The sequence below is a fragment of the Agrococcus sediminis genome, from assembly GCF_007923295.1.
GTDB classification, from domain to species: domain Bacteria; phylum Actinomycetota; class Actinomycetes; order Actinomycetales; family Microbacteriaceae; genus Agrococcus; species Agrococcus sediminis.
In genome coordinates this window covers 151,434-205,568 of the sequence record NZ_VOIR01000014.1, presented here as the reverse complement: position 1 = coordinate 205,568, position 54,135 = coordinate 151,434, and the positions used below count along the sequence as shown (strand labels likewise).

The 54,135-nt window shown below is 74.7% G+C and carries 54 protein-coding genes and 2 tRNA genes (1 of these 56 cut by a window edge); 24 read left to right on the top strand and 32 right to left on the bottom strand.

Translation table 11 applies throughout. The features are described from left to right. The 7 genes from FQ330_RS08575 to FQ330_RS08545 all read right to left on the bottom strand — a co-directional run. On the bottom strand, positions 1 to 568 hold the 5' portion of the coding sequence (locus FQ330_RS08575) for a type II secretion system F family protein (RefSeq protein ID WP_146356769.1). It extends 290 nt beyond the left edge of the window; the window shows 568 of its 858 coding nt (coding positions 1-568); it begins with the start codon at positions 566 to 568; the stop codon falls past the left edge of the window. Continuing rightward, positions 565 to 1,794 carry a CpaF family protein gene (locus FQ330_RS08570; protein WP_146356767.1) on the bottom strand — a complete coding sequence of 410 codons (1,230 nt, stop codon included), beginning with the start codon at positions 1,792 to 1,794 and terminating at the stop codon, positions 565 to 567. The genes FQ330_RS08575 and FQ330_RS08570 overlap by 4 nt, the downstream gene beginning before the upstream one ends. Positions 1,795 to 1,849: 55 nt before the next feature. Continuing rightward, positions 1,850 to 2,776 carry a hypothetical protein gene (locus FQ330_RS08565; protein ID WP_146356765.1) on the bottom strand — a complete coding sequence of 309 codons (927 nt, stop codon included), beginning with the start codon at positions 2,774 to 2,776 and terminating at the stop codon, positions 1,850 to 1,852. After that, a complete protein-coding gene (locus FQ330_RS08560) occupies positions 2,776 to 3,579 on the bottom strand; it encodes an alpha/beta fold hydrolase (protein ID WP_146356763.1) in 804 nt (267 codons plus the stop codon). The genes FQ330_RS08565 and FQ330_RS08560 overlap by 1 nt, the downstream gene beginning before the upstream one ends. Before the next feature lie 10 nt (positions 3,580 to 3,589). Beyond that, on the bottom strand, positions 3,590 to 4,294 hold the full coding sequence (locus FQ330_RS08555) for a flavodoxin family protein (protein WP_146356761.1): 705 nt from the start codon (positions 4,292 to 4,294) through the stop codon (positions 3,590 to 3,592). Positions 4,295 to 4,368: 74 nt separating this feature from the next. Beyond that, a complete protein-coding gene (locus FQ330_RS08550) occupies positions 4,369 to 5,226 on the bottom strand; it encodes a 3-hydroxyacyl-CoA dehydrogenase family protein (RefSeq protein WP_146356759.1) in 858 nt (285 codons plus the stop codon). Then, positions 5,223 to 6,002 (bottom strand): SDR family NAD(P)-dependent oxidoreductase, encoded by a 780-nt coding sequence (locus FQ330_RS08545; RefSeq protein WP_146356757.1) that lies wholly within the window; start codon positions 6,000 to 6,002, stop codon positions 5,223 to 5,225. The genes FQ330_RS08550 and FQ330_RS08545 overlap by 4 nt, the downstream gene beginning before the upstream one ends. 64 nt (positions 6,003 to 6,066) lie before the next feature. Between FQ330_RS08545 and FQ330_RS08540 the strand changes: the two genes are divergently transcribed. Together FQ330_RS08540 and FQ330_RS08535 are read left to right on the top strand one after the other, a co-directional pair. Then, positions 6,067 to 6,149 (top strand) — tRNA-Leu (locus FQ330_RS08540). Between the two features lie 31 nt (positions 6,150 to 6,180). Next, on the top strand, positions 6,181 to 6,906 hold the full coding sequence (locus tag FQ330_RS08535) for a DedA family protein (protein WP_128188442.1): 726 nt from the start codon (positions 6,181 to 6,183) through the stop codon (positions 6,904 to 6,906). 16 nt (positions 6,907 to 6,922) lie between these two features. On the opposite strand, the gene FQ330_RS08530 is transcribed toward FQ330_RS08535, so the two are convergent. The 7 genes from FQ330_RS08530 to murI form a co-directional block, all read right to left on the bottom strand. Beyond that, positions 6,923 to 7,576, bottom strand: coding sequence for a metal-dependent transcriptional regulator (locus tag FQ330_RS08530; RefSeq protein WP_128188441.1), 654 nt, complete (start codon positions 7,574 to 7,576; stop codon positions 6,923 to 6,925). Continuing rightward, positions 7,557 to 8,429, bottom strand: coding sequence for a metal ABC transporter permease (locus FQ330_RS08525; protein ID WP_146356755.1), 873 nt, complete (start codon positions 8,427 to 8,429; stop codon positions 7,557 to 7,559). The genes FQ330_RS08530 and FQ330_RS08525 overlap by 20 nt, the downstream gene beginning before the upstream one ends. After that, the gene (locus FQ330_RS08520) at positions 8,429 to 9,157 is read right to left on the bottom strand and encodes a metal ABC transporter ATP-binding protein (RefSeq protein WP_146356753.1); all 729 of its coding nucleotides are present in this window, start codon (positions 9,155 to 9,157) and stop codon (positions 8,429 to 8,431) included. The genes FQ330_RS08525 and FQ330_RS08520 overlap by 1 nt, the downstream gene beginning before the upstream one ends. Beyond that, the gene (locus FQ330_RS08515; RefSeq protein ID WP_146356751.1) at positions 9,154 to 10,041 is read right to left on the bottom strand and encodes a metal ABC transporter solute-binding protein, Zn/Mn family; all 888 of its coding nucleotides are present in this window, start codon (positions 10,039 to 10,041) and stop codon (positions 9,154 to 9,156) included. The genes FQ330_RS08520 and FQ330_RS08515 overlap by 4 nt, the downstream gene beginning before the upstream one ends. 91 nt (positions 10,042 to 10,132) lie before the next feature. Continuing rightward, positions 10,133 to 10,750: an RdgB/HAM1 family non-canonical purine NTP pyrophosphatase gene (gene rdgB, locus FQ330_RS08510; RefSeq protein ID WP_146356749.1), complete on the bottom strand. Its 618-nt coding sequence runs from the start codon at positions 10,748 to 10,750 to the stop codon at positions 10,133 to 10,135. Then, on the bottom strand, positions 10,747 to 11,472 hold the full coding sequence (gene rph, locus FQ330_RS08505) for a ribonuclease PH (RefSeq protein ID WP_128188436.1): 726 nt from the start codon (positions 11,470 to 11,472) through the stop codon (positions 10,747 to 10,749). The genes rdgB and rph overlap by 4 nt, the downstream gene beginning before the upstream one ends. An 11-nt stretch (positions 11,473 to 11,483) precedes the next feature. Further along, positions 11,484 to 12,320 carry a glutamate racemase gene (murI, locus tag FQ330_RS08500; RefSeq protein ID WP_146356747.1) on the bottom strand — a complete coding sequence of 279 codons (837 nt, stop codon included), beginning with the start codon at positions 12,318 to 12,320 and terminating at the stop codon, positions 11,484 to 11,486. A 90-nt stretch (positions 12,321 to 12,410) separates the two neighbouring features. Here murI and FQ330_RS08495 point away from each other — a divergent pair, with 90 nt between their 5' ends. The 4 genes from FQ330_RS08495 to FQ330_RS08480 are packed head-to-tail and all read left to right on the top strand — an operon-like array spanning position 12,411 to position 15,510. Continuing rightward, the gene (locus FQ330_RS08495; RefSeq protein WP_146356745.1) at positions 12,411 to 13,223 is read left to right on the top strand and encodes an ABC transporter ATP-binding protein; all 813 of its coding nucleotides are present in this window, start codon (positions 12,411 to 12,413) and stop codon (positions 13,221 to 13,223) included. 9 nt (positions 13,224 to 13,232) lie between these two features. Next, the gene (locus tag FQ330_RS08490; protein WP_146356743.1) at positions 13,233 to 13,874 is read left to right on the top strand and encodes an ABC transporter permease; all 642 of its coding nucleotides are present in this window, start codon (positions 13,233 to 13,235) and stop codon (positions 13,872 to 13,874) included. After that, complete coding sequence (locus tag FQ330_RS08485) at positions 13,871 to 14,581, top strand: ABC transporter permease (protein WP_146356741.1); 711 nt, start codon at positions 13,871 to 13,873, stop codon at positions 14,579 to 14,581. The genes FQ330_RS08490 and FQ330_RS08485 overlap by 4 nt, the downstream gene beginning before the upstream one ends. Then, positions 14,578 to 15,510 carry an ABC transporter substrate-binding protein gene (locus FQ330_RS08480; protein WP_146356739.1) on the top strand — a complete coding sequence of 311 codons (933 nt, stop codon included), beginning with the start codon at positions 14,578 to 14,580 and terminating at the stop codon, positions 15,508 to 15,510. The genes FQ330_RS08485 and FQ330_RS08480 overlap by 4 nt, the downstream gene beginning before the upstream one ends. 48 nt (positions 15,511 to 15,558) lie before the next feature. On the opposite strand, the gene FQ330_RS08475 is transcribed toward FQ330_RS08480, so the two are convergent. Further along, positions 15,559 to 16,170 carry a GNAT family N-acetyltransferase gene (locus FQ330_RS08475; RefSeq protein WP_146356737.1) on the bottom strand — a complete coding sequence of 204 codons (612 nt, stop codon included), beginning with the start codon at positions 16,168 to 16,170 and terminating at the stop codon, positions 15,559 to 15,561. 81 nt (positions 16,171 to 16,251) lie between these two features. Here FQ330_RS08475 and FQ330_RS08470 point away from each other — a divergent pair, with 81 nt between their 5' ends. Continuing rightward, positions 16,252 to 17,541, top strand: a complete 1,290-nt coding sequence (locus FQ330_RS08470; protein ID WP_146356969.1) for a nicotinate phosphoribosyltransferase — start codon at positions 16,252 to 16,254, stop codon at positions 17,539 to 17,541. Between the two features lie 33 nt (positions 17,542 to 17,574). On the opposite strand, the gene FQ330_RS08465 is transcribed toward FQ330_RS08470, so the two are convergent. Continuing rightward, on the bottom strand, positions 17,575 to 17,868 hold the full coding sequence (locus FQ330_RS08465; RefSeq protein ID WP_146356735.1) for a DUF3039 domain-containing protein: 294 nt from the start codon (positions 17,866 to 17,868) through the stop codon (positions 17,575 to 17,577). A gap of 98 nt (positions 17,869 to 17,966) precedes the next feature. Between FQ330_RS08465 and FQ330_RS08460 the strand changes: the two genes are divergently transcribed. Beyond that, entirely contained in the window at positions 17,967 to 18,914 is a 948-nt protein-coding gene (locus tag FQ330_RS08460) for a hypothetical protein (RefSeq protein ID WP_146356733.1), read from the top strand. Here the strand turns inward: FQ330_RS08460 and FQ330_RS08455 are convergent. Next, complete coding sequence (locus tag FQ330_RS08455) at positions 18,911 to 20,293, bottom strand: S1C family serine protease (protein ID WP_146356731.1); 1,383 nt, start codon at positions 20,291 to 20,293, stop codon at positions 18,911 to 18,913. The genes FQ330_RS08460 and FQ330_RS08455 overlap by 4 nt on opposite strands. Before the next feature lie 92 nt (positions 20,294 to 20,385). Here FQ330_RS08455 and FQ330_RS08450 point away from each other — a divergent pair, with 92 nt between their 5' ends. Continuing rightward, entirely contained in the window at positions 20,386 to 21,594 is a 1,209-nt protein-coding gene (locus FQ330_RS08450; RefSeq protein WP_146356729.1) for an aminotransferase class I/II-fold pyridoxal phosphate-dependent enzyme, read from the top strand. Positions 21,595 to 21,598: 4 nt separating this feature from the next. Here the strand turns inward: FQ330_RS08450 and FQ330_RS08445 are convergent, their stop codons facing one another. Beyond that, positions 21,599 to 22,408, bottom strand: coding sequence for a nitrilase-related carbon-nitrogen hydrolase (locus tag FQ330_RS08445; protein WP_225792766.1), 810 nt, complete (start codon positions 22,406 to 22,408; stop codon positions 21,599 to 21,601). Between the two features lie 73 nt (positions 22,409 to 22,481). Here FQ330_RS08445 and FQ330_RS08440 point away from each other — a divergent pair, with 73 nt between their 5' ends. After that, on the top strand, positions 22,482 to 22,787 hold the full coding sequence (locus tag FQ330_RS08440) for a thiamine-binding protein (RefSeq protein ID WP_146356727.1): 306 nt from the start codon (positions 22,482 to 22,484) through the stop codon (positions 22,785 to 22,787). Beyond that, positions 22,784 to 23,497, top strand: coding sequence for an AIM24 family protein (locus tag FQ330_RS08435; RefSeq protein WP_146356725.1), 714 nt, complete (start codon positions 22,784 to 22,786; stop codon positions 23,495 to 23,497). Before FQ330_RS08440 ends, FQ330_RS08435 begins: the two co-directional genes overlap by 4 nt. A 110-nt stretch (positions 23,498 to 23,607) precedes the next feature. Here FQ330_RS08435 and FQ330_RS08430 read toward each other — a convergent pair. From FQ330_RS08430 to FQ330_RS08420, 3 genes are all read right to left on the bottom strand, one after another. After that, positions 23,608 to 23,681, bottom strand: a tRNA-Met gene (locus tag FQ330_RS08430). Positions 23,682 to 23,727: 46 nt separating this feature from the next. Next, complete coding sequence (locus FQ330_RS08425) at positions 23,728 to 26,628, bottom strand: UPF0182 family membrane protein (protein ID WP_263970121.1); 2,901 nt, start codon at positions 26,626 to 26,628, stop codon at positions 23,728 to 23,730. Positions 26,629 to 26,749: 121 nt separating this feature from the next. Next, on the bottom strand, positions 26,750 to 27,886 hold the full coding sequence (locus FQ330_RS08420; protein WP_128188422.1) for a YlbL family protein: 1,137 nt from the start codon (positions 27,884 to 27,886) through the stop codon (positions 26,750 to 26,752). Between the two features lie 20 nt (positions 27,887 to 27,906). On the opposite strand from FQ330_RS08420, the gene FQ330_RS08415 reads away from it, so the two are divergent. Beyond that, positions 27,907 to 29,385, top strand: a complete 1,479-nt coding sequence (locus FQ330_RS08415; protein WP_146356723.1) for a zinc-dependent metalloprotease — start codon at positions 27,907 to 27,909, stop codon at positions 29,383 to 29,385. 67 nt (positions 29,386 to 29,452) lie between these two features. Next, positions 29,453 to 30,160, top strand: coding sequence for a hypothetical protein (locus tag FQ330_RS08410; RefSeq protein WP_146356721.1), 708 nt, complete (start codon positions 29,453 to 29,455; stop codon positions 30,158 to 30,160). On the opposite strand, the gene FQ330_RS08405 is transcribed toward FQ330_RS08410, so the two are convergent. After that, complete coding sequence (locus FQ330_RS08405) at positions 30,087 to 31,826, bottom strand: ATP-dependent helicase (RefSeq protein ID WP_225792765.1); 1,740 nt, start codon at positions 31,824 to 31,826, stop codon at positions 30,087 to 30,089. The genes FQ330_RS08410 and FQ330_RS08405 overlap by 74 nt on opposite strands. Then, the gene (nudC, locus tag FQ330_RS08400; RefSeq protein ID WP_225792764.1) at positions 31,793 to 32,707 is read right to left on the bottom strand and encodes an NAD(+) diphosphatase; all 915 of its coding nucleotides are present in this window, start codon (positions 32,705 to 32,707) and stop codon (positions 31,793 to 31,795) included. The genes FQ330_RS08405 and nudC overlap by 34 nt, the downstream gene beginning before the upstream one ends. Before the next feature lie 58 nt (positions 32,708 to 32,765). Between nudC and FQ330_RS08395 the strand changes: the two genes are divergently transcribed. Next, positions 32,766 to 33,806, top strand: coding sequence for a phosphotransferase (locus FQ330_RS08395; RefSeq protein WP_146356717.1), 1,041 nt, complete (start codon positions 32,766 to 32,768; stop codon positions 33,804 to 33,806). A gap of 11 nt (positions 33,807 to 33,817) precedes the next feature. Here the strand turns inward: FQ330_RS08395 and FQ330_RS08390 are convergent, their stop codons facing one another. Continuing rightward, positions 33,818 to 36,964, bottom strand: coding sequence for an ATP-dependent DNA helicase (locus FQ330_RS08390; protein ID WP_192575889.1), 3,147 nt, complete (start codon positions 36,962 to 36,964; stop codon positions 33,818 to 33,820). Next, a complete protein-coding gene (locus FQ330_RS08385) occupies positions 36,961 to 40,050 on the bottom strand; it encodes a UrvD/REP family ATP-dependent DNA helicase (RefSeq protein ID WP_146356713.1) in 3,090 nt (1,029 codons plus the stop codon). The genes FQ330_RS08390 and FQ330_RS08385 overlap by 4 nt, the downstream gene beginning before the upstream one ends. Positions 40,051 to 40,163: 113 nt before the next feature. Between FQ330_RS08385 and FQ330_RS08380 the strand changes: the two genes are divergently transcribed. Together FQ330_RS08380 and FQ330_RS08375 are read left to right on the top strand one after the other, a co-directional pair. After that, a complete protein-coding gene (locus FQ330_RS08380; RefSeq protein ID WP_128190749.1) occupies positions 40,164 to 40,382 on the top strand; it encodes a DUF3107 domain-containing protein in 219 nt (72 codons plus the stop codon). Then, the gene (locus FQ330_RS08375; RefSeq protein ID WP_146356711.1) at positions 40,382 to 40,684 is read left to right on the top strand and encodes a hypothetical protein; all 303 of its coding nucleotides are present in this window, start codon (positions 40,382 to 40,384) and stop codon (positions 40,682 to 40,684) included. Before FQ330_RS08380 ends, FQ330_RS08375 begins: the two co-directional genes overlap by 1 nt. Positions 40,685 to 40,719: 35 nt before the next feature. Here FQ330_RS08375 and FQ330_RS08370 read toward each other — a convergent pair whose 3' ends face one another. Beyond that, on the bottom strand, positions 40,720 to 41,442 hold the full coding sequence (locus FQ330_RS08370; RefSeq protein WP_192575888.1) for a ferritin-like fold-containing protein: 723 nt from the start codon (positions 41,440 to 41,442) through the stop codon (positions 40,720 to 40,722). Between the two features lie 123 nt (positions 41,443 to 41,565). Between FQ330_RS08370 and FQ330_RS08365 the strand changes: the two genes are divergently transcribed. Beyond that, positions 41,566 to 43,005: a DEAD/DEAH box helicase gene (locus tag FQ330_RS08365; RefSeq protein ID WP_192575897.1), complete on the top strand. Its 1,440-nt coding sequence runs from the start codon at positions 41,566 to 41,568 to the stop codon at positions 43,003 to 43,005. A gap of 445 nt (positions 43,006 to 43,450) precedes the next feature. Here FQ330_RS08365 and FQ330_RS08360 read toward each other — a convergent pair whose 3' ends face one another. After that, positions 43,451 to 44,320 carry a PHP domain-containing protein gene (locus tag FQ330_RS08360; RefSeq protein WP_225792763.1) on the bottom strand — a complete coding sequence of 290 codons (870 nt, stop codon included), beginning with the start codon at positions 44,318 to 44,320 and terminating at the stop codon, positions 43,451 to 43,453. A gap of 23 nt (positions 44,321 to 44,343) precedes the next feature. Between FQ330_RS08360 and FQ330_RS08355 the strand changes: the two genes are divergently transcribed. Further along, positions 44,344 to 45,351 (top strand): endonuclease/exonuclease/phosphatase family protein, encoded by a 1,008-nt coding sequence (locus tag FQ330_RS08355; protein ID WP_146356707.1) that lies wholly within the window; start codon positions 44,344 to 44,346, stop codon positions 45,349 to 45,351. Here the strand turns inward: FQ330_RS08355 and FQ330_RS08350 are convergent. Continuing rightward, a complete protein-coding gene (locus tag FQ330_RS08350; protein ID WP_146356705.1) occupies positions 45,339 to 46,118 on the bottom strand; it encodes an esterase/lipase family protein in 780 nt (259 codons plus the stop codon). The two genes, FQ330_RS08355 and FQ330_RS08350, sit on opposite strands and share 13 nt — an antisense overlap. A gap of 57 nt (positions 46,119 to 46,175) precedes the next feature. Between FQ330_RS08350 and FQ330_RS08345 the strand changes: the two genes are divergently transcribed. Next, positions 46,176 to 47,627 (top strand): aminopeptidase P family protein, encoded by a 1,452-nt coding sequence (locus FQ330_RS08345; RefSeq protein ID WP_146356703.1) that lies wholly within the window; start codon positions 46,176 to 46,178, stop codon positions 47,625 to 47,627. A 3-nt stretch (positions 47,628 to 47,630) separates the two neighbouring features. Here FQ330_RS08345 and FQ330_RS08340 read toward each other — a convergent pair whose 3' ends face one another. Then, positions 47,631 to 48,299, bottom strand: coding sequence for a LysE/ArgO family amino acid transporter (locus tag FQ330_RS08340; RefSeq protein WP_225792762.1), 669 nt, complete (start codon positions 48,297 to 48,299; stop codon positions 47,631 to 47,633). A gap of 85 nt (positions 48,300 to 48,384) precedes the next feature. Here FQ330_RS08340 and FQ330_RS08335 point away from each other — a divergent pair, with 85 nt between their 5' ends. Then, a complete protein-coding gene (locus FQ330_RS08335; protein ID WP_146356699.1) occupies positions 48,385 to 49,266 on the top strand; it encodes a LysR family transcriptional regulator ArgP in 882 nt (293 codons plus the stop codon). Here FQ330_RS08335 and FQ330_RS08330 read toward each other — a convergent pair. Further along, the gene (locus FQ330_RS08330) at positions 49,249 to 49,845 is read right to left on the bottom strand and encodes a general stress protein (RefSeq protein ID WP_318655689.1); all 597 of its coding nucleotides are present in this window, start codon (positions 49,843 to 49,845) and stop codon (positions 49,249 to 49,251) included. The genes FQ330_RS08335 and FQ330_RS08330 overlap by 18 nt on opposite strands. A gap of 86 nt (positions 49,846 to 49,931) precedes the next feature. Between FQ330_RS08330 and FQ330_RS08325 the strand changes: the two genes are divergently transcribed. The 3 genes from FQ330_RS08325 to FQ330_RS08315 are packed head-to-tail and all read left to right on the top strand — an operon-like array spanning position 49,932 to position 52,721. Continuing rightward, positions 49,932 to 51,161 (top strand): magnesium transporter MgtE N-terminal domain-containing protein, encoded by a 1,230-nt coding sequence (locus FQ330_RS08325; RefSeq protein WP_146356695.1) that lies wholly within the window; start codon positions 49,932 to 49,934, stop codon positions 51,159 to 51,161. A 46-nt stretch (positions 51,162 to 51,207) separates the two neighbouring features. Continuing rightward, complete coding sequence (locus FQ330_RS08320; RefSeq protein WP_128189927.1) at positions 51,208 to 51,639, top strand: DUF1003 domain-containing protein; 432 nt, start codon at positions 51,208 to 51,210, stop codon at positions 51,637 to 51,639. Next, positions 51,636 to 52,721 carry an Mrp/NBP35 family ATP-binding protein gene (locus tag FQ330_RS08315; RefSeq protein WP_146356693.1) on the top strand — a complete coding sequence of 362 codons (1,086 nt, stop codon included), beginning with the start codon at positions 51,636 to 51,638 and terminating at the stop codon, positions 52,719 to 52,721. The genes FQ330_RS08320 and FQ330_RS08315 overlap by 4 nt, the downstream gene beginning before the upstream one ends. Positions 52,722 to 52,734: 13 nt before the next feature. Here the strand turns inward: FQ330_RS08315 and FQ330_RS08310 are convergent, their stop codons facing one another. Then, complete coding sequence (locus tag FQ330_RS08310; protein WP_225792761.1) at positions 52,735 to 53,097, bottom strand: Sec-independent protein translocase family protein; 363 nt, start codon at positions 53,095 to 53,097, stop codon at positions 52,735 to 52,737. A 97-nt stretch (positions 53,098 to 53,194) separates the two neighbouring features. Between FQ330_RS08310 and FQ330_RS08305 the strand changes: the two genes are divergently transcribed. Beyond that, complete coding sequence (locus FQ330_RS08305) at positions 53,195 to 53,836, top strand: O-methyltransferase (protein ID WP_128189916.1); 642 nt, start codon at positions 53,195 to 53,197, stop codon at positions 53,834 to 53,836. 81 nt (positions 53,837 to 53,917) lie between these two features. Here the strand turns inward: FQ330_RS08305 and FQ330_RS08300 are convergent, their stop codons facing one another. Then, complete coding sequence (locus tag FQ330_RS08300) at positions 53,918 to 54,091, bottom strand: DUF3117 domain-containing protein (RefSeq protein ID WP_128189917.1); 174 nt, start codon at positions 54,089 to 54,091, stop codon at positions 53,918 to 53,920. Positions 54,092 to 54,135 lie beyond the last annotated feature (44 nt).

The window sequence follows — 54,135 nt, the reverse complement described above, 5'->3', positions numbered from 1 at the left end:
TGCCGCCGACCTCGCGCGCCATCCGCAGCGTCTCGAGGATGCGGTCGGCGACCGGATCGGCCAGGCGGTCCTTCAGGCGGTCGAGGGCGTAGGCGAACGAGCCGGTCGCGCGGTGATCGGCCGCGTAGGCGGTGAAGGCCGCTCGCGTGATCTCCGGACCGGCGTGCGCGAGCTGCGCCACCGCATCCGGCAGCGCCAGCCCGCTCCGCACGGCGGAGACCAGGTGGTCGACGACGTCGGGCCAGACCGACGCCTGCGCTCGGCGGCGCCGCTTGGCGCGCCAGCGCACGGCGATCACGGGCCCGGCGGCGCCGGCGGCGAACGCGGCGGCCGCGACGGCGACCACCGGTGCGAGGGCGAGCGCGACGCCCGCGGCGAGGACGCCGGCCAGCACCGACACCGCCGCGAGCGCGACCGGCGGGACGCCCTCGAGGCCCGCGTGCGTGAGGCGGTCGAGCAGTCGGCGGCGCGGCTGCGGATCCGGCGTGCGGGCGCTTCGCGGCCACAGCCACGGGCTGACGGCGAGCACGATGCCAAGGCCGAGGAGGCAGCCGAGCAGCCACGTCATGCGCGGCTCCCGAGCAGCGCGACGGGGTCGACGCCGACCGCGGCGAACTTCGCCGTCCTCGCCGGATGCGACCCGGTCGGCTCGAGCAGCCCGTCGCGGAGGGCGAACAGCACGGACGCCTCGATGACGCCGGCGGTGACCTGCCCGGTGGGCGCGAGGATCTCGACGACGCGGCGGTTGCCGCGGGCGTCGATCGCGAGGTGCACCACGAGGTCGACGCACTGCGCGACGGTGGGCACGACGAACCCGGCGTCGATGTTGCGCCCCGCGAGCAGCGGCAGGGTCGTGAGCTTCGTGAGCGCGTCACGCGCGGAGTTGGCATGGATCGAGCACATGCCGGAGACGCCGCAGTTGAGCGCCACGAGCAGGTCGAGCGCCTCGGCCTCGCGCACCTCGCCGACGACGAGCCTGTCGGGGCGCATCCGCAGGCTCTCCTTCACCAGCCGCCGCAGCGAGATCTCGCCCGTGCCCTCGAGCGACGGCTGCCGGCACTGGAGCCCCACGATGTCGTCGACGGGCGGATCGAGCTCGAACGTCTCCTCGACCGTCACCACCCGCTCGCCCGGCCGCACGGCGGCGAGCAGGGCGTTCAGCATGGTGGTCTTGCCGGCGTGCGTCGGCCCGGAGACGAGGATGTTGCAGCCGGCGACGACCGCGCTGCGCAGGAACGCGGCCGCCTGCTGGCTGAGCGCGCCGCGCTCGACGAGCGCCGAGAGCGCGGCGAGCCGCCGGGCGAACTTGCGGATGTTGATCGACATCGCGCCGCGGGCGACGTCGCCGGATGCGACGTGGAGGCGGGAGCCGTCGGGCAGCGACGCGTCGACGAAGGGCGACGAGAGGTCGACGCGGCGGCCGGTCGTCGAGAGCATGCGCTCGACGAGGTCGCGCACCTCGGTCTCGGTGAGCCGGATCGGCAGCTGCTCGCTGACGCCGCCGCGCGCGCAGAAGACGCGCGAGCCGTGGTTGACCCACAGCTCTTCGACCTCCGGATCGTCGAGGTAGGGCTGCAGCGGCCCGTAGCCCGAGACCGCCGCGAGCACGTCGCGCTCGGCCTGCCGCTCGTCGGCCAGCAGCGGCACGCTGCCGCCGAGCGAGCGCTCGGCGTAGGAGCGCACCGCGTCGCGCACGTAGCGCTCGGCGAGGTCGCCCGAGCGGGCCAGGTCGACGCCCTCGCGGCGCACCCGCGCCCGCACGGTGGCGGTGATCTCGGCGACGGCCTGGCGCATGCGAGCCAGTGAACCGCGAGCGCGTCAGGCCTCGCGGAAGTTGTCCACAGGCGCCTCAGCCCCCGTCAGCCCACCGCAGCACCCGCAGCGCCTTGAGCGTGATCCAGCGGCTCGGCTCCCCGACCGGCCCGTAGCCGACGACCCGGTCGCCGCCGTGCACGACGTCGAGCGGCCAGCGGCCGTCGTCCCGCCGCTTCGAGCGCACGAGCTCGATCGCCTCGGCCATCCGCTCGTCGGGGCGGGCGGCGACGGCACGGAAGTGCTCGAGCGCCCGCAGCGCGTCGTACTCGTGGCGCGGCGGGAACGCGAAGCGCAGGTAGCCCTCGTCGACGATCTCGCCGGTCGAGCGCCGTCGCAGCAGCGAGCGCTCGAGCAGGTAGGCCTCGCCGCTCGCCCGCGCCTCGGGCACGCGCGGGTCGTCGCTCACGCGCTCGAACGCCGCGAGCGCCTCGAGCACCGCGATCGTCGTGTCGAACGACGAGCGCACCGAGCCGCGCTCCTGCTCGCAGTTCCAGCCGCCGTCCTCCATGCGCTCGCCGAGCAGCCGCTCGACGATCGGCGTCGCGTCCTCGCCGTAGTAGACGGCGTTCGTCACGAGCGCGCCGTTGATGCACGGCTCGACCTCGCCCTCGAAGAACGGCTCGTCGTCGTACTCCCAGCGCGTGACGCGCTTGACGTCGGCGATCGCCTCCCGCACCGCGGCGTCCGAAGGGTCGACGCCCAGCAGCCGCAGCTCGGTGAGCACGTGGGCGGTGGATGTCCACGGCTGGCCGGGCAGCGTCGGCTCGGCCTTCGGGAAGTGCGCGCCGCCGGCCCACTGCCCGTCGGCCCCGCGGGCGGCGAGCAGCGCCGCGCCATGGCCCTCGTGCGCGACCCTCGCGCGCTCGCGGGCCACGGCATCCGGATCCTCGTCGAGCAGGTCGGCCATCGCCTGCCAGCGGATCGAGGGATCGCCCTGCAGCAGCCAGTCGGTGACCTCCATCAGCCCAGGAACGCGATGAGGGCCCGGTTGAACTCGTCGGCGTGGCTGACGTTGCAGCCGTGCGGGGCGCCGGAGATGACGTGCAGCTCGCTGTGCTCGATCGTCTCGTGCGTGCGGCGGCCGGAGCCCTCGAACGGCACCGTCTGGTCGCCGTCGCCGTGCAGCACGAGCACCGGCACGGTGATCGTGCCGAGGTCGTCGCGGAAGTCGGTGGTCGCCCACGCGTCCATCGCCCCGAGCGCCGCCGGCTGGTGCGACTGCAGGGCGAGCCGGATGCCCTCCTGGCGCTGCGCCTCGCTCACCTGCAGTCCCTCCTCGGTCGAGAAGAAGCCGGTCGTGAACTCGTCGAAGAACGCGTCGCGGTCGGCCTCGAGCCCGGCGCGGAGCGAGCGGTAGGCCTCTTCGGTGAGCGGGCCCTCCGGGTTGTCGTCGGCGTGCAGCAGGTACGGCGGGACCGCTGCCGCGAACACCACCGAGCGCACGCGCTCCTCGCCGTAGGTCGAGACGTAGCGCGCGACCTCGCCGCCGCCCATCGAGAAGCCGACGAGCGCGACGTCGCGCAGGTCGAGCTCGGTGAGCACCCGGTCGAGGTCGGCCGCGAGCGTGTCGTAGTCGTAGCCCTCGTCGGGCTTGTCGCTGCGGCCGAAGCCGCGGCGGTCGTAGACGACGACGCGGTGGCCGGCGGCGGTGAGCGCCGCGGTCTGCGCCGCCCACGCCTCGGCCGAGAGCGGCCAGCCGTGCAGCAGCACGACGGGGCGGCCGTCGCCGCCGGAGTCCTCGATGTGCAGGCGGATGTCGGTCATGGTCGCGCTCCTATCGGTACTCGGGGTTCTGGAACCCGAAGCGCTCGCCGCGCTCCCAGGCGTTGCGGTCGTTGCCCTCGGTCGGGATGCCGCCGCGCAGCATGCGCGCGAGGTGCAGCAGGTTCCACGTCATGATGGTGATGTTGCGCTGCGTGAAGTCGTTGTCGGCGCCCGCGTGCGAGCCGTCGTCGAGCTCGTCGCCGTAGGAGGGGCCGGGGCCCGCCTCGCCCACCCAGCCCGCGTCGGCCTGCGGCGGGATGGTGCAGCCGAGGTGCTGCAGGGCGTAGAGCACCTCGCGCGCGACGTGCTTCATGCCGTCCTCGTTGCCGCCGACGAGGCATCCGCCGACCTTGCCGTAGTAGATCGACTGGCCGTGCTCGTTGAGCTCGCCCGACTCGGCGTAGAGGCGCTCGACCACGCGGCGCGTGGTGCTCGAGGCGTCGCCGAGCCAGATGGGTGTCGCGAGCACGAGGATGTCGGCCGCGAGCACGCGCTCCCAGATGGCGGGCCAGGCGTCCTCGGCGGCGCCGTGCTCGGTCATGTCGGGCTGTACGCCCGGGGCGATCGCGTGGTCGACGGCGCGCACGACCTCGACCTCGACGCCCTGCTCGCGCAGGATGCGCGCGCTCGCCTCGATCAGCAGGTCGGTGTGGCTCTCGCCCGGGGACGGGGTGAGGCTGCCGTTGACGTAGACGGCCTTGAGGGTCTCGGTCATGCCCTCCACGCTGGCACGGAGCGGCTGGGAGCGCCATGGCAGTTCGGCGCTCATCGTCCGGAACCTCTTGGAGGCTACGGCTCGAGCGCGTCGCGGGCCGCGATGAGCGCCGCGAGCCTCGCCGCGAACCGCGCCGGCGCATCCGCCTCGCGCTCGAGGAAGCCCCGCCCGGTCTTCGCGCCCAGGTCGCCGCGCTCGGCCCGGTCGCGCAGCATCGCGGGGGCGGCGGATGCGTCGCCGAGGGTCGGCAGGATCCCGTCGGCCACGCTCGTCCAGACGTCGAGGCCGCCGAGGTCCATGATCTCGAACGGTCCCGCGAGCGCCCAGCGCGGCCCGAGCCCGGCGGTGACGACCCGGTCGACCTGCTCGGGGCTCGCGACGCCCCGCTCGACGAGGTGCATCGCCTCGCGGTAGAGGGCCGCCTGCAGGCGGTTCGCGATGAACCCCTCGACCTGGTGCGCGAGCGGCACGGTCGTCTTGCCCGCCGCGGTGAGCAGCGCCACCATCCGCTCGACCGTCTCCGGCGGCGTCGCCGGGCCCGGCACCACCTCGACGAGCGGCACGGTGTCGGCGGGGTTGAAGAAGTGCGCGATGACGAGCCGCGACGGGTCGCGCATGCCGGCCGCGAGCGCGTCGGCCCCGATCGACGAGGTGTTCGAGGCGATCACCGCGTCGGCGTTCGCCGCCTCGACCTCGGCGAGCAGCGCGCGCTTCAGCTCGAGCCGCTCGGGTGCGGCCTCGAGCACGAGCGTCGCGCCCTCGACCGCCGAGGCGACCGAGCCGTGCGCGGATGCGCCGGCCGAGTCGGCGGCGCGGGCGGCGGCGGCCGGGTCGACGTCGAAGACCCGCACCTCGTGGCCGGCGCGCGCGAGCACGCGCGCGATGCCGGCGCCCATGACGCCGGCGCCGAGCACCGCGACCATCTCGCTCATCGGCCGCTCCCCCGCTCGATCCTCGCGCCGAGCCCGAAGCCGGCGATGAGCCGCGACGGCACGAGCGGCAGCAGCGGCGCGGCGAGCCGGTAGCGCCAGTCGCTCACGACGACGCCCCGGCGCCGGCGCAGGGCCGCGAGCCCCTCGCGCACGACGGTCGGCGCATCCGCCCACCCGGCCCGCGGCACGGTGTCGGCCGCGACGCCCATCCGCTCGTGGAACTCCGTCGCGACGAAGCCCGGCAGCAGCGCCGTGACGGTCACGCCGTCGCGGCGGTAGCGGGCGTCGAGCGCGTGCGACAGGGCGATGACCTGCGCCTTCGCCGCCGCGTACGAGCCGCTCGGCAGGCGGCCGGCGAGGCTCGCGACGTTGAGGATGCCGCCGCGGCCGCGCTCGCGCATGCCGGGCAGCGCCGCGTGGGCGAGCCGCAGCGGCACCCAGGTCAGCAGCTCGTGCATTGCGCGCTCGTCGGCGATGGCGGATGCGTGGAAGGGCTCGGCGACGGCGTGCCCGGCGTTGTTGACGAGCACGTCGACCGGCCGCGCGGCGTCCTGCAGGCGCGCGGCGACCCGCTCGAGGCCGGCCTCGTCCGTGAGGTCGGCGGGCAGCACCTCGACGTCGGCCGCCCCGAGCGCGGGCAGCTCGGCCGCGAGCTCCCGCAGGCGGTCGGCGCTGCGCGCGACGAGCACGAGCGCGAAGCCGTCGGCGGCGAGCTGGCGCGCGAACTCCGCGCCGAGCCCGGCCGAGGCGCCGGTCACGAGGGCGCGCATCTGCATGGCACAACCTTGGCAGAGCCGGAGCGTCGGGACCTGCGCGAAAAGGTACGCTGATCACACCCACGCGGGAGTGGTGGAATTGGCAGACACGCAGGATTTAGGTTCCTGTGCCCACGTGGCGTGGGGGTTCGAGTCCCCTCTCCCGCACGGCGACCGCCCATCGCGCGAAGGAGCGTCCGTGCCCCACCTGCCAGCCGAGTTCCTCATCGACATCGAGGGGCTGATCTCGGGCGCCGGCGTCTGGGCGCTGCTGCTCGTGTGCGCCATCGTCTTCGTCGAGACGGGGCTGCTGGTCGGCTTCCTGCTGCCGGGCGACACGCTGCTCGTGATCGCCGGCGTGCTCTCCTACACCGGCGTCATCCCGCAGCCCATCTGGCTCGTGATGCTCTGCATCTGGGCGTGCGCGGTCGCGGGCGACCAGCTGGGCTACTTCATCGGGCACAAGGCCGGGCCGCCCATCTTCCAGCGCAAGTCCTCCGGGCTGTTCTCGCATCGCACGATCGAGCGCACCAACCGCTTCTTCCTGAAGTACGGCGCGGCCGCCGTCATCATCGCCCGCTTCATCGGCATCGTCCGCACCTTCATGCCGGTCGCCGCTGGCGTCGGGCGCATGCCGTGGCCGCTGTTCTTCCGGCTCGACGTGCTCGGCGGCCTGCTCTGGGGCGCGGGGCTGCCGCTGCTCGGCTGGGGCGTCGCGCACATCCCCGGCGTCGCCGACCTCGTCACCGAGTACATCGACCTCGTGCTGCTCGGCGTCGTCGCGATCGCCATCTGCTTCATCGTCTGGCACGCGATCCAGTCGCGGCGCGAGGTCGAGCGCGAGATCCGCGACGGCAGCGCGACGGGCGCCGTCGAGACGCTCGACCTCTCGGGCACCGGCCAGCAGCCGGGCATCGAGCGCTGATCGCGCGACCGCAGGGTCAGGCGGCGAGCCAGATCGCCTGCGCGACGTCGGGGCCGACGTCGATCGTCGTCGAGCCGCTGCGCACCTGGATCGAGCCCGAGTAGGGCTTCTGGCCGAGCACCGTCAGCCGCGCGTCGAGCGCGACCCCGGCCCCGGCGAGGAACCGCAGCATGGCCGGGTCTGCGTCCGAGATGCGCACCACCGCGCCCGCGTGGCCGACCTCCGCATCGGCGAGCAGCACCGCATCCGGTCGCCGCACCGTGCCGTCGGCGGCCGGGATCGGGTCGCCGTGCGGGTCGCGCTCAGGGTCGCCGAGCGAGCGGGCGATCGAGTCGAGCAGCCGGTCGCTCAGCGCGTGCTCGAGGATCTCAGCCTCGTCGTGCACCTCGTCCCAGTCGTAGCCGTGCCGCTCGACGAGCCACGTCTCGACGACCCGGTGGCGGCGCACCTGCCGCACCGCGAGCGCGCGCCCGTCGTCGGTGAGCTCGACCGCGCCGTACGGGCGGTGGCGCACGAGGCCCGCGGCGGCGAGCTTCTTCACCATCTCGGTCACGGTGGAGTTCGCCAGGCCCAGGCGGGATGCGAGCTGCGAGGGGGTGATGGGCTCGGGCTGCCACTCGGTGTGGTGGTAGATCGCCTTGACGTAGTCCTCAGCCGCCGTCGACTGCATGACGCCTCGCTCTCGCCCACCGGATGACGAGCCCCCGGCGGGGCCCGAACAGCAACGCTAGCCCGAACGCGAGCCCCTGCGTCAGCACCACCGCGCCGCCGGGCGAGATGTCCATCCAGAAGGCCGCGATGAGCCCCACCATCGACGCGGCGACCGTGATGCCGACCGACCACGCGAGCAGCGCGTCCCACCGCACGGCGATGAGCGACGCGGTCGCGCCGGGGATGACGAGCATCGCGACGACGAGGATGATGCCGACCGCCTGCAGCGCGGTGACGACGGTGAGCGCGAGCGCGCCGAGCAGCACCGCGTGCAGCAGGCGCGGCCGCAGGCCGATCGCGTGGGCGTGACCCGGGTCGAAGGCGACGAGGGTCAGGTCGCGGCGCAGCACCACGAGCGTCGCGCAGACGATCGCGCCGACGATGAGCACCTGGGCGATGTCGGCGTCCGACACGCCGAGCACGTTGCCGAAGAGGATGTGCTGCAGGTCGGTCTGGGCGGGCGTCACCGAGACGATCACCAGCCCGAGCGCGAACAGCGTCGTGAACACGACGCCGATCGCCGCATCCGCCTTGATCCTCGACGCCGCCCGCACGCCGCCGATGAGGGCGACCGCGCCGATGCCGAACACGGCGGCGCCGACGGCGAACGGCAGCCCCAGGATGTACGCGAGCGCGACGCCGGGCAGCACCGAGTGCGAGACCGCATCGCCCATGAGCGACCACCCCATCTGCACGAGCCACGTCGACAGCAGCGCGCACGCCACGGCGGCGACGAGCGTCACGAGGATCGCCCGCAGCATGAAGTCGTAGGCGAAGGGCGCGAGCAGCGCGTCGAGGAGCCCCGGATCCATCACCGCTCCTCCCTCGTGCCGGCGCCGAAGGCCGCCGCGATGCGCTCGGGCGTGAGCGTCTCGGCGGGCGGCCCGTGGTGCAGCAGCCGCCCGCGCAGCAGCAGCACCGAGTCGGCGAGCTCGGCCACCCCCGAGAGGTCGTGGTGCACGATCACCACGGTGCGGCCCTGGGCGCGGATGCCGCGCAGCACCTCGGTGATCTGCGCCTCGCTCGTGCGGTCGACGCCCGCGAACGGCTCGTCGAGCAGCAGCAGCTCGGCGTCCTGCGCGATCGCGCGGGCGACGAAGGCGCGCTTGCGCTGCCCGCCCGAGAGCTCGCCGATCTGCCGGTCGGCGAGGTCGGCGATGCCGAGCAGCGCGAGGGCCTCGTCGACGGCCGCGCGGTCGGCGGCGCGCGGGATGCGCAGCAGCCCCATCCGCCCGTAGCGGCCGGTCGTGACGACGTCGCGCACCGTCACCGGGAAGTCCCAGTCGACCGTCTCGGCCTGCGGCACCGAGGCGACGAGGCCGGCGCGGCGCGCCTCGGCGGGGGTGCGCCCGAGGATGCGCACGGTGCCCTCGTGCGGCACCCGCTCGAGCACGGCCGCGAGCATCGACGACTTGCCGGAGCCGTTGACCCCGACGAGCCCGGTGATCTCGCCGGTGCGGATGCGCGCGGTCACGTCGGCGAGCGCGCGCACGTCGCCGTAGCGGACGCCGAGGCGCTCGGCGACGATGGCGTCGGTCATGCTCCCAGCCCCTCCAGGATGATGTCGATGTCGTGCGCGATGAGCGCGAGGTAGGTGGGCGCCGGCCCGTCGGGCTCCGAGAGCGAGTCGACGTGCAGCCCGCCGTCGAAGCGCACGCCGGCGTTCCGCGCGATCTGCTGCTGGGTGCCCGGATGCGTCGTGGACTCGCAGAAGACGGTCGGCACGCGCGTCTCGGCGACGACGCCCGCGACCGCCGCGATCGACTGCGGCGTGCCCTGCCCGCCGGCGTTCACGGGCCACAGGCTCGCCTCGGCGAGACCCGCGTCGCGGGCGAGGTAGCTGAAGGCGCCCTCGCACGTGACGAGCACGCGATGCTGCTCGGGCAGCCGCTCGACGCCCTCGCGGAGCCGCTCGCCCTCAGCCTCGAGCGCGGCCGTCACGGCTGCGGCGCGCGCATCGATCGCGTCGCGCTCGGCGGGCACGAGGTCGCCGATCGCGACGCGCAGCGCCTCGACGTACCGCGCGCCCTCGGCGGGCGAGACCCAGGCGTGGGCGTTGGGATTGCCCGCGTAGTGGCCGGTCTCGATGGGGATCGGGTCGACGACGTCGCTCAGCACCACGTGCGGCGCATCCGCGCGCTCGACCAGGGTCAGCAGCCAGTCGTCGATGCCCATGCCGTTCGTGACGACGAGGTCGGCGCCCTCGGTGCGCACGAGGTCGCCGGGGGTCGGCTCGTAGTCGTGCACCTCGACGCCGACGCGGGTGAGCGACTCGACCCGGGCGGCGTCGCCCGCGACCTCGCGCGCGATGTCGGCGATCACGGTGAAGGTCGCGAGCACGAGCGGCCGGCCGTCGTCCTCCGGCGCGGCCGGCGCCGGCGACGCGCAGCCCGTCAGCGCGGCGGCGACGCACGCGACGGCCACGGCAATCCTTCGCCGTCCCGCACGCTGTGATTTCGGCACACCGAAATCATGCCACAGCGCCGCTCGGGACGCATTCGCGAGCGCCGCGCCGTCAGCGCCCGAGCACGCGCTCCGCGAGCGCCGTGAACGCGAGCCGCCGGTGGCTGCGCGCGTCCTTCTCCTCCGGGCTCAGCTCGGCGGCCGCCCTGCCGTCGGCGTCGTGCGGCACGAACACCGGGTCGTACCCGAACCCGCCCTCGCCGCGCGGCGCATCCGCGATCTCGCCCCGCCAGTCGGCCCGCACCGCGAGCTCGCCGTCGGCGTCGACCCACGCCGCGGCGCAGACGAACTGCGCCCCGCGGTCGGTGCGGCCTGCGAGGTGCTGCAGCAGCAGCTCGAGGTTGTCGCGGTCGTCGCGCGTGCCGGCGTAGCGCGCCGAGTGGATGCCGGGCGCGCCGCCGAGCGCGTCGACCTCGATGCCGGAGTCGTCCGCGAGCGCGGGCAGCCCGGTGCGCTCGTGCGCGGCCCGCGCCTTGATGAGCGCGTTCGCCTCGAACGTCTCGCCGTCCTCCACGGGCTCCGGGCCGCTGTCGGGCACGAGCTCGACGCCGGGCAGCAGCGGCGCGAGGATGCGCTGCAGCTCCTCCACCTTGTGCGGGTTGCGCGTCGCCACGACCACCTGCAGGCCCCCGCCGACGACGTCGATGCCGGTCGCTCCCAGGTCGGTCATGCGCCGAGCGCCTCTCGCTGCAGCTCGGTCAGGCGCGCCGTGCCGGCGAGCGCCAGGTCGAGCATTCCGTCGAGCTCCGCGCGGTCGAAGGGCGCGCCCTCTGCGGTGCCCTGCACCTCGATGAGCAGGCCCCGGCCGGTCGCGACGACGTTCATGTCGGTGCCGGCGCGCACGTCCTCGACGTAGGCGAGGTCGAGCATCGGCTCGCCGTCGATCATCCCCACCGACACGGCCGCGACCGAGTCGATCAGCGGCGTCGCGCTCTTGGGCACGCGCCCCTCGGCCTGCGCCCAGCGGATCGCGTCCGCGAGCGCCACGTAGGCGCCCGTGATCGCGGCGGTGCGGGTGCCGCCGTCGGCCTGCAGCACGTCGCAGTCGACCGCGATCGAGAGCTCGCCGAGCGCCCGCATGTCGACGCCGGCCCGCAGGGAGCGGCCGATGAGGCGCGAGATCTCGTGCGTGCGGCCGCCGACCTTGCCGCGCACGCTCTCGCGGTCCATCCGCTCGTTCGTCGAGCGCGGCAGCATCGCGTACTCCGCCGTCACCCAGCCCTTGCCCTTGCCCGCCATCCAGCGGGGCACCGTGGGCATGACGGATGCGGTGCACAGCACCTTCGTGGCGCCGAAGGAGATGAGGGCGCTGCCCTCGGCCTGCTGGCTCCAGCCCCGCTCGATCGTCACGTCGCGCAGCTCGTCGAGCTGCCTGCCGTCCTTGCGTGCCATGCCTGGTCCTCTCAGTCGGTGCGGCCGGGGAGCTGGATGACCCCGGTCTGCGTGAACTCCACGTGCGTCACCTCGGGCCCGAGGAACCGGCGCGCGAGCCGCAGGAACGGCTCCTGCGCGGCGGTCGTCGCCTCGAACGCGTAGGCGGGCGCGGCGTGCTCGGGCGCGAGCATGCGCCGGTCGCTCAGGATGCGGTAGACGTCCGCAGCGGTCTCCTCCGCGCTCGACACGAGCCGCACGCCGGGGCCGGCGACGTAGCCGATCGCGCCGGCGAGCAGCGGGTAGTGCGTGCAGCCGAGCACGAGCGTGTCGAGCTCCTCGGCCAGCAGCGGCTCGAGGTACTCGTGCGCGGCGGCGAGCACCTCGTCGCCGGTGGTGACGCCCGCCTCGACGAACTCGACGAAGCGCGGCGCGGCGCCGGCCGCGACGTGCGGCACGCCGGCCTCGGCGAACGCGCGCTGGTAGGCGCCCGAGCCGATCGTGCCCGCGGTGCCGATGACGCCGATCCGGCCGGAGCGGCTCTGGCGCACGGCTGCCCGCACGGCCGGGTCGATGACCTCGACGACCGGGATGCCCATCCCCTGCCCGTAGCGCTCGCGCGCGACGTCGAGGGTCGCCGCGGATGCGGTGTTGCAGGCGATGACGAGCATCTTCACGCCCTGCGCGACGAGCGTGTCGAGCACGTCGAGCGCGAGGCGCCGCACCTCCGACTGCGCGCGCGGGCCGTAGGGCCCGTTGGCGGTGTCGCCGATGTACGTGATCGACTCGGCGGGCAGCTGGTCGATGATCGCGCGCGCCACGGTGAGTCCGCCGACGCCGCTGTCGAAGACTCCGATCGGCCGCTGCACGTCGGCAAGCCTAGCCGCGGGGCGAGGGCACAGGCTCGCCGAGGGGTCGGCCGGTATTGTCAGCACCCCGCGACAGGGAGGAGCCCCCGCGTGATCGAGTTCGCAGCCGTGCGCAAGGAGTACCCCGACGGCACGGTCGCCGTCGAGGACTTCAGCCTGGTCGTCCCCTCGCACGCCGTCGTCGTGCTCGTCGGCTCCTCCGGCTGCGGCAAGACGACTCTGCTGCGCATGGTGAACCGTATGGTCGATCCCACGAGCGGCACGGTCTCCATCGACGGCGACGACGTGCGCGCGATGGACAAGGTGCAGCTGCGCCGCTCGATCGGCTACGTGCTCCAGGCGGGCGGCCTGCTCCCCCACCGCACCGTCGCCGACAACGTCGCCACGGTGCCGGTGCTCGAGGGCGCGAACCGTCGCGAGGCGCGCCGTGCCGCGCTCGGCCTGCTCGAGCGCGTCGGCCTCGATCCGGCGCTCGGCGACCGCTACCCGCTGCAGCTCTCGGGCGGCCAGCAGCAGCGCGTCGGCGTCGCCCGCGCCCTCGCCGCCGATCCGAACATCCTGCTCATGGACGAGCCCTTCGGCGCCGTCGACCCCATCGTGCGCGACCAGCTGCAGGAGGAGATGCGCACGCTGCAGCGCGAGCTCGGCAAGACGATCCTGTTCGTCACGCACGACATCGACGAGGCCTTCGCGCTCGGCGACGAGGTGCTCGTGCTGCGCAAGGGCGCCGAGATCGCGCAGCGCGGCACGCCCGCCGAGATCCTCGCCCACCCCGCGGACGAGTTCGTCTCGCGCTTCGTGGGGGCGGGCACCGCGCGTCGCACGCTCTCGGTGCGCGAGGTCGACGGCCGCCGGATCGTCGTCGACGGCGACGACCGCCCCACCGGCGTGCTGGCGGAGTAGGCCCAGCCCATGAACTGGCTGAGCCAGAACCTGCACATCGTGTGGTCGCTGCTGCTCGACCACCTGTGGCTCTCGATCGTGCCCATCGTGCTCGCGCTCGTCATCTCCATCCCGCTCGGCTGGCTCGCCGCCCGCTATCCGCGCGCCCGCACCGCGCTGCTGACCGGCACCGGCCTCCTCTACGCGATCCCCTCGCTGGCGCTGTTCATCATGATCCCCGCGATCGTCGGCCTCTCGGCGCGCTCCCCCTGGGTCGCGATCATCGGCCTCACGCTCTACGGCTGCGCGCTGATGGTGCGCGGAGCCGCCGACGCCTTCGGATCGGTCTCGCGCGAGACGATGCTCGCCGCCGACGCCCTCGGCCACTCCCCCTGGGCGCGGTTCTGGGCGGTCGAGCTGCCGCTCTCCGGCCCGGTGCTCGTCTCGTCGCTGCGGGTCATGGCGGTCTCGACCGTCAGCCTCGTCACGATCGGCGCCGTGATCGGCATCTCGAGCCTCGGCACGCTCTTCACCGACGGCTTCCAGCGCGGCATCGACGCCTCGATCATCACGGGCATCGTGCTCACGGTCGTGGTCGCCTTCGCGATCGACGCGGTCGTGCTGCTGCTCGGCCGGCTCGCGATGCCCTGGCAGGCGGCGGTGCGCGCATGAACCTGTTCGCCGAGGCCCTCGCCCACCTCTTCGACCCCGCGAGCTGGCAGGGCACGAACTCGCTCGGCCTGCGCATCCTCGAGCACCTCGGCTTCTCGCGCGCCGTGCTGCTCGCCGCGGCCGCCATCGGCATCCCCGCCGGCGTCCTCATCGGCCACACCGGCAGGGGTCGCGGGCTCGTCGTGGCGCTGACGAGCGGCGCGCGGGCGATCCCCACCCTGGGGCTGCTCACGATCTTCGGCCTCGCCCTCGGCATCGGGCTCGAGGCCCCCTTCCTCGCCCTGCTCGTGCTCGCGCTGCCGCCCGTGCTGGCCGGGGCGTACGCCGGCGTCGAGGCCGTCGACCGGCAGGTGGTGGGCGCGGCGCGCGCGATCGGCATGACCGAGCGCGAGATCGTGCAGCGCGTCGAGCTGCCGCTCGCGGCGCCGGTGCTCATCGGCGGCGTGCGCTCGGCGGCCCTCCAGGTCATCTCGACCGCGACCCTCGCCGCGTACGTCTCGAACACGGGCCTCGGCAGGCCGATCTTCCAGGGCGTCAAGGCGGGCGACTACGAGGTCATGCTGGCCGGCGCCCTGCTCGTGGCGCTGCTCTCGCTCGTCGTCGAGCTCGTCTTCCAGGCGATCCAATCCGCGGCCGGCCGTCGTGCCGAACCGCACACCGTCCCCGCGCGGGCGTCCGCCCGCGCTCCAGAGAGGAACACCGCATGACCAGCATCCCCCGCAAGGCGGGCGCCGCCCTCGCCGCGATCGCAGCGACGGGCCTCGTGCTCACCGGCTGCGCGAACGCCGACCCGCTCGAGGAGGGCTCCGCGGAGCCCACGACGAGCGGCGACGCGACGAGCCTCGTCGTCGGCTCGCAGGACTACTACTCGAACGAGATCATCGCCGAGCTCTACGCCCAGGCCCTCGAGGCCGGCGGCTACACGATCGAGCGCGACCTGCGCATCGGCCAGCGCGAGGTCTACCTGCCCGAGATCGAGTCGGGCGCGATCGACGTCTTCCCCGAGTACACGGGCCCGCTGCTGCAGGTGTGGGCCGAGGAGCCCACCGAGCGCCTCAGCGAGGACGTCTACGCCGCCCTCACCGAGGCCGCGCCCGAGGGCATCACGGTGCTCGACCAGGCGCCGGCCACCGACCAGGACTCCTACGTCGTCACGCGCGAGTTCGCCGAGGAGCACGACCTCACGACGATCGCCGACCTGGCGAACGTCGACGAGCCGCTCACGATGGGCGCCAACTCCGAGGCCGAGACCCGCCCGAACGGACCGCAGGGCCTCGCCGACACCTACGGCATCGAGGTCGGCTTCACGCCCATCGAGGACAGCGGCGGCCCGCTCACGATCCGCGCGCTGCAGGACGGCGACGTCCAGCTCGCGATCGTCTACACCGGCGACCCGTCGATCGCCGCGAACGACCTCGTCGTGCTCGAGGACCCCGAGGGCCTGTTCCTCGCCTCGAACGTCGTGCCCGTCGTGAGCGACCGCGTCGACGAGGAGGCGCAGGGCATCATCGACGAGGTGAGCGCAGCGCTGACCTCGGAGGAGCTCCTCGCCCTCAACGGCCGTTCGGTCGACGAGCAGGCACCGGCCGCCGACATCGCCGCCGCCTGGCTCGAGGAGCAGGGCCTGCTCGGCTGACGAGCGGACGCGGGCGAGGCTGAGCACCGCCGCGCCGCCCGCACCGGCTCACCTCGGCCCGAGACGGGCCTCGGCGCTGGCGTCGCGGCGGCGACCCGAAAGGGTCGCCGCCCCCAGCTCCGGCGCGCGCACCATGCGGTGCATCGGGATGCCGCCCCACGTCGGGCCCGTCGACACCCGCTCGTCGAGGTGCCGGAAGCCGCGGCGCTCGTAGAAGCGGCCCGCGCGCTCGTTGCCGTCGATGAGCCACAGGTACAGCGCGCGGTCGTCGACGACCGCGTCGAAGAGCGCGGCGCCGACCGCGGTGCCGTGCATCTCGGCCGCCACGTAGAGCCGGTCGAGCTCGCGCTCGGCGGGCGGCGGCACGAGCCCCAGCTCGACCTCCCAGCGGGCGGGCGCGGCGCTCGACGCCGCGAGGCCCACGATGCGGTCGCCCTGCCACGCGATGCGGCGCACGGCGTCGCCCGGCTCCGCGAAGGCGCGCGCGAGCCCGACGACGTTCGCCTGCGCGAGCCCGCGCACCCCGAAGTCGTCGGGCAGCCGGCCCGCGTACGTGCGCTCCTGCTCCCGCACGAGGAAGGCGGCCCAGGCGGGCGCGTCGGCGGGCGTCGGCTCGCGCAGCGCGACGCCGTCGGGCAGGGGGCGGATGGTTCGGGGCACCGAGCCACGCTACCGGGCGTCGTCGAGGCGGTCGCCCCAGGCCGCCGTCGTAGGCTGGCGCTCGTGACCGACACCGCGCTCATGACCGACCGCTACGAGCTGACGATGATCGATGCCGCGATGCGCTCCGGCACCGCGTTCCGGCCCTCCGTCTTCGAGGCCTTCGCCCGCCGCCTGCCGGGTGCTCGCCGCTACGGCGTGGTCGCCGGCACCGGCCGCTTCCTCGACCGGGTCGCCGAGTTCCGCTTCGGCGACGCGGAGCTGCGCTTCCTCCGCGACCACCGCATCGTCTCGGCGGAGCTGCTCGACTGGCTCGCCGACTACCGCTTCTCGGGCGACATCCGCGGCTACGCGGAGGGCGAGCTCTACTTCCCCGGCTCCCCGATCCTGGTGGTCGAGGGCACCTTCGCCGAGGCGGTCGTGCTCGAGACCGTGGCGCTCTCGGTGCTCAACTACGACTCGGCCGTGGCGAACGCCGCGACGCGCATGACGCGCGCCGCGAAGGGGCGGCCGGTCGCCGAGATGGGCTCGCGCCGCGCGAGCGAGGAGTCGGCCGTGGCGGCCGCCCGCGCCGCGTACATCGCCGGCTTCGACGCCACCAGCAACCTCGCCGCGGGCGCCCGCTGGGGCATCCCCACGATGGGCACGGCGGCGCACTCCTTCACGCTGCTGCACGACTCCGAGGCCGAGGCCTTCCAGGCGCAGATCGACGTGCTCGGCGTCGGCACGACGCTGCTCGTCGACACGTACGACATCGAGCAGGGCATCCGCACGGCGATCGAGGTCGCCGGCACCGGCCTCGGCGGCATCCGCCTCGACTCGGGCGACCTCGCCGAGGTGGCCGCCGATGCCCGCGCGCTGCTCGACTCGCTCGGCGCGACCGGCACGCGCATCACCGTCACGAGCGACCTCGACGAGTACGCGATCGCGGGCCTGCAGGCGAGCCCGGTGGATGCGTACGGCGTCGGCACGAGCGTCGTCACCGGCTCGGGCGCGCCCGCCGCCGGCATGGTCTACAAGCTCGTCGCGCGCCAGGGCGACGACGGCGCCTGGGTGGGCGTCGGCAAGCGGAGCGAGGACAAGGCGTCGCACCCGGGCGAGAAGGTGGCCGTGCGCCGCCTCGAGGGCGGCGTCGCCGTCGAGGAGGCGGTGCTCGTCACCGACCACCGCGCGACGCTCGACGCGGCGGCCGCCGGCGGCCGCGCGCTGCAGGTGCCGCTCGTGGCGGGCGGGGAGATCGACGACCGCTGGCTCGGCCACGGGGGCGTCGAGCTGGCGCGCGAGCGCCACGCCGCGTCGGTCGAGGAGCTGCCGGTCGAGGCGCACCGCCTCGCCCGCGGCGAGCCCGCCATCCCGACGGTGTTCCGCTGAGGCCCGTGTTCCGCTGAGGCGTCCGGCGCGCGGCTACTCCTCGCGCAGGCGCTCGTAGATCTCCTTGCAGCTCGGGCAGATCGGGAACTTCTCCGGGTCGCGGCCCGGCGTCCACTTCTTGCCGCAGAGCGCCCGCACCGGCTTGCCCGAGAGCGCCGACTGCAGGATCTTCTCCTTCTTGACGTAGTGGGAGAAGCGATCGTGGTCGCCGTCCTCCACCGACTCCTCGTTGAGGAGCTTCTCGAGCTCGCGGTCGAGCACGTCGGTGCTCCCGCCGGAGCCGACGCTGCCGGGGCCAGGGCTGTCCGGTCCGAACGTGTCAGTCATGGGTCCATGATCCCACGCTCAGCCCGTTCCCGGCTCTCCTGGGCCATGCTTCTGGGGTACGCCGGGCACGGCCCGGCACCGACCGGCAGGGGGACGCCATGCGAGAGATCGACCGCGACGAGGACCTGGGCTGGATGGTCAGGACGCTCGAGGGCATCCTGGGCGTGCAGCGGCCGCTCGTCGTCAACCACCTGCGAGCGCTCCGGCGCCGCAACCCGCAGATGACCCCCGCCGAGATGCTCGGCCGGCTCGAGCGGCAGTACCTCGCCGCCGTCTCCACCGGCGGCGCCGCGGTCGGCGCGAGCGCGGTCGCGCCCGGCATCGGCACGGTCGCCTCGCTCGGGCTCACGATGGCCGAGACGATCGGCTTCCTCGAGGCGAGCGCCTTCTACGCGCAGGCGGTCGCCGAGGTGCACGGCATCGTCGTCGAGGACGAGGAGCGCGCGAAGGCGCTCGTGATGGGCATCATGCTCGGCAACGGCGGCACGGCGCTCGTCAGGCGGGCGACCGAGCGCGCCCTCGGCCGCGGCGCGGCCGGCAACGCGTTCTGGGGCGAGCTCATCACCTCGCGCCTGCCGAGCGGCTCGATGGGACAGGTCGTCGACTTCCTGCGCCGCGCCTTCCTGCGGCGCATGGCGCGCAACACCGGTGCGTCGATGCTCGGCCGCGCGATGCCGTTCGGCATCGGCGCCGTGGTCGGCGGCGTCGGCAACAACATCCTCGGCCGGCAGATCGTGAAGGCCGCGAAGGAGGCCTTCGGGCCAGCGCCGGTCTCGTTCGACGCCAACCTCACCCCCGTCATCAAGGAGGTGCGGCCCAACCTCGGCCAGCGCATCCGCGAGGCGCGCGACATCGAGCGCGAGGGCCTCGCCGGGGGCCTGCGCCGGCTGCGCGAGCGGCGTGCGCAGGAGCCGCAGCACGAGCCGGGCCTCGGCCCGGACGAGGAGGTCGGCGGCGACGTCACCGAGCTGCGACGCGGCGACGGCGCGTCGCAGATGCAGGATGCACCCGGCGACGCGCCGTCGGACGAGAGCCGCGCGGGCTAGAGCCCGCCCAGCGTCACCTCCGCCTCGGCCTCCTGGCCGTCGCGCTGGTAGGCGATCGTCACGGTCGCGCCGGCGGCATGGGCGCGCACCTGCGCTGTCGCGTCGATCGCGTTCGTGACCGGGGCACCGTCGACGGCGGTGATCACGTCGCCCGGCTGCAGCCCGGCCGCCTCGGCGGCGCCGCCCTCCGACAGCTCGCGGATCTGCGCGCCGACCGTGCCGACGGAGGCGTCGGTCACGTCGCTGACGGTCGCGCCGAGCAGGCCGTGCGTCGCCTCGCCCGAGCCGATGAGCTCCTCGACGACGCGCTGCACGAGGCTCGACTCGATCGCGAAGCCGATGCCGATCGAGCCGGCCGACTCGCCCTGGCCCATGCTGGCGATCGCGACGTTGACGCCGACGAGCTGCCCGGAGGCGTTCAGCAGCGCGCCGCCCGAGTTGCCCGGGTTGATCGACGCATCCGTCTGCACCACGGGGATCGAGATGGCCTCCTGCGCGGCCTGCGCGCCGTTCTCCTGCCAGAAGCCGAACGGCGACTGCTCGGACTGCTGCTCGTCGCCCTCGGGGGCCGCGCTGCCGGCGATGCGCAGGCCGCGGTCGACGGCGGAGACGATGCCGTCGGTGACCGAGTTCGACAGGCCGAGCGGCGCGCCGATCGCGATCGCCGTGTCGCCGACGCGCACGTCGTCGCTCGAGGCGAAGGTCACGACCGGCAGGTCGGCGTCGACCTTGATCACGGCGAGGTCCACGACGGGGTCGGTGCCGACGATCTCGGCGGCGAGCAGCCGGCCGTCGCTCGTCTCGACGGTGATGGATGCGTCGGCCGCCTGGCCGTCGAGCGTCACGACGTGGTTGTTGGTCACGATGTAGCCGCCGGCCGCGACGGCCACGCCCGAGCCCTCGCCCGAGCCCGCTTGGGACGACGCCTGTACGGTGACGACCGAGGGGCCCGCAGCGGCCGCGACGTCGGCGATCGTCTGCGGGTCGGCGACCGTCTCGCCCGTCGTGCCGGCGTCCTGCGTCGCCGACTGCGACTGCGACTGCGCCTGCGGCTGCAGCGTGCCGGCGAGCGCGCCGCCGCCGAAGCCGGCCGCGCCGCCGAGCAGCGCCGCCGCGACGACCGAGGTGACGACGAGTCCGGTGCGCCGGCGCGGAGCGGCCGGCGCCGGGTGCGGCTGCGCCTGCGGGACCGGCTGGAACGGCCGGGTCGCGGCCCAGGGGTCGGGCCGGTCGGCCTGCGGCGCGGCAGCGGCCGGGGTGCCGACGGGGGCGCCGGCGGGGACGGATGCGGTCGGGTGCTGCCAGCGCCAGTCGCCCTGGGGCGGCTGCGCGGGCTGCGGTCCCATGGGGTTCGGGACGCGGTCGTGCGGGTTGCTCATGGCTTCGAGCATCGCACCGGAGTCCATGCGATTCCCATGCGGTCCCGATGTCGATCCACCGGAAGGGACGCCGGAACGGGTAGCGTCGGAGCATGGAGCAGGCACCTTGGCAGCGGACGGCGGCGGGCGCGGGCCTGCTCGGGGCGGACGGCCGGCTGGCCCCGACGATCTTCGCCGAGATGACGGCGCTCGCGACCAGGACCGGGGCGCTCAACCTCGGCCAGGGCTTCCCCGACGAGGACGGCCCGCGCGCCGTGCTCGACGCCGCGAAGCACGCGATCGACCACGGCCGCAACCAGTACGGCCCGGGCCGCGGCGCCCCCGAGCTCATCGACGCGATCATCGAGCACCAGCGGCGCTTCTACGGCATCGGGCTCGGCCGCGGCGACGTGCTCGTCACCGCGGGCGCGACCGAGGCGCTCGCCGCGACGATGCTCGCGTACCTCTCCCCCGGCGACGAGGTGATCGCCTTCGAGCCGTACTACGACGCCTACGCGGCGGTCGCGGCGCTCGCCGGCGCCGTGCTCGTGCCGGTGCCGCTCGCCGCACCCGACTTCCAGCCCGACCCCGACCGCCTGCAGCGCGCGACGAGCCCGCGCACCCGCATGATCATCGTCAACTCGCCCCACAACCCGACGGGCGCGGTGTTCAGCGAGGAGGCGATGCGGCACATCGTGCGGGTCGCCGAGCGGCGCGACGCGATCATCGTCACCGACGAGGTCTACGAGCACCTCGTGTACGACGAGCGGCACGTGCCCGTGGCGGCGTTCGAGGCCGCGCGCGAGCGCCTCGTCTCGATCTCGTCGGCGGGCAAGACCTTCTCGATCACGGGCTGGAAGGTCGGCTGGATCATGTCGACGCCCGAGCGCATCGCGCAGATCGGCGCGGTGAAGCAGTACCTCACGTTCGTGAACGCGTCGCCGCTGCAGCCGGCCGTCGCGGTGGGCCTCCGCCTCGCCGACGAGCACTACGACACGATCGTGCAGACCTTCGCGCGCAAGCGCGACATCCTCGCGCGCGGCCTCCGGAAGGCCGGCTTCGCCGTGCACGACGCGATGGCGGGCTACTTCCTGCTCGCCGACGCCGCACCGCTCGGCATCGACGACGCTGCGGCGCTCGCGCGGCGGATGCCCGAGCTCGTCGGCGTGGTCGGTGTGCCGCTGTCGGCGCTCGCGCGCCCGTCGCGGCGCGACCTGCGCTCGACGATGCGCTTCGCCTTCTGCAAGTCGGACGACACGCTCCACCGGGCGGCGTCGCAGCTCGCGGGCCTGAAGGACGCGGTGCTGGAGCCCGCGCGCTGAGCCCTCAGCCGACGCGGTAGCGCCGGTTCGCGAGCGACGGGTTCCGCGCGCGGGTCGCCGCGGTCACGGCCGGGTCGATCGGCGCGACGGCGATGCCCTCGCCGTCGCCGAGCGCGGCGAGCGCGACGCCCATCGGGTCGACGATCGCCGAGCAGCCGACGCCGAGCGGCGGGGCCTGGTCGGCGGCGACGACGTGCACGGTCGACTCGATCGCGCGCGCCGTCACGAGCGTCGTCCAGTGGCGCTCCTTCTGCGGCCCGCGCACCCACTCCGCGGGCACGACGACCACGTCGGCCCCCGCATCCACGAGCCTGCGCGTCGCCTCCGGGAAGCGCAGGTCGTAGCAGGTCTCGATGCCGATGCGCGTGCCGAGCGCCTCGACGACGGGCGCCTGCGCGACGTCGCCGGCCGTGAGCCAGTCGGACTCGCGGGTGCCGAACGCGTCGTAGAGGTGCACCTTGCGGTACGCCTCCCGGATGCCGTCGGCGTCGACCGCGACGACCGTGTTGGCGACGCCGCCCTCGATCCGCTCGAGCATGCCGGCGATCACGAGCGCGCCGTGCGCCGCCGCGCGCTCGCGCAGCATCGCGGTGAAGGGTCCCTCGAGCGGCTCGGCGGCCGCGGGGGCGGTCGCCGCGAGGTCGGCGGAGCAGTGCTGCGAGTACTCGGGCAGCACGATGAGCCGCGCCCCGCGCTCGGCCGCGCGGTCGATCCACGCCGCGGCCGCCGCGCGGTTGGCCTCGACGTCCTCGCTCGGCGCCCACTGCACGGCGGCGGCCAGCAGCGGCGGCTCGGATGCTCTCGGGTCGCTCACGCCTCCAGCCTACGCAGGCGCGGTGGCGCGCTCAGGGTCGGGGTGCGAGGATCGCGGGGACGAAGGGAGCAGGATGCTCGTCGCATTCTCCATCGCCCCGGCCACCGCCGGCCCCGAGGGCTCGGTGCACGACGCGGTCGCCGCGGCCGTGCGCGTCGTCCGCGAGAGCGGGCTGCCGAACCGCACCGACGCGATGTTCACGACGCTCGAGGGCGAGTGGGACGAGGTGTTCGACGTGGTGCGGCGCGCCACCGACGCCGTCCTCGCCGTGAGCCCCCGCGCATCCCTCGTCCTGAAGGCCGACATCCGACCGGGATGGACCGGAGAGCTCGACGGCAAGGTCGTCAGGCTCGAGCACGCCCTGGAGGGGGACGCATGAGGAGTGAGCTGTTCGCCGAGGCGAACCAGGAGGCCCAGTCGACCGATCGGTGGGTCAAGCAGTCGAGCAAGATGCTGCGGGTCAACGTCTCGAACGGCGGCGACGTGCTCGCCGCGAAGGGCGCGATGGTCGCCTACCAGGGCCAGATCGAGTTCCAGCACGAGGGCGCGGGCGCCGTGCGCATGCTGAAGAAGCTCGTCACCGGCGAGGGCGCCCCGCTCATGCGGATGCGCGGCCAGGGTGAGGTGTTCCTCGCCAGGGATGCCGCGAACGTGTTCACGGTGCTGCTCGAGAACGAGGGGCTGTCGGTGAGCGGCAAGAACCTGCTCGCCTTCGACCCGAACCTGCAGTGGGACATCAAGATGCTCCGCAGCGGCAACATCATGGCCGGCGGGCTCTTCAACCTCGAGCTCGGCGGGCACGGCACCGTCGGCGTCTCGTGCGAGGGGCAGCCGCTGCTGCTCGACTGCTCGCGCCAGCCCACGTTCGTCGACCCGAACGCGGCGGTCTGCTGGTCGTCGAACCTCAGCCCGAGCGTCGTGAGCAGCATGAACATGCGCTCGATGCTGCGCGGCGGCACGGGCGAGGCCTTCCAGCTGGCCTTCCACGGCCCGGGCTTCGTCGTCGTGCAGCCGAGCGAGGGCCGGCAGCAGCCGTCGGGCTCGAACGGCGGCGGCGGGGGCGGCGGCATCGGCGGCCTGTTCGAGTAGCGGGCTCAGCGCCTGCAGACGGCGAACCCCATGCCCGGGGGCTCCGCCCGGACATGCAGAAGAGGCGCCCTCTCGGGCGCCTCTTCTCGTGCCGCAGTTCGCGGACTTCGTTGCGGGGACAGGATTTGAACCTGCGACCTCCGGGTTATGAGCCCGGCGAGCTACCGAGCTGCTCCACCCCGCGGCACAAGAAGAGACGTTACCAGGGATGTCGCCGCTCGGCAACTCGGCTACGGCGCGGGCGACTCCGTGGGCGCCGGCTCGGCGGGAGCGGTCTCCTCCGGCAGCGGCTCGCCCTCGATCTGCGCCGAGAGCTCGACCGCCTGCTGCAGCGCCGCCGTGAGCCGCTGGTCGGCCTCCGCGGCCGCGACCAGGTCGTTCTCGGCGTAGGCCGCCTGGCGCTCCTGGAGCGCGGCGCCGGCCTCCTGCAGCACCGCGTCGAGCTGCGCCTGCAGGTCGGTCGAGGGCTCCTGGCCGGGCTCGGCCGGCTCCTCCCCCGGCGCCCCGGGGTCGACGTCCGAGTCGCCCGCCTCAGCCCCCGAGTCGCCACCGAAGAGCGCGTCGAGCGCTTCGTCGAGCGTGTCCTCGAAGGCGATGTCGTCGCCGAACGCCACCAGGATCTTCCGCAGCACCGGGTACGAGGTCGCACCGGTCGACTGCAGGTAGACCGGCTGCACGTAGAGCAGGCCGCCGCCGACCGGCAGCGTCAGCAGGTTGCCGTTCAGCACGTCGGACGCGCCCTGCCGCAGCAGGTTGAGCTCGCGCGAGACCTCGTCGTCGGTGTCGAACGTGTTCTGCACCTGACCCGGTCCCGGGATCGATCTGTCCTTGGGCAGCATCTGCAGCGTGAGCCTGCCGTAGTCCTCGGAGACCTCGCCCGGCGTCGAGCCCGCGTCGGCGTTCACGGAGAGGTAGCCGTAGAGGATCTCGCGGCCGTCGCGCGGGATGAAGGTGGAGTAGAGCGTGAACGCCGGATCCTGCCCGTCCACCGACATCGTCAGGTAGTACGGCGGCTGCGGCGGCGCGGGCACCTGCGAGTTCGACCACGTCGGGTCGGCCGGCGTCGACCACTGGTCGTCGCCCGAGAAGAACGTCGCCGGGTTCGTCACGTGGTAGTCGCCGAGGATGTTGCGCTGCAGCTTGAACATGTCGGCCGGGTAGCGCACGTGGCTCATGAGGTCGCCCGACATCTCGCTGATCGGCCGGATCGTGCCGGGGTAGATCTGCTGCCACGCCTGCAGCACCGGGTCCTCGGTGTCCCACGCGTACAGCGTGACCGAGCCGTCGTACGCATCCACCACGGCCTTCACCGAGTTGCGCATGTAGTTGATGATGTCGCCGGGCACGAGCGACGGGTTCGCGTTCGTGGTGTCGGCGATCGTCTGCGAGAACGACCGGTGCGACGCGTACGGGTAGCTCGACGAGGTCGTCATGCCGTCGACGATCCACACGAGCCGCTCGTCGACGACCGCCGGGTAGGTGTCGGAGTCGAGCGTCAGGTACGGCGCGACGGCCGCGACGCGGTCGCGGGGGTGGCGGTCGTAGAGGATCTGCGACTCGGAGGTGACGGCGTCCGAGAGGATGATCTGCTCGGACTGGAACTTCAGCGCGTACGCGAGCCGGTTGATGACGCTGTCGAGCCGCGGGCCGCCGTCGCCCGAGAAGGTCGTCGTCGCGTTGCCGCTGCCCTCCTCGGTCGAGCGCGGGTAGTCGAGCTCGAGGTCGGGCGAGCCCTCGGGGCCGCCGACGATCGAGTAGTCGGGGGTCGACTCGCCGAAGTACACGCGCGGCTCGAACTCGCCGAGCGCGCCTTCGGTGGGGATGCCGCCCTGCAGGAAGACGGGCTGGCCCTCCTGGCCGCGCTGGTTGCCGTACGCCGCGACGGCGCCGTAGCCGTGCGTGTAGACGATGTGGCGGTTGTACCAGCTGTCCTCGTCGAGCCCCGAGAGGTCGAGCTCGCGCAGCGCGATCACGGTGTCCTGGATCTCGCCGTCGATCTCGTAGCGGTCGACGTCGAGCTGCTCGGCGAAGCCGTAGTACTGGCGGTACTCCTGCAGGTTGGCGAAGGCGTCGGAGACGAGCGCGGGGTCGATGATGCGGATGTTCGCCGTCGTCTCGGCGTCGGCGCGGAGCGCGCCGGGCTCGGCGTCGGTGCGGGCGTCGGAGTCGGTCTCGACCATGTCGTCGACGTCCCACGCTGCACGGGTCGCGTCGATGTTGCGCTGGATGTACTCGGCCTCGAGCGTGCGCGCGCTCGGGTCGACCTGGAAGCGCTGCACGATCGCCGGGTAGGCGACGCCGACCACGAGCGAGGCGGCGATGAGCAGGGCCGTGCCGACGACGGCGATGCGCCAGCGGCCGATCACGGCGGTGACGATGAAGAAGACGCCGACGAGCGCGGCGATGCCGGCGAGGATCTGCGCGCCGGGGATGGTGGCGTTGACCTCGGTGTAGCCCGCACCGGTCGCGAGGAAGCCCTGCGAGGTCTGCGCGAGCGCCGCGTACTGGCCGAGCCAGATCGAAGCGCCGAGCGCGAGCATGTAGAGCGCGCCGATGACGGCGAGCTGGATGCGCGCCGACCGGGAGACGCGCACCTCGCGGCCCGTGACGCGGATGGCGCCGTAGAGGTAGGCCGTGGCGAGCGAGGCGACGGCCGAGATGAACAGCACCGCGAGCGCGAAGCCGAGCACCTGCTGGTAGAAGGGCAGCTCGAAGACGTAGAAGCCGATGTCGAGGCCGAACTGCGGGTCGACCTCGCCGAACGGCTTCCGGTTGAGCCACAGCTGCGCCGTCTCCCACTGCGAGGCCGACGCGAGCCCCGAGAAGAGGCCCAGCGCGACCGGCGCCGTCCACATGCCGACCTTCCGCAGCGGCTCGACGAGCTCCTGATAGCGGTCGAGCTGCGAGTTGAGCTGCGCGTAGACGGGGCGCGAGCGGTAGGCGATCTGCACGCTGAGGGCGACCGGCACAGCCATCGCGACGAAGCCGATGAGGAACATCACGAGCATCGACAGCCAGCGCGTCTGGAGCACCTGGATGAAGCCGAGCTGGTCGAACCAGAGGATGTCGGCGTAGAAGCCCGAGAACATCACGAAGGCGCCGATGATGGCACCCACGATCAGCACCGTCACCAGGAGCGGCGAAGGGCCCCTCCTGCCCGTCGTCGAGGCGGTCGGTCGTTCGGCGTTGGCGGACACGTCGTGGAGCTCCAAGCTGTGGTGCGGGCGGTGCCGCCCATCGTATCCGCCGAGCCTATGAGGCCGGTGCGGCTCCGCAGACCGGCAGCCCCGAGGTGTCGGCGTTCATCGCCACCGCCTCGACGGCGGCGATCGCGTCGTCGAGCGTCTCGACGGCGTACACGGTGAGCCCCTCCGGCACGTGCCCGACGACCTCGCCGCAGTTGTCCGCCGGCGCCAGGAAGTGCGTCGCGCCCGCGTCGACCGCGCCGTGCATCTTCTGCACGATGCCGCCGATGCCGCCCACGTCGCCGAGCGCCGAGATGGTGCCCGTGCCCGCCCACTGCGTGCCCGCGGTGAGCGCGCCCGGCGTCAGCTCGTCGACGATGCCGAGCGCGAACATCATGCCGGCGCTCGGCCCGCCCACGTTGGGCAGCTGGATGTCGACCTCGAAGGGGAACTCGAACTCGTTGGCCGGGTAGATGCCCACGAGCCGCTGGTCGCCTTCGACGAGCGGCGTCACCTCGACCGTCAGCGGCTCGCCGTCGCGCTCGATCTCGAACGACGTCGCGCCGTCGACGGCGGCGATCGACTCACGGATCGACCACACGTCGTAGGCGGTGTCGCCGTTGACCCGCAGGATGCGGTCGTCCTCGCGCAGGACGCCCTCGGCGGGCGAGCCGTCGATGACGCCCGCGACGCGCACGTCGCTGTCGACCGGGTAGCCCTCGTGCAGCAGCGCGGCCGCGATCGCGGCTGCCTGCGAGTTCTGCATCTCGATGCGGCCGGCCTCGTTCGAGTCCTGCACCGACACGTCGGGCGGGAACGCGGCGTCCATCGGGATGATCGAGTCGGAGGGGTCGAGGTACGCCTCTGCGACATCGACCCACGTCAGCGGCCGCTCGGGGTTGCCGAAGAGCGAGACGGTGAGCAGCCGCAGCTCGCCCTCCGTGGGGTAGGTCTCGACGCCCTCGATGGAGATGAGCGGTCCCGCATCCGTCTCGCCCAGGGTGTCGAACGTCGGCCCCGGCACCTCGACCACGTAGGGCGACGGCACGAACGCGAGCGCGAGCGAGGCGGCGCCTGCGGCCGCGAGGCCGACCCAGCCGATGCGCCGCAGGCGCCTCGGGCGGATGTCGGGGAAGCGCGGACGCGCGTGCTGTTCGCGGACGGCGGAGGGCGTCAGGGGCGCGATCCCGGCGGGTTCAGACATGACGGGGCTAGCGTAGTCGCATGCCTGAGGACTCCGACGACCGCCGCCCTGAGGACGAGCTGCGAGAGATGCTGCAGCGCTTCCTCTCGGGCGAGGGGCCCATCGACCCCACCCGCCTCGCGGGCGCGGCGGGCATGCCCGCCGACCCCGCGCAGCTGCAGGCGCTCATGGCGCAGCTGCAGGCGGCGCTCTCGCGCACGGAGGACGGCATCGACTGGTCGGCCGCCACGCGGCAGGCGTCCGCCGCCGTGCAGCGCGACCCCGGCTCCGTCACGAGCGCCGAGCGCGACGCCGTGCGCCAGGCCGCCGACCTCGCCGCCCTGTGGCTCGGCGAGACGACCGACATCGGCGTGGCCGCGACCGAGCTGCAGCTGCTCTCGCGCCAGCAGTGGGTCGACGCCACGATGCCCGTCTGGCAGGAGATGAGCGAGCCGGTCGCCAACAGCATCGCGAGCGCCCTCACGCGCGCCATGCAGGAGCACGCGCCGGAGGAGGCGCAGGAGATGCTCGCGGGCGCCGAACGCATCCTGCGCAACGTGGGCGGCACGATGTTCGCGATGCAGCTGGGCACGGTCGTGGGCCAGCTCGCGCGCGAGACCGTCGCGGGCGGCGACTTCGGCTTCCCGCTGCTCGAGGGGCGCGGCGCGCTGCTCCCCGTGAACCTGCGCACCGCCGCGGAGGGGCTCGAGATCCCCGAGGACCAGGTGCGCATCTGGATGGCGGTGCGCGAGCTCGCCCACGCGCGCCTGTTCCACCACGCGCGCTGGCTGCGGCTGCACGTGCTCTCCTCCGTGCGCGAGTACGCCGAGGGCATCCGCATCGACGTCGACCGCCTCGAGGAGCTCGCCGAGACCTTCGACCCCACCAACCCCGAGGAGCTGCGGCAGGCGCTGCAGAGCGGCGCGCTCATCCCGCCGAAGACCGACGAGCAGGTCGAGACGCTCGCGCGGCTCGAGACGACGATCGCGCTCATCGAGGGCTGGGTCGACGCCGTCACGGAGTCGGCGACGCAGCGGCTGCCGCGGCGCGACGCGATCGCCGAGACCGTGCGGCGCCGCCGCGCCTCGGGCGGCCCGGCCGAGAAGGCGTTCGGCACGCTCGTCGGCCTCGAGATCCGCCCGCGCAGGCTGCGCGAGGCCGCGGCGTTCTGGCGCGCGGTGACGGATGCGGTGGGCCCGCAGGTGCGCGACTCGCTCTGGGACCAGCCAGACCTCATGCCCGGCTCGGCCGACATCGACGACCCCTCGCGCGTGATCGCCCGCCTGCAGGGCGCGGGCGAGCTCGACGAGATGGACCTCGCGCTGCAGGAGCTGCTCGACGACGCCGAGCGCGGCGCGGTGGAGCCCGCGGCGGGGTCCGAGCCGGCCGACGGCGAAGGGCCCGCGGCCGAGGAGGCCGGCGCCGACGAGGCCAGCGTCGACGAGCCAGCTGCCGACGAGGCCAGCGCCGACGAGCCCGAGCCCGACGACGACGCGGACGGCGGGCCGACCCGGGCCTGAGCCGGGGCGCCGCCGCGCCTGTGGAGAGCCGCCGACGCGATCGCGGCTGCTGGCGCACCATGCCGCCATGCTCCGACTCGATCCGCACCTCGCCGTCTTCCGCACCTCCCCCGACCGGATCGCGATCGGCGCGCAGCAGCCGGTCGTCGAGCTCGACGCCGACGAGCCGACGCTGCGCGGCGTCGCCCTGCTGACGCGGGGCGTCGTGCGCCGCGAGCTCGAGCAGCTGCTCGGCGACGAGCCGGCCGGGGCGCTGCTCGAGCGGCTCGCGCCCGCGCTCCTCGAGACCGCGCCGCGCGTGCCCGCCCGCGTGCGCGGGCGCATCCGGCTCGCCCTCGACGTGCACCGCGCGGTGCGGGCCGCGGGGCACCCGGCCGCCGACGACGGGCTCGTGATCCCGGTCGCCGCGTGGCGCCTGCCGCCGCGCGAGCAGGAGCGGCTGCTCGACGCCGGCGTCGCGCACCTGCCCGTCGTCGTCGGCGACGCGTGGGTGCAGGTGGGCCCCTACGTGCCCGAGGGCGCCGGCTGCTCGGCGTGCGCGCCGGTCGACGATGCGCTCGTGCCCGGCCATCTCGTGCCCGTGCCGAGCCCGAGCGCCGCCGCGCAGACCGTCGTGACGGTGCTGGACGCGCTGCGGCGGCTCGAGGCGGGCGGCCTGCCGGCGGGGTGGGGCGCCCGGATCGCGCAGCGCGACGGCGCGGTCAGCGCGCTGCGCCGCCCGCGGCCGCGGGCCTGCCCGCACGCAGCTCGGCGAGGAACCGGGATGGCTGCCTGACGGCGTGGCCCGAGTGCTGCGCCCACGTCAGCGACAGGCTGCGCTGCGCGCGGGTGATGGCGACGTAGAGGAGCCGGCGCTCCTCGTCGATCTCGGCGAGTGTCGTCGCGTGCGAGATCGGCAGCAACCCCTCGGCGAGGCCGCACACGTGCACGTGCTGCCACTCGAGGCCCTTCGCCGCGTGGATCGTGGCGATCGTGACGGCCGCGACCGTCGGCTCGTGCTCCGTCTGGGCCCGGCGCTGGAGGTCGGCGGCGAACGCGGGCAGGTCGGTGCCGCCCGCCTCCTCCGCGAGCGTGACGAGCGCGTGCAGCGCATCCCACTGCGAGCGCTCCTCGCCGTGCGTGGCCGGCGGCTCCGCGCGGTAGCCGAGCCCCATCACGATGTCGGTGACCGCCTGGAAGACCGGCCGGCCGTCGGCCGGGGCGCTCCGCAGCATCATGACGGCGCGCTTGATGACGGGCAGCTCGAAGAAGCGCACCGAGCCGCGCACCGTCGACGACAGGCCGACGCCGGCGAGCGCCTGCTCGATGAGGCCCGACTGCGCGTGGAAGCGCGTGAGCACGGCGATGCTGCCGGGGTCGGCGCCCGCGTCGACCTGCGCGCGGCACGCTGCCGCGATCGCCGCCGCCTCCGCGGTGTCGTTGCCGTGCACCGCGACCGCGGGCTCGAGGCCGTGCTCCCCCGACGCGGCGGTGAGCGTGAGCGCGTCGCGACCGCGCATCAGCCGGTTGGCGCAGCCCACGATCGCGGCCGTGGAGCGGTAGGAGCGCTCGAGCCGCACCACCTCGGCGTCGGGGTGGTCGTGCACGAAGCGCGACAGGCTCGCCGGGTCGGCGCCGGCGAACGAGTAGATGGTCTGGCTCGGGTCGCCGACGACGCAGACGTCGCGTCGGTCGCCGAGCCACGCGGCGAGCAGCTGCTGCTGCATGGGCGAGACGTCCTGGTACTCGTCGACGGTGAAGTGGCGGTAGCGGGAGCGCACCTCGTCGGCGACGACGGGCTCGCGCTCGAGCATCCCGGTGGTCGCGAGCAGCACGTCCTCGAAGTCGATCTGCCGGCGCTCGTCCTTCACGCGCTCGTACGCCATGTGCAGGTCGATCATCGTCTCGGCGTCGACGCCCGTCGGCATGGGCCGGATGCGCGCCTGCAGCCCGTAGTCCTCCATCGTCATCGCCTGCGACTTGCGCCACTCGATCTCGCCCGCGGCGTCGCGCAGCTGTGCGGTCGGCAGCCGGAGCCGGAGCTGCGCGGCCGCGTCGGCGAGCAGCTTCGCCTTCTGGGGCAGCAGCTGCGGCATGCGCGAGCCGGTGATGCGCGGCCAGAAGTGCGACAGCTGCGCGAGCGCGGCGGCGTGGAAGGTGCGCGCCTGCACGCCCCCGGCGCCGAGGCGCGCGAGGCGCGTGCGCATCTCGCCCGCCGCGCGGCTCGTGAAGGTGAGCGCGAGCGAGGCGTGCTCGACCTGGTCGCCGGTCGCGACCGCGTAGGCGATGCGGTGCGTGATCGCGCGCGTCTTGCCCGTGCCGGCGCCGGCGAGGATCGCGACGGGGCCGCCGAGGGTGGTCGCCGCCAGCCGCTGCTGCTCGTCGAGGCCGGCGAGGATGCGGTCGGCGTCGGGCTTCGCGCCCGCGGTCACCGCACCGAGCCCGGCTGCCGGGCGAGCCACGCGTCGAGGATCCAGGCGGCGATGGAGGTGCGGCCGGGCAGCTGCACCGCGCCCGCGCGCAGCTCGTCGCGGGTGAACCACCGCACGTCGAGGATCTCGACGCCGTCGGGCACGATCGTGCTCGGATCGGGCGCCACGCACTCGAAGCCGATCATGAGGCTGCGCGGGAACGGCCACGGCTGCGAGCCGAGGTATCGGGGCCGCTCGACGCGCAGGCCCGTCTCCTCGAGCACCTCGCGCACGACGGCCGCCTCGAGCGACTCGCCGGGATCGACGAAGCCGGCGATGAGCGAGTACCGCCCCTCTGGCCACGCCGCGTTGTGGCCGAGCAGGATGCGCTCGTCGGCGGGGTCGTGGATCGCCACGATCACCGCGGGATCGGTGCGCGGGAAGTGCGCGCCGCCGCCGCCGTCGCGCCGCACCCAGCCCGACTCCTCGAACGCCGCAGCGCTGCCGTCGACGGGGCTGTGGTGGCTCTCGCGCTGCCAGACGCCGAGCGCGACCGCCTGCACGAGCACGCCGGCGTCGGCGTCGTCGAGGTCGGCCCCGACCTCGCGCAGCGACCGCCACTCGGCGCCCTCGACCTCGAACGGCTCGGCGACGAGCAGGCTCAGCACCATCCCGCCCGGCGTGCCGTCCGGGAGCGGGCGCAGCCTGCCGAGCCAGCTCAGCGGCACGTGCGGCTCGACGCGCACCGCGGCATCCGGCAGCTCGTCGTGGGCGAAGCGCACGAGCCGGCCGTCGCGCACGGGCGCGCGGTCGCCGGCGATCGCGACGATCCGCGTCGAGGGGTCCTCGAGCGCGCGATCGACCGCGTCGTCCGCGATGCGGGTCGCGTGGTCGCGATCGAGGCCCGATCGGGCGAGCGGGGGAACCTGCACGTCACCTCCGTCGCGTGGCGCGTCCGCCTCGGGTCGAGGTCGGCCTAGCCTGGCATCCATGAGCACGAACCCCTTCACTCTAGCCGCGCTCGCCACCACCGCCGTCGAGGGCCTCGACGTCGTGGGCGCCTCGGAGGACGGCTCGGACGAGCACCGCTCGGTCGTCGCCGCGCGGCTCGCGGACGGCGAGACCGTCCAGGTCGTGCTCCCCCGCTCCGTGGCGGCGCTGCGCTCCGCCGAGGAGCACGCGGCCGCGCTCGCGGCCCTGACGCTCGCGACCCGCTCGCGCCTGCCGTTCGAGGTGCCGTCCGTGCTCGGCACCGTCGACGCCGGCCGGTCGCGGCTGTTCGTGCTGACGCGGCTCGGCGGCGAGGTGATGCGGCTCGGCGACCTCTCCCCCGCGCGCCCCGGGCTCGCCGCCGCCGTCGGCCAGGCGATCGCCGCGATCCACGAGCTGCCGACGTCGGTCGCCGCCGACGCCGGCCTCCCGCACGAGGGCGCGCCGGCGCTCCGCCAGCAGCTGCTCGACACGTTCGACCGCGCCGCCGCGACCGGTGCGGTACCCGCGGCGCTGCTCGAGCGCTGGGAGGGCGCGCTCGGCGACGACCGCCTGTGGCAGTTCAAGCCGACGCTCGTGCACGGCGATCTGCAGGCACCCGCGTTCCGCGTCGAGGGCGCGCGCGTCGTGGGGCTCGACGGCTGGCACGCGCTCTCGGTGGGCGACCCGGCCCGCGATCTGGCGTTCCTGCTCGGCTCGACCGAGTTCGGCAGCGTCGACGAGGCGTTCGACGCGCACGCCGCCGCGCGCGGCATCGGCGACCGGCAGGTGCGGCAGCGCGCGATGCTGCACGCCGAGCTCGACATCGCCCGCTGGCTGCTGCACGGCGTCGCGAAGGGCGACGAGTCGATCGTCGACGACGCGAAGGGCATGCTCGCCGGCCTCGTCGCCCGCGTCGACCGCGATCCGGGCGCCGCGATCGCCCCGCAGCGGCTCGAGACCATGGACCTCACCGGGGTGCAGGAGTACCTCGGCAAGTCGCCCGCCGCCACGGGCGAGGTGCCCGGGGCGCCCGACCGCGCGGACAGCGACCGGCCCTAGCGGGACGGCGCTCAGGCGAGCGCCGAGGCCTCCGCCACCGCCTGCTGCGCCCGCAGCCACCGGGCCTCGAGCTCCGCGAGCGACTCGATGCGCTCGGGCCGCACGACGCGGTCGTGCTCGACGAAGTAGAGCTCGGCGTCGACCTGCTCGGGGTCGAGCCCGGCGTGCGCCGCGTAGGCCGCGCGGTACAGCGCGAGCTGCAGCTGCCTCGCCTCGAGGTCGGCCGCGCCCTTCGGGAGGGCGCCGGTCTTCCAGTCGACGACGGTCGCGCGGTCGCCGTCGCGGTAGACGGCGTCGATCTTGCAGACGACGGTCGTGCCCGCGAGCGGCAGGTGGATCTCGATCTCGGTCTCGGCCGGCGCGCGGCCGCCGTAGGGCGAGGCCGCGAACGTGCGCTTCAGCCGGTCGAGGCGCTCGGCGTCGATGCCGACGAGCTCCTCATCGAGGGCCTCGTCGTCGATCGCGTCGCCGAGGCCGACGGCGCTCCCGCGCCGCTCGACCCAGCCGTGGAACAGCGTGCCCAGGCGCGTCGCGGCGAACGGCTGCTGCGGCATGGGGCGTGCGATCTGGCGGGCGACCGCGACAGGGTCGGCCGCCCAGTCCTTGAAGCCGGATGCGGCGATGCGGGTCGGGAGGGTGAGCTCGGTCGCGCCGCGGTCGGCGAGCAGCAGCTCGATCGCCTCGTCCCACGGGGTCGGCGTCGACGCATCCGCCGCCTCGACGCTCGCGGCGGCCGCCTCGACCGCAGCCCGGCGGGCACCGAGCGGATCGACGGGCCAGGCGAGCGAGGGGCTGCGGTCGCCGAGCGGGTTCTCGGCGCCCTTCTCGGGCTGCTCGAGCAGCTCGGCGCCTATGGCGCGGGCCGCGAGCTCGAGCAGGCGCTTGGGCTTCGCGGGCGTGCGGGCCATGCCGTACCACTGCGCACCGGAGAGCCACAGCGCGCGGCGGGCGCGCGTGACGCCGACGTAGGCGAGCCGGTCCTCCTCGGACTGGTAGTGCTCCCAGAGCTGCCCGAGGAAGCGCTCGCGCGCGAGCGCGTAGTCGTGCTGGGTCGCGTGCCCCTGCCACTCGAGGTGCGGCAGCAGGTCGACGTCGCCGCGCAGCGGGTAGGGCAGCGTCGCGTGCGTCAGCCAGCCGAGCGGCTGGTCGTCCTGCTTCGCGGCCGCGAGCCGCGGCAGGGCCACGACGTCCCATTCGAGCCCCTTGGACGCGTGCATGGTCAGCACCTGCACCCAGCCGGGCTCCGGCTCAGGCTCGGGCACATCGGGGCCGCGGCCCGCCTCGAGCACGTCGAGGTAGGTGAGGAAGGCCTCGAGCGAGCCGCGCTCGTCGGCGGCGGCGAACGCCTGCACCTCGCGGCCGAACGCGTCGAGCGCGCCGTGGGCGTGGTGGCGCTTCGCCGCCACCTCGATGTCGAGCCGCAGCGCCTGCTCGACGCTGCGCACGAGCTCGGCGAGCGGCATGCCGGCGCGTCGGCGCAGCTCGCGCAGCAGCGACCCCGCCTCGCGCATGCGCGCGAGCCCGACCTCGGTCGCGCCGTCGAGCTGCGGGCCGTCGACGAGCGCGTCGAGCGCGTCGACGATCGACACGTGGGCCTCCGGCGCGATCGCACCGCGGTCGGCGCTGCGCTGGTCGTCGCTCAGGCCGCGCTTCGCGAGCGCGGCGGCGTGGCGCTGCAGCGCCGCGAGGTCGGCGACGCCGATGCGCCAGCGGCTGCCGGCGAGCAGCCGCACGAGGCTCGAGCCCTCCTCCGGCCGGCCGAGCACGCGCAGCGCGGCGACGAGGTCGACGACCTCCGGCTCGTCGAGCAACCCGCCGCCGCCGGACCGGAAGACGCGGATGCCCTCGGCACGGAGCGCGCGCGTGAGCTCGACGCCCTGCGAGTGGGAGCGCACGAGCACCGCGCCCGTCACCGGCGAGCCCGCGACGCCGGCGCCGTGCGAGCGCAGCCAGCCTGCCAGCTCGCGCGACTCGTCCTCGATCGTCGGCAGGTGGCGCACGACGACGTCGCCCGGGCCGGCGCCCCGGCGCGGCTCGAGCCGCTTGACCGGCACGCCCGGCTGCTCCGGCAGCTCGCTCGCGACCGCGTGCGCGAGCGCGAGCACGTCCTCGTCGTTGCGCCAGCTCGTCGAGAGCGTGAGGGTGCGCTCGACGCGGAAGCGCTGCGCGAAGAGGGCGAGGGTGCCGGCGCTCGCGCCGCGGAAGCCGTAGATCGCCTGGTTCGGGTCGCCGACGGCCATGACGGGCGAGCCGTCGAAGAGCGCGTGGATGAGCTGCAGCTGCAGCACCGAGGTGTCCTGGAACTCGTCGAGCAGCACGGCGCGGTGGCGCGAGCGCAGCTCGTCGACCGCGCCTGCGTGCGCGCTCACGGCGTCGAGCGCGAGCCGCACCTGGTCGCTGAACTGCACCGCGCCGCGGCGGCGCTTGGCGTCGTCGAACGCGTCGACCAGGTCGGCGAGCGGCTCGAGGCCACCGATGCGCTCCACGTCCTGCGCGATCGCCTTCGCGTGGGCCGCGCGGAAGTCCTTCGGCTCGTCGGCGGTCGGCAGCTCGAGCAGCGCGCGGAAGCGCTCCGGGTAGCGCCCGCGCCGCAGCTCCGCGGTCGAGACGCGGTGGTCGCCGAGCGTGCCGGCGAGCTGCACGACGCGGTCGGCGATCGTCTCGGCGCGGCCGAGCGCCGCGAGCCGCAGGTCGTCGGAGGCCCGCGCGACGCGCAGCGCGAGCAGGAAGGCCGCCGGGTCGGTGAGCACCTCGGACTCGGGGTCGCGGCCGATGAGCAGCGCCCACTCGCGGAACAGCGCGCTCGCGAAGGAGTTGTAGGTCTGCACGACGGGCCTGCGCGTCGCGGCGACCTCCGCGTCGACGAGCCCCGCCTGCGCCAGCGCGCGCAGCTCGGCGTGCAGCCGCTCGCCGAGCTCGCCGGCGGCCTTGCGGGTGAACGTGAGCCCGAGCACCTCGTCGGGCGCGACCGAGCCGTTCGCGACGAGCCACAGCACGCGCTGCGCCATCGTGTGGGTCTTGCCGCTGCCGGCGCCCGCGACGACGAGCGTGGGCGCCTCGGGCGCCTCGATGACGGCGATCTGCTCGTCGGTCGGCAGCTGCGGCTCGCGGCCCCGCACGGCTGCGATCGCCTCGGTGATCTCGATGGCGCTGATCACTCGGTGACCTCCGGGATGACGTGGATCGCGCACTGGCCGAAGCTGTAGTCGCCGCTGCAGTGCAGCTCGGGCCGGGCGACGAACGTGGCGCCGCCCATGGTCTCGACCGCCGTCCGCAGGTGCTCGCGGAACGCATCCGCCACCTCGTCGAACGGCTCGGAGTCGACCGTCTTCTCCTTGCGGGCGAGCTTGGGCATGACGAGCCGCGCCGTCGTCTGCGCGCCCGCCTCGATGCCCTCGATGCCGCCGAGCGCGACGGCGAGCTGGTAGGCGCGCAGCTGGAGGTTGCCGAGCCCGGGCACGGTGCTCGGCACCTTCTTGCCCGTCTTCAGGTCGACGATGCGCACCTCGCCCGCCGGCCCGTGCTCGATCCAGTCGATCGCGCCGGAGAGCACCGCGCCGCCGACCTCGACCGAGAAGCGGGCCTCGCGCTCGTCGCGCTCGATCCTCCAGCCGGCGCCGCGCAGCACCTGGAAGTAGCCGGCGAGCGCGCCCGCCATCGGCACGACCTCGTCGCGCTGCTGCGCCGCCTCCCACGTCGAGGGGTGGTCGAGCTCGGCGAAGCGCGCCTCGACGGCCGCCTCGATCGCCGCGGCGTCGGTCGCGTCGACGCGCTCGACCGCGTCGTGCACGATCGTGCCGAGCGCCGCGGCGCGGTTGGAGGTGCCGCCGGCGAGCCGGCCCACCACCCACGAGAGCTCGCACTCGACGAGGCCCTGCAGCGCCGAGGGGCTCACGCGCACCTGCTCGCTCGCGTCGAGCCGCTCGGTCGTCGAGACCGCCAGCAGCCCGGCCCACTCGGCGGGCGAGGCGCCCGGCACGCCCGCATCGGCGAGGCGGCGGAGCGCCGCCGCCGCCCGGTCGGCGTCGGGGCGGCGGTCGACGACCCGCCGCCGCAGGCTCGCGACGAGCGAGCGCAGCGAGTGCCAGCTGTCGTCGGCGCCGGGGACCGGCTCCGGCTCGACCGCGAGCACGAACGGCGACGGCTGCTCGTCCTCGCTCGCGACCGCCGTCAGCAGCACGGCAGCGCGCGCGGTCGAGACCGCCTTCACGAACGTGCGCAGCTCGTCGTGGAGCACCCCCGCACGGGCGTCCTCGGTGGGGTCGCCGTCGAGCCGGTTGGCGCCCAGCAGCGACCCGCGCGGCCGGAGGTTGGGCCACACGCCGTCCTGCAGCCCGGCGACGATCACGGTGTCGAGCTCGCGCCCGACGAACTGGCCGGGGGTGCCGATCGCGACGCGGGCGCCCTCGGCGCGGGCGGCGAGGGAGTCGTCGTCGACGCTCGACGCGAGCCACGCGTCGACGAAGGCGCCCGTGTCGGCGTCGGGCCGCCGCTCGATCAGGCGCGCCACCTGGTCGAAGAGCGCCACGACCGCGTCGAGCCGCCGGTTCGCGAGCGCGCTCTCGACGCCCGAGCCCGCGAGCGCCGCGCGACGCCACGCCTCGGCGACGCCGGCGGCGCTCCACGCGGCCCACAGCACGCGGTCGGCTCCCGCCGGGTCGTCGGCCGTGAGCAGCGCCCGCGCGTCGGCGAGCATGCGCGCGAGCCGGCGGGCGCCGGCGGCGCCCTGGCGGGCTGCGGCGAGCCCCTCCAGCTGCTCGTCGTCGCCCGCCGCGGCGGCGACGATCGCATCGCGCACGAGCTCGGCCCCGGCGACGTGCACCTGGCCGCCGGCAGCGACGATGCGGTGCCGCAGCGCGCGCTTCAGCCGCCGCACCGCGAGGGCGTCGAGGCCGAGCAGGTCGCTGCGCAGCAGCTCCTCGGCGAGCTGCGCGTCGAGCACGCGGCGGCCGGTCGCGACGGCGAGCACGCTCACGAGCGCCTCGACGACCTCGGCCTCGCGCAGGCGCGTCGGCCCGCCCGACGCGACCGGCACCTCGAGCGCCGACAGCAGCGAGCCGAGCTCGGCGGCGGCACGGCCGGTGCGCGCGATCACCGCGATCTCGTCGAACCCGACGCCGCGCGCCCGACGCTCGTGGATCAGCCGCGCGATGCGGCGCGCCTGCTCGTCGAGCGACTGGGCGAGGTGCAGCTCGAGCACGTCGTCGCCCGCCTCGGCGCGCGGGGCGGCCTGCCGGTGCGTGCCGCCGCCTGCGGTGCCGATGCCCTGCACGGACCTCGCGAGGAAGGCGCGCACCGTCTCGCCGTGGCGGTGGTCGTGCGCGAGCTCGAGCCGGTGGCCGTGCTCGTGCGCGAACCCGAGCCGCGCGGGGAGCGCCGCGAGCAGCGCGGCGTCGGCGCCGCGGAAGCCGCCCGTGGTCGTGTCGGGGTCGCCGAAGGCGACGACCGCGGCGCCGCGCGCGCGGAGCGCCTCGAGCACGACGACCGCGCCCTCGGTGAGCTCCTGCGCGTCGTCGACGAGCACGAGGCTCGGCAGCGGCACCCGGGTGTCGGCGATCGCGCCGGCCGCGCGGCGCAGCAGCGACGCGGCGGTCACGGCCTCGGCGCCCCGCCGCTCGAGCCGCTGGAGCCGCTCGAGCTCGGCCATGAACTCGGCGGCCGCCGCCCACTCCGGCACCCCGCGCTCGGCCGCGCGCGCAGCGAGCGCCGACGCATCCATGCCGCGCTCCTCGGCCGCGGCCATGAGCTCGCGCAGCTCGGCGCGGAAGCCCGCCTGCTCCCGCACCTCGGCGTGCAGGTGCTCGGGCCAGCGCGGCCCGCGCGCGACGCCCTCGGCCGCGTCGTCGGCGTGGCCGGCGAGCATCGCCGCGATGATGCGGTCCTGCTCGGCGCCCGAGAGCAGCTGCGGCGCGGGCCGCTCGTCGGCCATCGCGGCTGCCGTGAGCAGCGCGTGCGCGAACGACGGCATCGAGCGCGCGAGCGGCCCCGGCGTGACGCGCGCCGTGCGGCGCGCGAGCCGGTCGCGCAGCGCCGTCGCGGCCTGCCGGGAGCCGGCCACCACGAGCAGGCCCGACGGCTCGAGCCCGCCCGCGAGCCGCGCGGCGGCGAGCTCGACGAGCGCCGTGGTCTTGCCGGAGCCGGCGACGCCGAGGACGATGGCGGATGCGCCCTCGGGCAGCGTGAGCACGGCACGCTGGGACTCGTCGAGGTCGACGCTCGTCTCGAGCAGGCTCTGGCTGGGCATGCGGCCACGGTATCCGCGGCCGCCCACAGGGGGCGCGAGCGCCGCGCGAGGGAGGTGATCGCCCTCGGCGGACACGGCGGGACGGCCGCATCCGATCGCCTATCCTCGGGAGCATGGACATCCGCATCGGCATCAAGGACTCGGCACGCGAGATCGCATTCGACTCGTCGCAGACCGCCCAGGAGGTCGAGTCCGCGGTGCTCGCCGCGCTCGAGGCCGGGCACCTCGCGCTCGACGACGCGAAGGGGCGCCGCTACATCGTGCCGAGCGCGAACATCGCCTACGTCGAGATCGGCAGCGAGTCGACGCGCAAGATCGGCTTCGTCGCCTGATGCCCATCCTGGTCATCGTGCCGATGGTGTTCGGCGCCGCGATCGGGCTCGTGGCCCGCTACCTGCTGCCGGGCCGCGAGTGGGTGGGCCTCTTCCTCAACGTGCTCGCGCCCGCCGCCGCCGCCGGCGTCGTGTGGACGGCCGCCGCGATGCTCGGCGCCGCAGCCGACAACGGCTGGGCCTGGATCGGCAGCCTCGTCGCCGCGCTCGTCGTCGCGGTCGCGCTGCCGAAGGTCCTGCCGCAGCGCCGCGAGCGCGCGGACGCCGCGTACCTCGCAGCGCTCACCGCCCGCAAGGCCTGACGCCCGCCCGCACGGCTCGAGCCGCGCGCGCTGCCTCAGGCCGTGAGGCCCAGCTCGTCCATGCGGCGGGTGTGCGACGCGACGATGTCGTTGAACGCGGGCTCGAGCCGCGGCTGGCTCGGCACGGCGCGACCGGAGTCGTCGGGCCCGTTGACCGCGAGGTACATCTGCAGCAGCGCGTCGCCGACGAGCCGGCGGCCCCACACGGCCAGCCGGTCGGAGAGCCTCGGCGTCGCGTGGATCGCGGCCTGGAGGATGCGCACGAGGTGCCCGTGCGCGCTCTCGCCGCGGAGCGCCCGCAGCATGGCGTCCTGGTCGTCCTCGGGCAGCCCCGGCACGATCGCGACGAAGAAGTCCTCGAGCAGGCCGCTGATGACGTGGATCGCGAGCACCTGCTCGTACCAGTCGGCGCCCTCGACCAGGTTCGAGAAGTCCCGCGTGGCATCGGCGAACGGGCGCATCGCATCCTCGGGCTCGACGCCCTCGCCGTCCAGGATGCGCGCGAACGCCCCCGCGCGCGTCGCGTGGATGCGCACCACGTCGGCGAGCGCCACCTGCGTCTCGAGCGACGGCGCCTGCTCCAGCACGCGGCCGGCCTTCGCCACGAGGTCGAGCTCGAGGCCGAGCGCCTGGCCGACGAACGGCACGAGCGCGGGCCGCACGTCCTGCAGCAGCACGCGGTCGCCGACCACCGGGACGCGGTGATGCCGCAGCAGCTGGCGCGTCACGTCGCGCGGCGTCCTGTCGAACCACTTCACCACAGTCGAGCAGTCTAGGGCCGCGATGCGGCCGCGCCCGCACGCCCCCGGGTACGCTGGTCGGAGTAGACGAACAGGCGGAACCCTCTCTTGACCTTCCAAGACCTCTCCATCGACGCCGACATGGTCCAGGCCCTCGCCGACCGCGGCATCCTCGAGCCCTTCCCGATCCAGACGCAGACGATCCCGCTCGCGCTGTCGGGCCAGGACATCATCGGCCAGGCCAAGACCGGCACCGGCAAGACCTTCGCGTTCGGCCTGCCGCTCGCGCAGCGCCTCGGCGCCGAGCCCGCGGCCGGCGTGCAGGCGCTCATCGTGGTGCCCACGCGCGAGCTCGCCGTGCAGGTGACCGAGGACATGGAGCTCATCACCTCCAACCGTCCGACGACGGTCGTCTCCATCTACGGCGGCAAGGCGTACGAGGGCCAGATCGACCAGCTGAAGGCCGGCGCGCAGATCGTGGTCGGCACCCCCGGCCGCCTCCTCGACCTCGTGCAGCAGCGCATCCTCGACCTCTCCAACGTGAAGGAGATGGTGCTCGACGAGGCCGACAAGATGCTCGACCTCGGGTTCCTGCCCGACGTCGAGAAGATCTTCTCGAAGACCCCCGCGGTGCGGCACACGATGCTGTTCTCGGCCACGATGCCGGGCGCGGTCGTCGCCCTCGCGCGCCGCTTCATGTCGCGGCCGCTGCACATCCGCGCGACCGACGTCGACGAGACCATCGCGCAGGCCAACATCCAGCACGTCGTCTACCGGGCGCACTCGCTCGACAAGGACGAGGTCGTCGCCCGCATCCTGCAGGCCGAGGGCCGCGGCAAGGCCGTCGTCTTCACGCGCACGAAGCGCGCCGCCTCGCGCCTCACCGAGGAGCTCATCGACCGCGGCTTCTCGGCGGCCGCCGTGCACGGCGACATGAGCCAGGAGGCGCGCGAGCGCGCCATGGCGCAGTTCAAGGCCGGCAAGAAGGACGTGCTCATCGCGACCGACGTCGCCGCCCGCGGCATCGACGTCGACGACATCACGCACGTCATCAACCACACGATCCCCGAGGACGAGAAGGCCTACCTGCACCGCGTCGGCCGCACCGGCCGCGCCGGCCGCACCGGCATCGCCGTCACCTTCGTCGACTGGGACGACCTGCACAAGTGGGCGCTCATCGACCGCGCGCTCGAGTTCGGGCGCCCCGAGCCGGTCGAGACCTACTCGTCGAGCCCGCACCTCTACAGCGACCTCAACATCCCGGCCGGCGTCAAGGGCCGCCTGCACGCGACGCCGCCCAACAAGGAGGCCAAGCGCGAGGGCGTCGCGCCCGGCGCGCGCGCCGAGGCGCCCGGCCGCGAGCGCGCCGAGGGCGACCGCCCGCGCCGTCGTCGCGGCGGCCGCGGCCGCTCCGGCGGCGAGGGCCAGCCCAGGACCACGGATGCGGTGCCCGCGCCCGAGGGACGCGGCACGCACGACGGCGGCGGCACCGAGCACCACGACGGCAACGCCGCCCCGGCGCGCCGTCGGCGCCGCCGCAGCCGCTCGGGCTCGGCCACCCCTCCGCCCGCGCAGGCCTGACCGTCCGCCGCGCACCGCGCATCCGCTCGACGGCCGCTCCGCACTCCGCGGGGCGGCCGTCGTCGTGCGCCCCGCCCGCGCCCGTCCCGCCTCCCCCGAGTGGCGCCTCCCGCGATCGAGTGGCGGCCCGCGCGATCGAGTGGCGCCTCGCGCGATCGAGTGGCGGCTTGTGCGATCGAGCGGCGGCTCCCGCGATCGGGCGGCGGCGGCCGGCTGTTCGCGCGCTCTCGCCAGTCGATCGCCGGAGGCGCCAGTCACTCACCGGAAGCGCCACTCGATCGCCGGAGGCGCCACTCGATCCCCGCAGGCGCCACTCGATCCCCGCAGGCGCCACTCGATCCCCGCAGGCGCCACTCGATCCCCGCAGGCGCCACTCGATCCCCGCAGGCGCCACTCGATCCCCGGAGGCGCACTCCGCGGACGGGGGCGCGGGGCGCGGCGGGGGTCAGGCGGGGATGACCGGGGCCCAGCCGGTCGCGCGGCGCACGATCTCGGCGAGCACGGCGGGGTCGGTGGTGTGCTCCCCCAGCCGGTTCGGCTTGCCGTCGCCGTGGTAGTCGCTCGAGCCGGTGACGAGCAGTGACAGCCGCTCGGCATCGGCGAGCAGCTGCCGCCGGGAGGGCTCGTCGTTGTCGCGGTGCCACACCTCGACGCCGTCGAGGCCGGCGCCGACCAGGTCGCCGAGCGAGCCCATCCGCATCACCGCACGCCCGCGCGCCGCCGGGTGCGCGAGCACGGCGACGCCGCCCGCGTCCTTGATGATGCCGATCGCCTCCTCGGGCGCCGGCGCGTGGTGCGGCTGGTAGTAGCCGCCCTGCCAGTGCAGGATGCCCTCGAACGCGGCCGACCGGTCGGCGACGATGCCGAGCGTGACGAGCGCATCGGCGATGTGGGGGCGGCCGATCGTGGCGCCGGGCGCGGAGTGCTCCTCGACGTGCTGCCACGTGAGCGGGTAGTCCTGGCCGATCGCGTGCACCATGCGCTCGGCGCGCTCGACGCGCTCGAGCCGGATGCGCTCGCGCTCGCCGATGAACGCCTCCGCCTCCGGGTCGAGCAGGTAGCCGAGCACGTGCACGCTCGCCGGACCGATCTGCGCCGAGAACTCGACGCCCGGGATGAGCACGATGCCGCTCTCGATCGCCGCGACCGCGGCCTCGGCCCAGCCTGCGACCGTGTCGTGGTCGGTGAGGGCGACGGCACCGAGCCCCGCGGCCGCGGCCGCCCGCACGACGTCGCCGGGCGCATCCGTGCCGTCCGACTCGCGCGAGTGGGCGTGCAGGTCGATGGGGCCGATGCCCTCCCAGTCGTGCTCCACCCTGGAAGACTACGCTCGCCGTGATGCTCGTGATCCTCGGCTGGCTGCTCGCCCTCGTGATCGCCGCGTGCCTCGCGGTCGCCGCGTGGCCGCAGGCGCTCGGGCTCGAGCAGGCGCCGGTCGTGGCGCAGGTCGTGTCGATGCGGGTGGGCGTCATCGGCATCGCGCTCGCGCTCGCGGTCGTCGCGCTCGCCTTCGTCGGCTGGCGGCGCGTGCGGCCCTTCGTGCTCGGCGTCGTGTCGATGCTGCTGGTGTTCGCGCTCGTCTCGGGCGGCATCCACGCCTCGCGCGGCCTCGACGACGGGCAGGCCCTCGACCGCGCCTCCGACGACCTCATCGTGCTCACCTGGAACACCCTCGGCGACGAGCCCGGCGCCGAGGAGATCGCGCGCGTCATCGACGAGACGGGGGCGGATGCGGTGATGCTGCCCGAGACGACGCTGCCGCTGGGCGTCGAGGTGGCCGAGCTGCTCGGCGCGCGCGGCAACCCGTTCTGGGTGCACACCACCGACTACTCCCCCAGCTACGGCGCGCTCAACACGACGCTGCTCATCTCGGCCGCGCTCGGCGAGTACACGACCGACCTGTCGGTCGGCGGCACGCGCACGCTGCCGACCGTCGTGGCGCGGCCCGACGACGGCGACGGGCCGGTGCTCGTGTCGGCCCACCCGGTCGCGCCGGTGCCGCAGCAGATGCGCAACTGGCGCGCCGACCTCGACTTCGTCGCGGGCCTCTGCGACGGCTCCGACTCGGTCGTGATGGCCGGCGACTTCAACTCGACCCTCGACCACTGGTGGTCGACGCGCACCGACGGCGGCGACCTCGGCACGTGCCGCGACGCCGCGAGCGCCGTGGGCGCGGGTGCGGTCGGCTCGTGGCCGACGTGGGCGCCGCCGTGGCTGGGCGCGCAGATCGACCACGTGGTCGCGACGCCCGACTGGGAGCCGGTCGCCGCGCGCGTGCTGACGGGGCTCGACGACGTCGGCACCGACCACCGGCCGGTGCTCGTGCAGCTGCGCTACCGCGGCTGAGCCGGGGCTGCGGGCGACGCGGCCGACTCGCCCGTGAGCTCCGCGATCGCGGCGAGCACCGCATCCGCCGCCTCCCGGGTCGCGAGCGGCCGGAAGTGCCCGGCGGCCTCGAGGCGCACGCCGCGCATGCCGTCGGGCACGCGGTTCTGCGGCACGTGCGGGTCGATGCGCGGCAGCACGACGCGGATGCGGGCGTCGGCGCTGCGCTCGGCCGCGAGCGCGGCGAGCATCGCGTTCGACGGGTCGAACTCGCGGATGTAGCCGCCCGGCAGCAGCCTGGCGCGCGACGAGCCGGCGAACGGCGTGGCGAGCGCCACGAGCCCGGCCGGTTGCGCCTGCGCCGCGTCGAGCGCGCGGTCGACGAGCACGCGCTTGCCGATCAGGCCGCCCTTCGAGTGGCCGACGAGCACGATGCGCGCGTGCGGGTGCGCGGCCGCGACCCGGTCGACGACCGCTCCGACGACGGGTGCCGACTCGAGCACCGGCCGGAGGTTGCGGCCCAGCTCCGGCACGAAGTGCACCGCGTGCCCGGCGTGCACGAGCCGCTTCGCGAGCGGCTCCATGAAGCGCCACGTCTCGACGACGCCGGGGATGAGCACCGCGTGCACGCGCGCGCCCGGCATCCCTGTGAGCCGCGGCGGCGACGGGTCGAGCGCGGAGCGCACGTGCATGTGCGCCGCGAAGGCGTAGTCGCGCGCCCAGACGCGCACCTCCTCGGGCGCGATCGGGTCGATCCCGCTGAGGTCGATCGGTGCCGGCACGCGCATCGGGGCAGTCTAGATCGCGGGCCTGCGAGCCTCCTCGGCGGTGGGATGATGGGGCCCATGAGCGAATCGACGACGATGCAGGGCACGACCAACCGTTCCACCACGCCGACGGGATCGGCGTTCACCGAGCAGGTGCAGACCGGCTGGGCCGAGCGCGAGGCGACGACGCCCGCGCCGCGCGCATCCGCCGCCCCCGCCGCCGAGCGCCGGGCGCGCATCTCGGCGATGCACCCGGGCGTGCGCCTCGTGATCCCCGCGGGCGGGCTCAAGGTGCGCTCGAACGACACCGACTACCCGTTCCGGCCGCACCCCGACTTCACCTACCTCACCGGCTGGGGCTCCGACGCCGAGCCCGACTCGGTGCTCGTGCTCGAGCCCACGGGCGACGGCCACGAGGCGACCCTCTACTTCCGCGGGCCCGCCGGGCGCGGCACGACCGAGTTCTACGCCAACCCCGCGATCGGCGAGTTCTGGGTCGGCCCGCGCCCGTCGCTCGACCACGTCGCCGCGGAGCTGGGCCTCCGCGTCGCCGACCTCGACGGCCTCGCGGGCGCGCTCGAGGCCGGAGGCGAGGCGGATGCACTGGTCGTCGCCGGCGCCGACGCCGCGGTCGAGGCGATGGTCGCGGGCGCGAACCCCGACGGCGACGTGCTCGCGCGCGACCTGTCGGAGCTGCGGCTCGTGAAGGACGCGTACGAGATCGCCGAGGTGCAGGCCGCGGTCGACGCGACCGCGCGCGGCTTCGACGACGTGATCGCCGACCTCGCCGAGGCGACCCGGCACGAGCGCGGCGAGCGCGTCGTGGAGGGCGCCTTCCACCGTCGCGCGCGGCTCGACGGCAACGCGGTCGGCTACGACACGATCGCGGCCTCCGGCCACCACGCGTGCTACCTGCACTGGACGCGCAACGACGGCCGGGTGCGCGAGGGCGACCTGATCCTGCTCGACGCGGGCGTCGAGGTCGACAGCCTCTACACCGCCGACATCACGCGCACGCTGCCCATCTCGGGCGAGTTCACCGAGCTGCAGCGCAAGGTCTACGACGCGGTGCTCGAGGCGGCCGACGCGGCGTTCGCGATCGTGCGACCGGGCATCGTCTTCAAGGAGGTGCACGCCGCCGCGATGGAGGTCATCGCCCGCCGCACCGCCGAGTGGGGCCTGCTGCCGATCCCGGCCGAGCAGAGCCTCGAGCCCGACCAGCAGCTGCACCGCCGCTGGATGGTGCACGGCACGAGCCACCACCTGGGCCTCGACGTCCACGACTGCGCCGCCGCCCGCCGCGACTTCTACCACGACGGCGTCGTGCGCGAGGGGATGGTCTTCACGATCGAGCCGGGCCTCTACTTCCAGGCCGACGACCTCACCGTGCCGGAGGAGCTGCGCGGCATCGGCGTGCGCATCGAGGACGACATCGTCGTCACCGCCGACGGCGCCCGGAACCTCTCGGGCGCGATCCCGCGCACCGCCGACGAGGTGGAGGCGTGGATGCGTCGGGTGCGCGAGCGCTGACCCTCAGCCCGCGACGAGGGCGATGGCGATCGCGAGCATGACGGCCGCGATGCCGGCGTCGAGGATGCGCCACGCGCGCCGGGTGCGGAGCACGGGGGCGAGCAGGCGCGCGCCGAGGCCGAGCGCCGTGAACCAGACGACCGAGCCCGCGATCGAGCCGGCGAGGAACCACCAGCGGTCGTCGGCGAAGCCCGTCGAGACGGAGCCGAGCAGCACCACGGTGTCGAGGTACACGTGCGGGTTGAGCCAGGTGATGGCGAGCGTCGTGCCCGCGACCGACAGCGCCGACGCCGAGCGCCGGGCGACCGCGGTGCCAGCGGGCGCGCCCGGTGCCGCCTGTCCCTCCCCGACGGGCTCCGGCGCGAGCTCGAGCCGGTCGTCGCCGCGCCACGCGCGGCGCGCGGCGAGCGCCGCGTAGACGAGCAGGAAGAGCGCGCCGCCCCACCGGGCGACCGCCTCGAGCCACGGGATGCCCGAGATCACCGCGCCGAGGCCCGCGACGCCCGCGGTCTCGAGCAGCGCATCCGACACCGCGCAGATCGCGATCACGAGCCCGACGTGCTCGCGGCGCATGCCCTGCCGCAGCACGTGCACGTTCTGCGCGCCGATGGCGATGATGAGCCCGAGCGAGGCGCCGAGGCCCGAGGCGAGGGCGATGAGCTGCTGATCCACGTGCTCGAGGCTATGCGCGCCGCGATCTGCAGACCAGCGAAGGATCCTGCAGCATCGGAAGCTGCGCTTCATCTACGATCGAGCCGTGGACCTGCCCCTCGATCAGCTGCGCACGCTCGCGGCGGCCGTCGACGCCGGCACGCTCGACCGGGCCGCCGCGCAGCTCGGCATCACCCCGAGCGCCGTGAGCCAGCGCATCCGCGCCATCGAGCAGCGGGTCGGCCGCGTCGTGCTGCGCCGCACGAAGCCGGTGCGCGCGACCGAGGCCGGCGAGCCGCTCGTGCGCCTCGCGCGGCAGCTCGCGCTCCTCGAGCACGACACCCGCGTCGCGCTCGGCGAGGAGGCCGCTGCTCCCCGCATCCCGCTCGCGGTCAACGCCGACTCGCTCATCACGTGGTTCCTGCCGGCGCTCGGCGCGGTCGCCGCGCAGCGCGACGTCACCTTCGACATCCGCCGCGAGGATCAGGAGCGCACCGCGCAGCTGCTCGAGCAGGGCTCGGTCATGGCCGCGGTGACCTCGCAGCGCACGCCCGTCGCTGGCTGCGTCTCGAGCCCGCTCGGCCGGATGCGCTACGTCGCCGTGGCCGAGCGCGCCTTCGCCGAGCGCTGGTTCGCCGACGGGCCGACCCGGGCCGCCCTCGAGCGCGCTCCGATCGTCGACTTCGACCTGCACGACACGCTGCAGGCGGCCTTCGCGCGGCGCCACGGCGCCCGCGCCGAGGCGCCCCGCCACATCATCAGCGCCTCGGCCGAGTACGCCGAGGCGATCCGGATGGGCCTGGGCTGGGGCATGCTGCTGCCGGGCCAGTACGAGGCGGGCGTCGCCGACGGCTCGCTCGTGCAGCTCGCCGACGACGGCATCGAGGTGCCGCTGCACTGGCAGCGCTGGAACCTCGCCTCGCCGCTGCTCGACCTCGTCACCGATGCGGTGCGCGAGGCGGCGCGCACCTCAGCGGCGCTCGTCTGAGGGCTGCTCGGGGGGTGCCGCGGCGCCGGGCGGCGGCAGCTGCTCGGGCATTGCCGGCGCTGCCGGCTGCTGCGCGGTCGGCGCGGCCTCGGGCTCCTCGGCCGGCACCGGCGTGCCGCGCTGCCCGATGATGTGCATGGCCTTGCCGGCGGTCTGCTGCGGCGCCATCACGTCATAGCGGCCCGCGAGCACCTGCTGCACCGAGGCGTAGTCGCGCTTGCGCCGCGTCATCGCGTGCGAGAGCACCCCGAGCAGGATGCCGAACGCGAGGCCGAGGAGCGGGAACAGCAGCACCGAGCTGATCGCCTCGGGCACGAAGAGCATGTAGACGAGGCCGATGAAGGCGCCGAAGCCGAGACCGCGCAGCGCGCCCGCGCCGGCGACCTTGCCCCAGGTGAGGCGGCCGGTGATGCGCTCGACGATCTTCAGGTCGTTGCCGACGATGGCCAGGCCCGCGAGGTCGGCGTCGGCGCCCGACACCTTCGCGATCGCCGCCTGCGCCTGCTCGTACGTCTCGAACGACGCCACGACCACGCCGCGCGGCAGCTGCTGGTCCCCGCGCGCTGCTCCCTGGAACATGCTCACCTTCCCAGTCTCCCACGCGCACCCCGCGCGGCCCGGTCCGGTTCGCTGTCGGCGTCACCGCGCGCGGTACGTTGGACGGCATGAGCGCACCCACCGTCTTCGTCGCGCGCCTCGCCGGCGCGGGCGTCTTCGACCCCGCCGGTGAGCGGATCGGCAAGGTGCGCGACGTGGTGACGGTGCCGCGGCAGGACGCCTCCCCGCGCGTCGTCGGCCTCGTCGTCGAGGACACGAGCCGCCAGAAGGTCTTCCTCTCGATCGGCCGGCTGCTGTCGATCGGCGGCGGGCAGCTCATCGCCTCCGCCATCAGCGACCGCCGCTTCCGCCAGCGCGGCGGCGAGCGCCTGCTGCTCGCCGACGTGCTCGGCCGCCAGGTGCGCCTGCGCGACGGCTCGGGCGCGACGCTCGAGGACCTCTCGATCGCCGAGCGCGGCCCCGGCGAGTGGGAGGTCGACGAGCTCTTCCTGCGCAAGCCCAAGACCGGGCCGTTCGGCAAGGGCCCGACGGCGCTCGCGCGCTGGCACGAGGTGGAGCACGAGCCGGGCGCCGAGCACGACACCGAGCACCTGCTCGCCTCGCTCGAGGAGCTGCCCGCGGCCGACGCCGCGTCGGCGATGCTCGACCTGCCGCAGCAGCGCATGATGGAGGTCGCCGAGGACCTCTCGGACGACCGGCTCGCCGACATCCTCGAGGAGATGCACGAGGATCGGCAGATCCAGATCCTCAACGCGCTCGAGGACGACCGCGCCGCCGACGTGCTCGACCAGATGGAGCCGGACGACGCCGCCGACCTCATCGCGCACATGCCCGCCGACCGCGGCGAGACGCTCCTCGAGCTCATGGACCCCGAGGAGGCGGAGGACGTGCGCATGCTGCTCGCGTTCGGCGCCGACACCGCGGGCGGGCTCATGACGACCGAGCCCATCATCCTCGCCTCCGACGCCACCGTCGCCGAGGCCCTCGCGCTCATCCGCCGCCACGAGGTCGCGCCGGCGCTCGCCGCCGCCATCTGCGTCACGCTGCCGCCGTACGAGGCGCCGACCGGCCGCTTCCTCGGCATGGTGCACTTCCAGCGCCTGCTGCGCTACCCGCCGAACGAGCGCGTCGGCACGCTGCTCGACGACCAGATCGAGCCCGTGCTGTCCTCCACCTCCGCCGCCGAGGTCACGCGCCAGCTCGCCGCCTACAACCTCGTGTCGGTGCCGGTCGTCGACCCGGCCGGGCGGCTCGTGGGCGTCGTGACGATCGACGACGTGCTCGACCACCTGCTGCCCGAGGACTGGCGCGCGCAGGAGGAGGCGCCGCGTGGCTGAGCGCGACGACCGGTTCGCGCGCCCGAAGTCGCGCCGCGGCATCCGCATGCCCGAGTCGAAGGACCGCTTCGGCCGCTTCACCGAGTCGTTCGCTCGCGCGATGGGCACGCCCGCGTTCCTCATCGGGATGACGATCTTCGTCACCTTCTGGCTCGGCTACAACTCGCTCATGCCGCCCGAGGCGCAGTTCGACCCGCAGGACCAGGGCTTCCCGCTGCTGACGCTCGTGCTCAGCCTGCAGGCCTCCTACGCCGCTCCCCTGCTGCTGCTCGCGCAGAACCGGCAGGACGACCGCGACCGCGTGCAGATCGAGCAGGACCGCCTGCGCGCCGAGCGCAACCTCAACGACACCGAGTACCTCGCCCGCGAGGTCGTGGCGCTGCGCATGGCGATGCGCGACATGGCCACCCGCGAGTTCATCCGCGCCGAGCTGAAGTCGTTCGTCGACGACCTCGACGAGCGGCGCGCCCCGCAGTGACGATCGACCCTGCGCTCGCCCGGGCGCTCTCGACGGTCGTCGACCCCGAGATCCGGCGGCCGCTCGTCGAGCTCGACATGATCCCCGAGGCCGTCCTCGACGGCACGGTCGCGCGCATCCGGCTCGAGCTCACCGTGGCCGCGTGCCCGGCGGCCGACCGGATCCAGGCGGATGTGCGGCAGGCGGCCGCGTCGGTGCCGGGCGTCGAGCGCGTGGAGGTCGAGGTCGGCGTCATGGCGCCCGCCGTGCGGCAGGCCCTCGTCGAGCGGCTGCGCGGCTCGCGGCCGGCGCAGCTGGGGCCGGGCACCCTGACCCGCATCATCGCCGTCGCGAGCGGCAAGGGCGGCGTGGGGAAGTCGACCGTCACCGCCAACCTCGCCGTCGCGCTCGCGGCGCGCGGGCTCTCGGTCGGCGTGATCGACGCCGACGTGCACGGCTACTCGATCCCGGCGCTGCTCGGCACCGACGCCCGGCCCACGCGCGTCGGCGACATGATGATGCCGCCGGAGGCGCACGGCGTGCGGCTCGTGTCGATCGGCATGTTCGTCGACGGCAACCGCTCCGTGTCGTGGCGCGGGCCCATGCTGCACCGCACCCTGCAGCAGTTCCTCGCCGACGTCTGGTGGGGCGACCTCGACGTGCTGCTCATCGACATGCCGCCGGGCACCGGCGACGTGGCGATCTCGCTCGGCCAGCTGCTGCCGCACGCGGAGGTGCTCGTCGTGACGACCCCGCAGCGCGCGGCGGCCGATGTCGCCGAGCGGGCCGCCGAGGTGGCGCGGCAGACCGGGCAGCGGGTGCTGGGCGTCGTCGAGAACATGGCCGGGCTCGCGCAGCCCGACGGCTCCATCCTCGAGCTCTTCGGCGCGGGCGGCGGCGACGAGGCCGCGCGGCGCCTCGGCGTGCCGCTGCTCGCGCGCATCCCGCTGTCGGTGGCGCTGCGCGCCGGCGGCGACGCGGGCGCGCCGGTCGTCGCTGCCGAGCCCACCGACCCGGCGGCCGCCGCGGTCATCGCGCTCGCCGAGGCGCTCCGCGGCACGCGGCCGATCGCCCGCCGCAGCCTGCCGCTCGCCCCCGCGTGAGCGCCGCGCGGGGCTAGGTCGCCTCGTCGTCGAACCGCATCGGGCCCGAGGGCCGTGCGGGCAGGCCCGTCACGGTCGCGACCGACGCCTTCGCCGACGCGCTCGCGAAGTCCTCGGGCGGGTCGCGCAGCGCCTCCATCACGATGCGCCGCGGGTCGTACTGCCGCGGGTCGAGCTTCCGCCAGTCGACCTCGTCGAACTCCGGCCCCATCTCCTCGCGCATCCGCTCCTTCGCGCCGCCGGCGAGGTCGCGCAGGCCCCGCACGAGGGCGCCGAGCTTCTCGGCGAGCGCGGGCAGCCGCTCGGGGCCGATGAGGAAGGCCGCGAGCAGCGCGATGAGCAGCAGCTTGTCGAGGGTGATGCCGGCGAAGGACACCCCTCCAGGGTAGTCGAGCCGCGCGGGTGCGCCTCCGGGCGGCGAGCCGCGGCGGGCCGGATGCGCCGGGCTCGGTAGGCTCGCGGGCGGAGGAACCGTGCAGACACCATCGCTCATCGCCAAGTACCTCGACGACCTCGCCGCCGAGGACGAGGTGCTCACCGCAGCACGAGACGCCTCCGGCGAGCTCGGCATCACCGCCGTCGCGCCCAGCGTCGGGGCGCAGCTCGCCGCCGTCGCCGCGGCGACGCAGGCGAACGCCATCCTGGAGGTCGGCACCGGCGCCGGCGTGAGCGGCCTGTGGCTGCTGCGCGGCGCCCCGGGTGCGACCCTCACCTCGATCGACACCGAGCTCGACCACCAGCAGCACGCGCGCGCCGCGTTCTCGCAGGCCGGGATCCCGGTCACGCGCGCGCGGCTCATCACGGGCAAGGCGCGCGACCTGCTGCCCCGCATGAACGAGGCGAGCTACGACATCGTCTTCCTCGACGCCGACACCGCCGGCATCCTCGAGTACGTCGAGCACGCCCTCGCGCTCGTGCGCGTGGGCGGCTCGGTGCTCGTCGCGCACGCGCTGCTCGGCGGCCGCGTCGCCGATCCCGCGCAGCGCGACGACAGCGTCGCCGACGTGCGGGCGCTGCTGAAGGAGCTCTCGACGAGCGACGCCGTGCGCGCCGCCGTGTCGCCCGTCGGCGACGGCCTGCTGCAGATCGTGCGGCTCCCCGAGCCCACCCGCTGAGCCTCGCCGCACCGACGGCGAAGGGGCCGATCCGCCAGTGGATCGGCCCCTTCAGCTGTCGGGCTCAGCGGCCCGCCGGTGTCATGCGGAGACGACGACCTCGCCCAGCGCCCTGTGGAGCGCGGCGGCCTCCTCGTCGTTCACGGAGACGACCAGCCGGCCTCCGCCCTCGAGCGGGACGCGGACGACGATGAGCCGGCCCTCCTTGACGGCCTCGAGCGGTCCATCGCCGGTGCGTGGTTTCATGGCGGCCATGCGGCTCCCCCTTCAGTTCTCGTGGCTCTATTGTCTCATGTCCC

Bases quoted from the DNA above. Each gene is read 5' to 3' on its own strand.
- FQ330_RS08435 (WP_146356725.1), top strand. From the start codon at position 22,784: ATGAGGAGTGAGCTGTTCGCCGAGGCGAACCAGGAGGCCCAGTCGACC.
- FQ330_RS08345 (WP_146356703.1), top strand. From the start codon at position 46,176: ATGAGCGAATCGACGACGATGCAGGGCACGACCAACCGTTCCACCACG.
- FQ330_RS08555 (WP_146356761.1), bottom strand. From the start codon at position 4,294: ATGACCGAGACCCTCAAGGCCGTCTACGTCAACGGCAGCCTCACCCCG.
- FQ330_RS08395 (WP_146356717.1), top strand. From the start codon at position 32,766: ATGAGCACGAACCCCTTCACTCTAGCCGCGCTCGCCACCACCGCCGTC.
- FQ330_RS08460 (WP_146356733.1), top strand. From the start codon at position 17,967: ATGCGAGAGATCGACCGCGACGAGGACCTGGGCTGGATGGTCAGGACG.
- FQ330_RS08410 (WP_146356721.1), top strand. From the start codon at position 29,453: ATGCTCCGACTCGATCCGCACCTCGCCGTCTTCCGCACCTCCCCCGAC.
- FQ330_RS08570 (WP_146356767.1), bottom strand. From the start codon at position 1,794: ATGCGCCAGGCCGTCGCCGAGATCACCGCCACCGTGCGGGCGCGGGTG.
- FQ330_RS08550 (WP_146356759.1), bottom strand. From the start codon at position 5,226: ATGAGCGAGATGGTCGCGGTGCTCGGCGCCGGCGTCATGGGCGCCGGC.
- FQ330_RS08300 (WP_128189917.1), bottom strand. From the start codon at position 54,091: ATGGCCGCCATGAAACCACGCACCGGCGATGGACCGCTCGAGGCCGTC.
- FQ330_RS08350 (WP_146356705.1), bottom strand. From the start codon at position 46,118: ATGCGCGTGCCGGCACCGATCGACCTCAGCGGGATCGACCCGATCGCG.
- FQ330_RS08465 (WP_146356735.1), bottom strand. From the start codon at position 17,868: ATGACTGACACGTTCGGACCGGACAGCCCTGGCCCCGGCAGCGTCGGC.
- FQ330_RS08450 (WP_146356729.1), top strand. From the start codon at position 20,386: ATGGAGCAGGCACCTTGGCAGCGGACGGCGGCGGGCGCGGGCCTGCTC.
- FQ330_RS08385 (WP_146356713.1), bottom strand. From the start codon at position 40,050: ATGCCCAGCCAGAGCCTGCTCGAGACGAGCGTCGACCTCGACGAGTCC.
- FQ330_RS08530 (WP_128188441.1), bottom strand. From the start codon at position 7,576: ATGCAGTCGACGGCGGCTGAGGACTACGTCAAGGCGATCTACCACCAC.
- FQ330_RS08455 (WP_146356731.1), bottom strand. From the start codon at position 20,293: ATGAGCAACCCGCACGACCGCGTCCCGAACCCCATGGGACCGCAGCCC.
- FQ330_RS08380 (WP_128190749.1), top strand. From the start codon at position 40,164: ATGGACATCCGCATCGGCATCAAGGACTCGGCACGCGAGATCGCATTC.
- FQ330_RS08490 (WP_146356743.1), top strand. From the start codon at position 13,233: ATGAACTGGCTGAGCCAGAACCTGCACATCGTGTGGTCGCTGCTGCTC.
- FQ330_RS08545 (WP_146356757.1), bottom strand. From the start codon at position 6,002: ATGCAGATGCGCGCCCTCGTGACCGGCGCCTCGGCCGGGCTCGGCGCG.
- FQ330_RS08375 (WP_146356711.1), top strand. From the start codon at position 40,382: ATGCCCATCCTGGTCATCGTGCCGATGGTGTTCGGCGCCGCGATCGGG.
- rdgB (WP_146356749.1), bottom strand. From the start codon at position 10,750: ATGACCGACCTGGGAGCGACCGGCATCGACGTCGTCGGCGGGGGCCTG.
- FQ330_RS08525 (WP_146356755.1), bottom strand. From the start codon at position 8,429: ATGGATCCGGGGCTCCTCGACGCGCTGCTCGCGCCCTTCGCCTACGAC.
- FQ330_RS08485 (WP_146356741.1), top strand. From the start codon at position 13,871: ATGAACCTGTTCGCCGAGGCCCTCGCCCACCTCTTCGACCCCGCGAGC.
- rph (WP_128188436.1), bottom strand. From the start codon at position 11,472: ATGGCACGCAAGGACGGCAGGCAGCTCGACGAGCTGCGCGACGTGACG.
- FQ330_RS08320 (WP_128189927.1), top strand. From the start codon at position 51,208: ATGCCCGAGTCGAAGGACCGCTTCGGCCGCTTCACCGAGTCGTTCGCT.
- FQ330_RS08470 (WP_146356969.1), top strand. From the start codon at position 16,252: ATGACCGACCGCTACGAGCTGACGATGATCGATGCCGCGATGCGCTCC.
- FQ330_RS08330 (WP_318655689.1), bottom strand. From the start codon at position 49,845: ATGTTCCAGGGAGCAGCGCGCGGGGACCAGCAGCTGCCGCGCGGCGTG.
- FQ330_RS08420 (WP_128188422.1), bottom strand. From the start codon at position 27,886: ATGTCTGAACCCGCCGGGATCGCGCCCCTGACGCCCTCCGCCGTCCGC.
- FQ330_RS08520 (WP_146356753.1), bottom strand. From the start codon at position 9,157: ATGACCGACGCCATCGTCGCCGAGCGCCTCGGCGTCCGCTACGGCGAC.
- FQ330_RS08565 (WP_146356765.1), bottom strand. From the start codon at position 2,776: ATGGAGGTCACCGACTGGCTGCTGCAGGGCGATCCCTCGATCCGCTGG.
- FQ330_RS08560 (WP_146356763.1), bottom strand. From the start codon at position 3,579: ATGACCGACATCCGCCTGCACATCGAGGACTCCGGCGGCGACGGCCGC.
- FQ330_RS08440 (WP_146356727.1), top strand. From the start codon at position 22,482: ATGCTCGTCGCATTCTCCATCGCCCCGGCCACCGCCGGCCCCGAGGGC.
- FQ330_RS08325 (WP_146356695.1), top strand. From the start codon at position 49,932: ATGAGCGCACCCACCGTCTTCGTCGCGCGCCTCGCCGGCGCGGGCGTC.
- FQ330_RS08355 (WP_146356707.1), top strand. From the start codon at position 44,344: ATGCTCGTGATCCTCGGCTGGCTGCTCGCCCTCGTGATCGCCGCGTGC.
- FQ330_RS08365 (WP_192575897.1), top strand. From the start codon at position 41,566: ATGGTCCAGGCCCTCGCCGACCGCGGCATCCTCGAGCCCTTCCCGATC.
- FQ330_RS08480 (WP_146356739.1), top strand. From the start codon at position 14,578: ATGACCAGCATCCCCCGCAAGGCGGGCGCCGCCCTCGCCGCGATCGCA.
- FQ330_RS08415 (WP_146356723.1), top strand. From the start codon at position 27,907: ATGCCTGAGGACTCCGACGACCGCCGCCCTGAGGACGAGCTGCGAGAG.